The 56,391-nt window shown below is 70.5% G+C and carries 54 protein-coding genes, 3 tRNA genes and 1 pseudogene (1 of these 58 only partly in view); 29 read left to right on the top strand and 29 right to left on the bottom strand.

Going from position 1 to position 56,391, the window contains the following annotated elements:
* Positions 1–207 carry the 5' portion of a thioredoxin gene (gene trxA / locus ACZ4NB_RS25335; protein WP_467664994.1) on the bottom strand. 186 nt of this gene lie to the left of the window's left edge, so the window shows 207 of its 393 coding nt (coding positions 1–207); it begins with the start codon at positions 205–207; the stop codon falls past the left edge of the window.
* Positions 208–544: 337 nt separating this feature from the next.
* Positions 545–907: a cupin domain-containing protein gene (locus ACZ4NB_RS25330; protein ID WP_467664992.1), complete on the bottom strand. Its 363-nt coding sequence runs from the start codon at positions 905–907 to the stop codon at positions 545–547.
* Between the two features lie 280 nt (positions 908–1,187).
* Between ACZ4NB_RS25330 and ACZ4NB_RS25325 the strand changes: the two genes are divergently transcribed.
* From ACZ4NB_RS25325 to ACZ4NB_RS25310, 4 genes are all read left to right on the top strand, one after another.
* On the top strand, positions 1,188–2,063 hold the full coding sequence (locus tag ACZ4NB_RS25325) for a glycosyltransferase family 2 protein (RefSeq protein WP_467664990.1): 876 nt from the start codon (positions 1,188–1,190) through the stop codon (positions 2,061–2,063).
* A 22-nt stretch (positions 2,064–2,085) separates the two neighbouring features.
* Entirely contained in the window at positions 2,086–2,745 is a 660-nt protein-coding gene (locus tag ACZ4NB_RS25320) for a GNAT family N-acetyltransferase (RefSeq protein ID WP_467664988.1), read from the top strand.
* Positions 2,742–3,323: a hypothetical protein gene (locus tag ACZ4NB_RS25315; RefSeq protein WP_467664987.1), complete on the top strand. Its 582-nt coding sequence runs from the start codon at positions 2,742–2,744 to the stop codon at positions 3,321–3,323. The genes ACZ4NB_RS25320 and ACZ4NB_RS25315 overlap by 4 nt, the downstream gene beginning before the upstream one ends.
* Before the next feature lie 317 nt (positions 3,324–3,640).
* A complete protein-coding gene (locus ACZ4NB_RS25310) occupies positions 3,641–4,327 on the top strand; it encodes a hypothetical protein (RefSeq protein WP_467664986.1) in 687 nt (228 codons plus the stop codon).
* 114 nt (positions 4,328–4,441) lie between these two features.
* On the opposite strand, the gene ACZ4NB_RS25305 is transcribed toward ACZ4NB_RS25310, so the two are convergent.
* Entirely contained in the window at positions 4,442–4,747 is a 306-nt protein-coding gene (locus tag ACZ4NB_RS25305) for a hypothetical protein (RefSeq protein WP_467664984.1), read from the bottom strand.
* Between the two features lie 644 nt (positions 4,748–5,391).
* On the opposite strand from ACZ4NB_RS25305, the gene ACZ4NB_RS25300 reads away from it, so the two are divergent.
* Positions 5,392–6,468, top strand: coding sequence for a hypothetical protein (locus ACZ4NB_RS25300; RefSeq protein WP_467664983.1), 1,077 nt, complete (start codon positions 5,392–5,394; stop codon positions 6,466–6,468).
* A gap of 287 nt (positions 6,469–6,755) precedes the next feature.
* The gene (locus ACZ4NB_RS25295) at positions 6,756–7,736 is read left to right on the top strand and encodes a glycosyltransferase family 4 protein (protein WP_467664981.1); all 981 of its coding nucleotides are present in this window, start codon (positions 6,756–6,758) and stop codon (positions 7,734–7,736) included.
* A 181-nt stretch (positions 7,737–7,917) separates the two neighbouring features.
* Here the strand turns inward: ACZ4NB_RS25295 and ACZ4NB_RS25290 are convergent, their stop codons facing one another.
* Both ACZ4NB_RS25290 and ACZ4NB_RS25285 read right to left on the bottom strand, forming a co-directional pair.
* The gene (locus ACZ4NB_RS25290; protein ID WP_467664979.1) at positions 7,918–8,571 is read right to left on the bottom strand and encodes a hypothetical protein; all 654 of its coding nucleotides are present in this window, start codon (positions 8,569–8,571) and stop codon (positions 7,918–7,920) included.
* A 325-nt stretch (positions 8,572–8,896) separates the two neighbouring features.
* Positions 8,897–9,289 (bottom strand): hypothetical protein, encoded by a 393-nt coding sequence (locus ACZ4NB_RS25285; protein WP_467664977.1) that lies wholly within the window; start codon positions 9,287–9,289, stop codon positions 8,897–8,899.
* A gap of 469 nt (positions 9,290–9,758) precedes the next feature.
* On the opposite strand from ACZ4NB_RS25285, the pseudogene ACZ4NB_RS25280 reads away from it, so the two are divergent.
* Positions 9,759–9,866 (top strand): annotated as a pseudogene (locus ACZ4NB_RS25280) (transposase); the annotation flags it as partial.
* Between the two features lie 1,154 nt (positions 9,867–11,020).
* Here the strand turns inward: ACZ4NB_RS25280 and ACZ4NB_RS25275 are convergent.
* The 6 genes from ACZ4NB_RS25275 to ACZ4NB_RS25250 all read right to left on the bottom strand — a co-directional run bounded on the left by ACZ4NB_RS25275 (position 11,021) and on the right by ACZ4NB_RS25250 (position 17,965).
* Positions 11,021–12,463, bottom strand: a complete 1,443-nt coding sequence (locus ACZ4NB_RS25275; protein ID WP_467664975.1) for a glycosyltransferase family 39 protein — start codon at positions 12,461–12,463, stop codon at positions 11,021–11,023.
* Positions 12,464–12,767: 304 nt separating this feature from the next.
* Positions 12,768–13,313 carry a hypothetical protein gene (locus ACZ4NB_RS25270; RefSeq protein ID WP_467664973.1) on the bottom strand — a complete coding sequence of 182 codons (546 nt, stop codon included), beginning with the start codon at positions 13,311–13,313 and terminating at the stop codon, positions 12,768–12,770.
* A gap of 97 nt (positions 13,314–13,410) precedes the next feature.
* Entirely contained in the window at positions 13,411–15,552 is a 2,142-nt protein-coding gene (locus ACZ4NB_RS25265; RefSeq protein ID WP_467664971.1) for a hypothetical protein, read from the bottom strand.
* Between the two features lie 89 nt (positions 15,553–15,641).
* Positions 15,642–16,352 carry an ABC transporter ATP-binding protein gene (locus ACZ4NB_RS25260; RefSeq protein WP_467664969.1) on the bottom strand — a complete coding sequence of 237 codons (711 nt, stop codon included), beginning with the start codon at positions 16,350–16,352 and terminating at the stop codon, positions 15,642–15,644.
* A gap of 96 nt (positions 16,353–16,448) precedes the next feature.
* On the bottom strand, positions 16,449–16,829 hold the full coding sequence (locus ACZ4NB_RS25255) for a hypothetical protein (protein ID WP_467664967.1): 381 nt from the start codon (positions 16,827–16,829) through the stop codon (positions 16,449–16,451).
* A 704-nt stretch (positions 16,830–17,533) separates the two neighbouring features.
* Positions 17,534–17,965: a hypothetical protein gene (locus ACZ4NB_RS25250; RefSeq protein WP_467664965.1), complete on the bottom strand. Its 432-nt coding sequence runs from the start codon at positions 17,963–17,965 to the stop codon at positions 17,534–17,536.
* A gap of 365 nt (positions 17,966–18,330) precedes the next feature.
* Between ACZ4NB_RS25250 and ACZ4NB_RS25245 the strand changes: the two genes are divergently transcribed.
* Positions 18,331–19,455: a tyrosine-type recombinase/integrase gene (locus tag ACZ4NB_RS25245; RefSeq protein ID WP_467664963.1), complete on the top strand. Its 1,125-nt coding sequence runs from the start codon at positions 18,331–18,333 to the stop codon at positions 19,453–19,455.
* 122 nt (positions 19,456–19,577) lie between these two features.
* Here ACZ4NB_RS25245 and ACZ4NB_RS25240 read toward each other — a convergent pair.
* From ACZ4NB_RS25240 to ACZ4NB_RS25230, 3 genes are all read right to left on the bottom strand, one after another.
* Positions 19,578–19,654, bottom strand: a tRNA-Ile gene (locus ACZ4NB_RS25240).
* Positions 19,655–19,835: 181 nt separating this feature from the next.
* Positions 19,836–19,908, bottom strand: a tRNA-Asn gene (locus ACZ4NB_RS25235).
* Between the two features lie 5 nt (positions 19,909–19,913).
* Positions 19,914–19,986 (bottom strand) — tRNA-Asn (locus ACZ4NB_RS25230).
* Positions 19,987–20,205: 219 nt separating this feature from the next.
* Between ACZ4NB_RS25230 and ACZ4NB_RS25225 the strand changes: the two genes are divergently transcribed.
* Positions 20,206–20,505, top strand: coding sequence for a YtxH domain-containing protein (locus ACZ4NB_RS25225; protein WP_467664961.1), 300 nt, complete (start codon positions 20,206–20,208; stop codon positions 20,503–20,505).
* A gap of 158 nt (positions 20,506–20,663) precedes the next feature.
* A complete protein-coding gene (locus ACZ4NB_RS25220) occupies positions 20,664–22,145 on the top strand; it encodes an FGGY family carbohydrate kinase (protein WP_467664959.1) in 1,482 nt (493 codons plus the stop codon).
* 132 nt (positions 22,146–22,277) lie between these two features.
* On the opposite strand, the gene ACZ4NB_RS25215 is transcribed toward ACZ4NB_RS25220, so the two are convergent.
* The 8 genes from ACZ4NB_RS25215 to ACZ4NB_RS25180 all read right to left on the bottom strand — a co-directional run bounded on the left by ACZ4NB_RS25215 (position 22,278) and on the right by ACZ4NB_RS25180 (position 32,801).
* Complete coding sequence (locus ACZ4NB_RS25215; RefSeq protein WP_467664957.1) at positions 22,278–23,624, bottom strand: RNA polymerase sigma factor; 1,347 nt, start codon at positions 23,622–23,624, stop codon at positions 22,278–22,280.
* A 392-nt stretch (positions 23,625–24,016) separates the two neighbouring features.
* On the bottom strand, positions 24,017–25,936 hold the full coding sequence (gene dnaG / locus ACZ4NB_RS25210; protein WP_467664955.1) for a DNA primase: 1,920 nt from the start codon (positions 25,934–25,936) through the stop codon (positions 24,017–24,019).
* Positions 25,937–26,053: 117 nt separating this feature from the next.
* Positions 26,054–27,076 (bottom strand): threo-3-hydroxy-L-aspartate ammonia-lyase, encoded by a 1,023-nt coding sequence (locus ACZ4NB_RS25205; protein WP_467664953.1) that lies wholly within the window; start codon positions 27,074–27,076, stop codon positions 26,054–26,056.
* Positions 27,077–27,085: 9 nt separating this feature from the next.
* On the bottom strand, positions 27,086–28,351 hold the full coding sequence (locus ACZ4NB_RS25200; RefSeq protein ID WP_467664951.1) for an NAD(P)/FAD-dependent oxidoreductase: 1,266 nt from the start codon (positions 28,349–28,351) through the stop codon (positions 27,086–27,088).
* A gap of 247 nt (positions 28,352–28,598) precedes the next feature.
* Positions 28,599–29,936 (bottom strand): deoxyguanosinetriphosphate triphosphohydrolase, encoded by a 1,338-nt coding sequence (locus tag ACZ4NB_RS25195; RefSeq protein ID WP_467664949.1) that lies wholly within the window; start codon positions 29,934–29,936, stop codon positions 28,599–28,601.
* Positions 29,933–30,877, bottom strand: coding sequence for a sirohydrochlorin chelatase (locus ACZ4NB_RS25190; RefSeq protein WP_467664947.1), 945 nt, complete (start codon positions 30,875–30,877; stop codon positions 29,933–29,935). Before ACZ4NB_RS25190 ends, ACZ4NB_RS25195 begins: the two co-directional genes overlap by 4 nt.
* Positions 30,878–31,021: 144 nt before the next feature.
* Complete coding sequence (locus tag ACZ4NB_RS25185) at positions 31,022–32,065, bottom strand: adenosine deaminase (protein WP_467664945.1); 1,044 nt, start codon at positions 32,063–32,065, stop codon at positions 31,022–31,024.
* Between the two features lie 289 nt (positions 32,066–32,354).
* On the bottom strand, positions 32,355–32,801 hold the full coding sequence (locus ACZ4NB_RS25180) for a gamma-glutamylcyclotransferase family protein (RefSeq protein ID WP_467664943.1): 447 nt from the start codon (positions 32,799–32,801) through the stop codon (positions 32,355–32,357).
* Between the two features lie 233 nt (positions 32,802–33,034).
* Between ACZ4NB_RS25180 and ACZ4NB_RS25175 the strand changes: the two genes are divergently transcribed.
* Positions 33,035–33,742 (top strand): SanA/YdcF family protein, encoded by a 708-nt coding sequence (locus tag ACZ4NB_RS25175; protein WP_467665196.1) that lies wholly within the window; start codon positions 33,035–33,037, stop codon positions 33,740–33,742.
* A gap of 102 nt (positions 33,743–33,844) precedes the next feature.
* Here the strand turns inward: ACZ4NB_RS25175 and cpt are convergent, their stop codons facing one another.
* The 3 genes from cpt to cutA all read right to left on the bottom strand — a co-directional run bounded on the left by cpt (position 33,845) and on the right by cutA (position 36,176).
* Positions 33,845–34,378: a chloramphenicol phosphotransferase CPT gene (gene cpt / locus ACZ4NB_RS25170; protein WP_467664942.1), complete on the bottom strand. Its 534-nt coding sequence runs from the start codon at positions 34,376–34,378 to the stop codon at positions 33,845–33,847.
* A gap of 114 nt (positions 34,379–34,492) precedes the next feature.
* Positions 34,493–35,800 carry a trypsin-like serine peptidase gene (locus tag ACZ4NB_RS25165; RefSeq protein WP_467664940.1) on the bottom strand — a complete coding sequence of 436 codons (1,308 nt, stop codon included), beginning with the start codon at positions 35,798–35,800 and terminating at the stop codon, positions 34,493–34,495.
* A gap of 1 nt (position 35,801) precedes the next feature.
* Positions 35,802–36,176: a divalent-cation tolerance protein CutA gene (gene cutA / locus ACZ4NB_RS25160; protein WP_467664938.1), complete on the bottom strand. Its 375-nt coding sequence runs from the start codon at positions 36,174–36,176 to the stop codon at positions 35,802–35,804.
* Positions 36,177–36,736: 560 nt separating this feature from the next.
* Between cutA and ACZ4NB_RS25155 the strand changes: the two genes are divergently transcribed.
* The 3 genes from ACZ4NB_RS25155 (at position 36,737) to ACZ4NB_RS25145 (ending at position 37,954) form a co-directional block, all read left to right on the top strand.
* On the top strand, positions 36,737–37,156 hold the full coding sequence (locus tag ACZ4NB_RS25155) for a cupin domain-containing protein (protein WP_467664936.1): 420 nt from the start codon (positions 36,737–36,739) through the stop codon (positions 37,154–37,156).
* Between the two features lie 256 nt (positions 37,157–37,412).
* Entirely contained in the window at positions 37,413–37,667 is a 255-nt protein-coding gene (locus ACZ4NB_RS25150; RefSeq protein WP_467664934.1) for a hypothetical protein, read from the top strand.
* Positions 37,668–37,693: 26 nt separating this feature from the next.
* Positions 37,694–37,954, top strand: coding sequence for a hypothetical protein (locus ACZ4NB_RS25145; RefSeq protein ID WP_467664932.1), 261 nt, complete (start codon positions 37,694–37,696; stop codon positions 37,952–37,954).
* A gap of 52 nt (positions 37,955–38,006) precedes the next feature.
* On the opposite strand, the gene ACZ4NB_RS25140 is transcribed toward ACZ4NB_RS25145, so the two are convergent.
* Positions 38,007–38,795, bottom strand: a complete 789-nt coding sequence (locus ACZ4NB_RS25140; RefSeq protein ID WP_467664930.1) for a sulfite exporter TauE/SafE family protein — start codon at positions 38,793–38,795, stop codon at positions 38,007–38,009.
* A gap of 42 nt (positions 38,796–38,837) precedes the next feature.
* On the opposite strand from ACZ4NB_RS25140, the gene ACZ4NB_RS25135 reads away from it, so the two are divergent.
* Positions 38,838–39,833, top strand: coding sequence for an aldo/keto reductase (locus ACZ4NB_RS25135; RefSeq protein ID WP_467664928.1), 996 nt, complete (start codon positions 38,838–38,840; stop codon positions 39,831–39,833).
* Positions 39,834–39,856: 23 nt separating this feature from the next.
* Here ACZ4NB_RS25135 and ACZ4NB_RS25130 read toward each other — a convergent pair whose 3' ends face one another.
* Entirely contained in the window at positions 39,857–40,138 is a 282-nt protein-coding gene (locus ACZ4NB_RS25130) for a hypothetical protein (protein WP_467664926.1), read from the bottom strand.
* A 160-nt stretch (positions 40,139–40,298) separates the two neighbouring features.
* On the opposite strand from ACZ4NB_RS25130, the gene ACZ4NB_RS25125 reads away from it, so the two are divergent.
* The 9 genes from ACZ4NB_RS25125 to ACZ4NB_RS25085 all read left to right on the top strand — a co-directional run bounded on the left by ACZ4NB_RS25125 (position 40,299) and on the right by ACZ4NB_RS25085 (position 50,145).
* Positions 40,299–41,129 carry a helix-turn-helix domain-containing protein gene (locus ACZ4NB_RS25125; RefSeq protein WP_467664924.1) on the top strand — a complete coding sequence of 277 codons (831 nt, stop codon included), beginning with the start codon at positions 40,299–40,301 and terminating at the stop codon, positions 41,127–41,129.
* Positions 41,126–41,413 (top strand): DUF397 domain-containing protein, encoded by a 288-nt coding sequence (locus tag ACZ4NB_RS25120; RefSeq protein ID WP_467664922.1) that lies wholly within the window; start codon positions 41,126–41,128, stop codon positions 41,411–41,413. Before ACZ4NB_RS25125 ends, ACZ4NB_RS25120 begins: the two co-directional genes overlap by 4 nt.
* An 11-nt stretch (positions 41,414–41,424) precedes the next feature.
* Positions 41,425–42,615 (top strand): M20 metallopeptidase family protein, encoded by a 1,191-nt coding sequence (locus ACZ4NB_RS25115; protein ID WP_467664920.1) that lies wholly within the window; start codon positions 41,425–41,427, stop codon positions 42,613–42,615.
* Between the two features lie 114 nt (positions 42,616–42,729).
* On the top strand, positions 42,730–43,686 hold the full coding sequence (locus ACZ4NB_RS25110) for an NAD-dependent epimerase/dehydratase family protein (protein ID WP_467664918.1): 957 nt from the start codon (positions 42,730–42,732) through the stop codon (positions 43,684–43,686).
* Positions 43,687–43,968: 282 nt separating this feature from the next.
* On the top strand, positions 43,969–45,996 hold the full coding sequence (locus ACZ4NB_RS25105; protein ID WP_467664916.1) for a glycoside hydrolase: 2,028 nt from the start codon (positions 43,969–43,971) through the stop codon (positions 45,994–45,996).
* 130 nt (positions 45,997–46,126) lie between these two features.
* Positions 46,127–48,727 carry a nitrite reductase large subunit NirB gene (gene nirB, locus ACZ4NB_RS25100; RefSeq protein WP_467664914.1) on the top strand — a complete coding sequence of 867 codons (2,601 nt, stop codon included), beginning with the start codon at positions 46,127–46,129 and terminating at the stop codon, positions 48,725–48,727.
* A complete protein-coding gene (gene nirD / locus ACZ4NB_RS25095) occupies positions 48,727–49,128 on the top strand; it encodes a nitrite reductase small subunit NirD (protein WP_467664912.1) in 402 nt (133 codons plus the stop codon). Before nirB ends, nirD begins: the two co-directional genes overlap by 1 nt.
* 148 nt (positions 49,129–49,276) lie before the next feature.
* Positions 49,277–49,762, top strand: a complete 486-nt coding sequence (locus ACZ4NB_RS25090) for an SRPBCC family protein (RefSeq protein ID WP_467664911.1) — start codon at positions 49,277–49,279, stop codon at positions 49,760–49,762.
* 77 nt (positions 49,763–49,839) lie between these two features.
* Complete coding sequence (locus ACZ4NB_RS25085; RefSeq protein WP_467665194.1) at positions 49,840–50,145, top strand: ArsR/SmtB family transcription factor; 306 nt, start codon at positions 49,840–49,842, stop codon at positions 50,143–50,145.
* Here ACZ4NB_RS25085 and ACZ4NB_RS25080 read toward each other — a convergent pair.
* Entirely contained in the window at positions 50,120–50,512 is a 393-nt protein-coding gene (locus tag ACZ4NB_RS25080; protein ID WP_467664909.1) for a hypothetical protein, read from the bottom strand. The genes ACZ4NB_RS25085 and ACZ4NB_RS25080 overlap by 26 nt on opposite strands.
* A 15-nt stretch (positions 50,513–50,527) precedes the next feature.
* Here ACZ4NB_RS25080 and ACZ4NB_RS25075 point away from each other — a divergent pair, with 15 nt between their 5' ends.
* Positions 50,528–50,983 carry an RDD family protein gene (locus tag ACZ4NB_RS25075; protein ID WP_467664907.1) on the top strand — a complete coding sequence of 152 codons (456 nt, stop codon included), beginning with the start codon at positions 50,528–50,530 and terminating at the stop codon, positions 50,981–50,983.
* 29 nt (positions 50,984–51,012) lie between these two features.
* Here the strand turns inward: ACZ4NB_RS25075 and ACZ4NB_RS25070 are convergent, their stop codons facing one another.
* A complete protein-coding gene (locus ACZ4NB_RS25070; RefSeq protein WP_467664906.1) occupies positions 51,013–51,789 on the bottom strand; it encodes a hypothetical protein in 777 nt (258 codons plus the stop codon).
* 353 nt (positions 51,790–52,142) lie between these two features.
* Here ACZ4NB_RS25070 and ACZ4NB_RS25065 point away from each other — a divergent pair, with 353 nt between their 5' ends.
* From ACZ4NB_RS25065 to ACZ4NB_RS25050, 4 genes are all read left to right on the top strand, one after another.
* Positions 52,143–54,071 (top strand): APC family permease, encoded by a 1,929-nt coding sequence (locus ACZ4NB_RS25065; RefSeq protein WP_467664904.1) that lies wholly within the window; start codon positions 52,143–52,145, stop codon positions 54,069–54,071.
* Between the two features lie 82 nt (positions 54,072–54,153).
* On the top strand, positions 54,154–54,960 hold the full coding sequence (locus tag ACZ4NB_RS25060) for a maleylpyruvate isomerase family mycothiol-dependent enzyme (protein WP_467664902.1): 807 nt from the start codon (positions 54,154–54,156) through the stop codon (positions 54,958–54,960).
* A gap of 124 nt (positions 54,961–55,084) precedes the next feature.
* Positions 55,085–55,465, top strand: coding sequence for a hypothetical protein (locus ACZ4NB_RS25055; protein WP_467664900.1), 381 nt, complete (start codon positions 55,085–55,087; stop codon positions 55,463–55,465).
* 107 nt (positions 55,466–55,572) lie between these two features.
* Entirely contained in the window at positions 55,573–56,076 is a 504-nt protein-coding gene (locus ACZ4NB_RS25050) for a hypothetical protein (protein WP_467664898.1), read from the top strand.
* Positions 56,077–56,391: the final 315 nt, after the last annotated feature.

The following is a 56,391-nucleotide window of genomic DNA, read 5'->3' as shown; positions in this document are numbered from 1 at the left end:
GATCTGGAATGCCTGCGCCAGCTCCGGCTGGGCCTCCGTGTCGACCTTGGCGAACACCAGGTCGTCGTGCTTCTCCGAGGACTGCTCGAAGATCGGGCCGAACTGCTTGCAGGGACCGCACCACTCGGCCCAGAAGTCGATCAGGACGAAATCGTTGCCGGAGACGATTTCGTCGAAGTTTTCCTTGGTGAGCTCAACGGTGCTCATGCGTACGTTCCTGCTTCCGGTCTGTCGACGATGTCCACTCGGTCCCCGGCAGCGGCAACAGGATCACCCCGTGCCGTATTCCGTATGCCGGACCGTCCGGCTCCCCTGCCCACCGAACGCGTTCCTAGACATCCCGATCGACGTGGGAAAACACACGACGCGCCGGTACGGGCAGCCGCACGCCGCAAGGCCCCGGAACCAGCTCCCGGGACCTTGTAGGGGCCATGCCCCCGCGGCCCTCCTCATCGCTCCGTCCCACCGCTCCGCCGCATCGCCCTACCGCAACACACCGCTCCCATCCGTCACTCTCGGCGACCCGCCCCCTCCCTCTCCTGCTCTACCCCTTGGCCTTGGCGTAGTCCGTCGCCATCCCGCCCGCGAAGTCGTACACGACGACCTGTTCGTCGCCGACGACCCAGGCGTCATGGCCCGGCGGGCAGACGAAGACATCGCCGGGCCCCACTTCGGACTCCGCGCCGTCGTCCATCCTGATGCGCATACGGCCCTGGACCATGAAGCCGTGGTGGTGGACCTCGCAGCTGTCGGTCCCGGCGATCGGGCCGACCGACTCCGTCCAGCGCCAGCCCGGTTCAAAGGTGGCCACGGCGAAGTCCAGCCCGGTCAGGTGCAGGGCTTCGAGGTGCCCCCTGGGAAAGTCACGCCGCTCGTCCGGCTTGTCGATCGTCTTGATCTCCATCATGAGGGCCGCCTCCCGCCCCCCACCGGTCGTTGTGACACACCCCCCTCCCTTCCATGGTGCGCCCACCGCGGGACCGGCGGCCACCGGCGCCCCGGGCCGGGTCCGGGGCCGAAAGCGCGTGAGTGCGTGCGCGAGTACGTCCGTACGTACATGTGTGCGCGCGTACTCACCGGTACCGACGGGGATGTCGCCCGGCGGGTGCGGTGGCGCGCAGCCGCTTACCCCGACGACTAGCATCCGAAACAACCGGGCAAGCCCGCCAAGAACGGAGCATCCTTCTGTGCGTCATCTGCGCGTAGGCGTCGCCATCTTGACCATGGGAAACCGTCCCGCCGAGCTGACCGCGCTGCTGGATTCGGTCGCCAAGCAGGACCTCCAGCCCGCCCACATCGTCGTCGTCGGGAACGGCTCGCCGCTGCCGCCGCTGCCGCACGGCGCGATGGGTGTGGAGCTGAGCGAGAACCTGGGCGTCTCCGGAGGCAGAAACGTCGCCCTGGACGAGCTGCGCAAGCTCGGCGACCTGGACGTGGTGGTCGATCTGGACGACGACGGCCTCCTGATCAGCCCGGACGTCTTCCGGCGGCTCGCCGAACTCCACGCGCAGGACCCGGAGTTGGGCATCGTGAGCTTCCGCATCGCCGACGAGCTCGGCCGCACCCAGCGCCGCCACGTCCCGCGCCTGCGGGCCGGCGACCCGCAGCGCGGCGGACTGGTGACGACGTTCCTCGGCGGCGGGCACTCGCTGTCCGTACCGATGCTGGACCGTATCGGCGGCTGGCCCGACGACTTCTTCTACGCGCACGAGGAGACCGACCTGGCCTGGCGGGCCCTGGACGACGGCTGGCATATCCGCTACGCCCCGGAGATCGTGCTCCAGCACCCCTACACCTCCCCCACCCGGCACGCGGTCTACCACCGCATGGTCGCCAGGAACCGCGTATGGCTGGCGAAGCGCCATCTGCCCGCGGTCCTGGTGCCGCTCTACCTGGGCGTATGGGCGGCGCTGACGGCCGTACGCAGCCGCTCGGTCGGGGGCCTGCGCGCCTGGGCCGCCGGCTTCGCCGAAGGGGTGCGGACGCCCTGCGGACGGCGCCGGCCGATCCGCTGGCGCACGGTGTGGCGGATGACGCGGCTCGGCCGCCCACCGGTCATCTAGGGACAGGGACCTGGACCACCCGATGCAGCTCCTCACCTTCCCCGAAGCCGCGACCCCGCCCGAACTCCGCCGCCAGGTACGCGCGCTCCATGACGAGGCATGGCCCCCCGCCGACGATCCGGCCGGGCCCCGGACCGGCGCTTCGCCCGCCGCAGCGGCCGACGACGGCGACCGGCCCCACCACGACCCCGCGCTCCGTCCGATCTCGATGCTGCTGGTCGACAACGGCACGGTGCTGGCGGCCCTGGACATCCTCTCCAAGCCGATCGTGCACGCCGGCCACCGCTACCGGGCCGGCGGACTGAGCACCGTGGTGACCCGCCGAGCCGCCCGCGGCCAGGGACACGGCCGCCACCTGGTGACCGCCGCCCACAAAGCCATGACCGGCTCGCCCCTGCCCGTACCCCTGCCCCCGGACTCGGACCTGGACCTGGACCTGGACCTGGGCATCTTCACCTGCGACCGCCCCCTGCAGCACTTCTACGAGAGCGCGGGCTGGCACCCGCTGCCCGGAACGGTCCTCATCGGAGGCACACCGCAGTCCCCCTTCCCCAGCGACCAACCGGGCTTCGACAAGGTCACCATGGCGGACTTCTTCTCCCCCGAGGCCCGCCGGGACCGCACGGCGTTCCATTGCGCCCGCATCGCGCTGCACCCCGGCGAAATCGACAAACTCTGGTGACCCGCCTCCGCACCCTGGCCCTTGCTCTCGCCCTTCCGCTCATAGGCTGCTGGGGCGCCTACCAGTGGCTCGCGGCAGAACTGGACGAGGCGAAGGACCGCCGGGACCTTCATGACCTGACGCGCTCCCTGCCCTGGGACTCCGGCGCCCTCCTGGTCCCCGACGCCGCCCGGCGCGAGGACGATGCGATGGGCTGGGCGAACGCAGCCGCTTTCGCCGTCACCTTCCGCCTGGGGCCGGACACCGGTCACGGACCGATGATCGAGTACGCGATGCACCTCATGGAGAAGGACGGTAGGGAGCCGCCCGACGTCGTCAGCTGCGCCGCCACCAAAATCGTGACGTGCACCGATCTCGGGCACGGACTGCGCAAAGTCGTCACCCACGACACCGACAACAGCGACCCCGGTCTCGCCCTGTACCAACGCGTCGGCGACCGACTGATCACCGTCCGCGGCTACGACGGCCCCGTCAGCGTGTCCCAGCTCAAGGACATCCTCACCCGCACCCACCACCCCACCGACACCGAACTCCTGGCCCTCCTGCGACCTACCGGCTACCAAACCGACTGGCTTTAGACAGGACCGGCGCCGGCGCACTCGTTTCGGCGGCCCTGCTGGTGACAGCACTCCGTCAGCGCGGCAGCACCGGGAATCCGGCCTGAGGTCCGACCCCCACGATCCGCCATCGAGGTCCGGGGCGGCGGATTCGCCCGTCAGTCAGGTGAACGTCGGCGCGGCGGCGCGGCATCCCGGTCACGGGTGGTACAGGAGCCACTGTGAGCTCCCAACCACCGACCGGCCCGCCCAGTGGCCCCCTGCGCGGGGAGCCGGCGCCCACGCCGCCACCTCCCCCTCGACAGCCCCGGCGGCGCACCGTACCCCTCCTCATCGGCGTGGCCGTCGCCGTCGTGGTGATCGTGTCGGCGCTCGTCGTCTTCGCGTTCCTCAACGTCGACGACGGGGGTGAGCCCTCGGACAGCTCCTCCAAGGTGCCGAGCGTCGGCTCGTCCGCGGCGGCCCGCGATCTGGCGAAACGCGTGGCGCTGACGCCGAAGGACTGGGGCGACTCATTTGTTCGGGATTCTCCGTACGAGGAGAGCGATCTGGGTTGGCCGGTTGTCGACCAGGACTGCAAAGTCACGTTGGAATCACGGACCGATGCGCTCGACAGCCTGAAGCGCAACGCCAAGGAATCAGATGGCACGGTGCTTTCCGGCTCCGCGCTCATCACCTACAAGAGGGCGGATTCCGCCAAAAGTATCATTGCCCAGCAGCGCGAGCCTTTGCAGCGATGCCCGAAACAGGGCGTCGCCGGAAGTAGCGAACAGTATGAGAATGTCCACGAGGGAGAAGTTCCCGACCTGAAGGGCTTTGATGACCTGGTGGCCGGAGAAGGCCACATCGTCGTCGGTTCAGACGGCCAGAAGACAGACGATTACTACACGGTGCTCACGGCCAGTAAAGGGCAGTTCGTGCTGCAGGTCTCCGTGACCCGCGGTGGGTCCGACACACAGGAGCAGGCCCGCGACGAGGCGGTCAACGCGCTCTCGCTCATGCTGAGCCGCCTTGAGAACGGATGACGTGAGGCGGTACGAAGCGGACCGTGCGGCGGAAGCCGCCCCGCCGAGCCGCAGCTGCGGGCGGCGGGGCGGCCTCGTCTCCTCACCCGCGAACTGCGGCGCCGTCGCCCGGGACTACTTGTGGCCGTCTTCCAGGTCGGCGATGACCAGGGCCCTGACCTTCGCCTTGAACTGCCATGCCGGGTCCTGAATGATCTGCTCCCTGGGCCGCATGTTGATGTTCAGGACCACCTCGCCGGACTGATGACCGGTCGGCTGGACCTGCAGGTCGATTTCCTGGCCGCCGAGTTCATAGTCCTCGACATTCCCGTTGATGTATGCCTCGAACTTGAAGGACTTGAGCGCCACGTCGATGACCCGGTTGCCGTTGTCATCCGTACGGAGCTTGCCGGGGAGCGTGATGTCCCTCCGCTGCTCCACTCGGCTCCTCGACGGGCTGACGTCCACATCGAACCTGATCTCTCGAAACACAAGGGCCACGCAGTCCACCTCCGCATGAGCCGGCACAATCGCCGCCTCCGTCGCGCATTTCCCCGCAGGGCGGTTCCCGGCGGGACCGAACGGGAGACTTGGTAACACGGCGTCCGAGCCGTACGCCATGGGCCCGTCGCCCGGCCGGAACCGAAACGATGCCAATTCAGCCTGACCTACTGCCCCTTCTGCGCCATCGGCCGGCCCTTCAGATGGCACCCGATGGCCATAACCCCGGCCGGGCGGTCTTAAAGCACATCTGCAGAAACGATCCTGAAAGCCATTCACGCCTTGGCCGATAACGGCCAGGAGAGGCCGTCACTCCATTCGAGCCATGTCGGCTCATACGATCACCCCAGTTCAGAGCCCACTTGACAACGGATCATCAGCGAAAGTAATCGACGGCGACTCGCTCGAAGGCCAGTACGAGAAGACTCCGCTGCCGCCCTGGCCTGATGTGTACGGAACCTGCTCAGCGCCAATATTCCCTCGTGTTACGAGATTTCCCCTCGGGTAGGGTCTCGTCGCATTCGAGCCGGACGACAGAGGGGACAGCCATGGGGTTCATCATTGGCCAGGGACTACCGCTTCCGGTGAATATCACTCAGGGAAAGGGAGAGGTATTCACGATCAACCTGCTGCTGACACCGAACAGCAAACCCGTCGCGGGCGAGAAGAAGGAAATCACGGTCACCCTGCCCGAAGGAGTCTTCTTCCCCGATGATGCGAAGGTCATCTACATCGTTCCGGGCGTCGTCCACAGGGAACTGCATATCCTGAACAAGGAACGGCAGTCCCTGCGGTTCGAGAACACGGTTCACCTCAACGACGGTTCACCGGAAGCCGGCGGGTTCTATCTGCTCGGCGTCACAGCACTCGACAATGCCCCGCTGGAAATGCTCTGGGGCCAGATCCACCTCGACAACGCCCAGGCGGCCCCGCTGCGCTTCCAGATCACCACTCCCCGGCCGACCGGGAACCTGATCGGGAACTACGGCTTCGCCCAGTACGAATTCAAGCCCGGCGGGAAGTGGTACGACAACAAGGGCGCCGAATACGCGAAGGACCTCCGGCAGATCGACTCCTGGAAGGTGGGCAAGTACGAGGGCAAGGGGAGCTGGCACACCTCGGAGACCGGGGAGCCCGGCACCTTCGTCGATCTGCTCCGAGGGGACACCATCGGGACCTTCCCGGAGGACCCGGAGTACCCCTTCGTACCGGGCGAGAACATCGTCGACATCGACGGGGCCAAGACCTGCGGCTTCATCGAGCAGACCGTCGCGGTGAGCCCCGGTTCCTGGTACGAGCTGTCGTTCTACACCGGCTACCACGTCCTGCGGGACCCCCTCTCCGCCCCCACCTATCTGCGGGCCGAGGTCCTCGACGGCGAACCCGCCCGCGACGGCACCACCCTCGCCTGGGACGACTACGTCCAGTACTACACCGGCAAGGCCACCTCCCCCAGCGGCACCAGGACCGACCTCAACTCCCCCGGCTGGCGCAAGCGCACACTCCGCTTCCAAGCACCGGCCGACGTCGGCCGGGTGGCCGTGCGGTTCGCCAACCCCGGCCGCGCGGGCTTCGACCAGGAGCTGAGCGCCGACCCGGACGGCGACACCGGCATGCTCCTCGCACACATCCGGCTCGTCCCCGCACCACCCGCTCCCTGAGCGGGAGCCCCGAAGAGCCGGTGATCTCCGTCCACGGACACCTGCGCGACGAAGACCACCGGCCTTCCCCCGCCTCGACCCCGCCCCTCGCTCTCACACCTCTCCCCGTCCTCGTCCTCGTCCTTGTTGCCCTCCGGAGGGAGTACTCACAGGTGGAAACGGCGGCGCCCCGCCCGCACAGGCCCCCACTGACCGCGCTCACCAGGTCGCGGAGCATGTCCATCGTGGCGCGGGTATACGGCTATCCCCCGGCCCACAACGCGGGATCCGAGTGGATGCTGCACTCGATGCTTCGCCCCCTGAGCGAACGCGGCCACCGCGTGACGGTCTGGCTGTCGCACCCGGGAAGCATCGAGGAGAGCTACGACATCGACGGAGTGCGGGTCGTCCCGTATCAGGAGGGTTCCGACTTCGCGGCCCAGGCCCAGAACGCGGACGTACTCCTGTCCCACTTCGAGAACGTGCCCCTCGTCTCGGGTCTCGCCAGAGCCCGCCGCATACCCGTCGTCGTCATCTGCCACGACAACTTCGCGCCGACCTTCCACAACGCGGCCGGAGCCGATCTCCTGGTCTACAACAGCGAGTGGATCCGCCGGGACGGCGAGATCTTCTACGCGCACTACCCCCCGGAGTTCCTGCCCCGGCACACGATCGTCGTACGCCCCCCTGTGATCACGTCGGAGTACCGCACCGAACCGGGCGACTGCGCGACCCTGGTGAACCTCAACCCCGACAAGGGCGGCGACCTCTTCTGGCAGATCGCCGCCTGGACGCCCGAGTGGCGGTTCCTGGGCGTCCGCGGCGCGTACGGGCAGCAGATCATGCCGCCGCCACGGCTGCCCAACTGCGAGGTCGTCGACGGTGTGGCCGGCAAGGAGATGCGCACGCACGTCTACGGCCGCTCCCGGGTGATGCTCATGCCGAGCCTGTACGAGTCCTGGGGGCGGGTGGCGATCGAGGCGTTCGCCTCCGGCATCCCGGTCATCGCCCACCCCACCCCCGGGCTGATCGAGTCCCTCGGCGAGGCCGGGATCTTCGCCTACCGCGACGACCTGAACGCCTGGACCCACGCCCTGATGTCGCTGCAGGACCCGCAGAACTGGGCGCGGGCCTCCCGCCGCGCGAAGGCGCGCTCCGACGAGCTGAGCGCCGGCTCCGACCTGGACGTCTGGTGCGACGCCGTCGAATCGCTGTACGACGCGAAGCGGCGGAGCCCGTTCCGCGCCGCGGGGACGACCCGCTCGTCGACACCCCTCCCGGCCCGGTAGCGCGCTTTCCCTTCTGGCTCTGCGCCGACCTTCCGGACCCTTGTGGCCATGAATGCGCAGTGCTCTACGGCACCGACGGGCGCACCGAATCAGGGATGATGCGGGGCTCCGCATCGGGTATAGACATTCGTTGCGCGTGGAGCGGGCCGGCAAAAATGCGGACCACCGGAGGTGAATGAAGTCAACTGCTCTCAAGGCGACTCAGCATGAGGGAGAGAGCTTTGACCGCTTGTTTGCGGTTCTGCTCCCGCGTCCCGTAGCCGCTGCGGCTCACGTACGACTGCAGTACAAACTGCCCTTTGCTGGCCGTGAGAGACGTATAGTAATCGTCCAGCCCACCACCGATGTCATGGCCTTCCTCGGCCACCAGGTCATCAAAACCCTTCAGGCCAGGAACGTCGACCTCATGGATATTCTCGGTCTCGCTTCCGGCCATCCACTGCTTCGGACATCGCCGCACGGAGTCGCGCTGCTCGGCAACGGCGCCTCCGGCGGATTCTGCTCCCTTGAAGGTGATGAGTGTAGAGCTGGCGTACGCCGTGGTTTCCGATTCTGTGACGCTGCGACTCAGGTAATCGATGGCATTGACCGACGATGTCGCCTTGCTCTGGCAGTCTTGGTCGGCAACCATCCAAGCCTGAGTGGAGTCCTCATATGGAGATGCCTGAACAAACGAACTACCCCAATCCTTGGGGGTCAACGTCACGCGTTTCGCGATACCTCGGGCCACTGCGGATGCGCTGACGCTCGGGACCTTGGAAGGGGTATTCGAAGGCTCGCCGCCTTCGTCGCTGCGGAGGAATACGAAGAAGACGAGCCCGGTCACGATCACCACGACGGCAACGGCCGCGCCGATGATGATGGGTGCAGCCCGCCGCCGGGGCGACGGAGGGGGCGGCGGGGGTGGCGGGGTCGGTGCCGGCTCCCCGTACAGGGGGCCTCTGGGCGGGCCGGTCGGCGGTTGGGAGCTCACCATGCCTCCTGTACCACCTGTGACCTGGATGCCACGCGGCCACGCCGAGGTTCACCTGAGTGACGGGTGAAGCGGCGGCAGGTGAAGGCGCCGCCGGCTCAGCCCGTCGACCGGCCCCCCGCCGCAACGGGGCACTCGCCCGCCCACCGAGGTGACGGGCAGGAGCGGCCAGTCACCCCCGGCGCCACTAGAAGGGGACATTGCTCCGAACGCGGCGCCAGATCTCACCTTGGCTTGCCATAGGTGCTTCAAGCGCAAACATCTCCCACTGCCCCCAAAGCGAGTGGGAGAACTCCAGGCCGTGCACGACAGCGCCAGTTGGGCGTGCGTGGGATCCCGTCTCCCCATTTCCCCGCCCATAAGCATCGGGGCCCACCATGTCCCAGAACGACCACAGTTGAGAAATGTCGAACAGCGCCTCAACATCGCGCACAGCGTTCGAGATCGTGTGCTCGCGCGATGGGTCAGGGACAGCGAGGTACGCCAGGAAGCGGAGCCATGGAGGTTTTTGACTGAACTCGTAGTCCACAGCGTCCAGGAACGCCCCTGCGGTAAGCCTCGGCTGCTCTTCCGTTGCCATGAATGCGACGGTGGTCCCGATGCTTCCATCACGCCGGTACGCAGGGTCGAGATATCCGACGTCCTCCAGCGCCCTATCGATGCATCCGCGCAGGAGTCTGTCCAATACTGTCCGACGCTGCCATCGGCCGTCCAACCCCGTCTGAGTGGCCGTGTGTCAGTTCACGGTGGTCTGACAGTCGTTGTCGAGCGGTAGGAGAGACTCGGTGTCGGTCTTGGCATTGTCCTGGCAGGCCATGGGCGAGCATGTCCTGGTGGAAGCGATCGGGTCGGTTGCCGCGGCAGCCCTTAGCACTTGGTTGTTCCGTCGATGGCGCCGTCTGTGGCGTCGGGCGCCAGTAGCCGGCGTACCCCACGCCAACGAGGCTGGAGCGGCTGCTGCAGAACCCCCGCATCAGGACGCTCTCCGCTAGGACTTGTCCGGCCGATCATGTGACTACTCCGTGCCGAGGTCGTTGATGTGGACATGGGACGGGGTGATCGGACGGTTGCTGACCGGTGTGCAGTGGCGTGACCCGCCCGAACGGTTCGGCCCGTGGAAGACCGTCTACGAACGCCATCGCCTATGGTCCGCCGACGTCGGCACCGACGTGCTGTCCGACGAGAAGAGCCGCGCCCTCTACCTCCGGTGGATCAAGGCGAAGAGGTCCCTCACGCGCTTCCCGATCGGCCGCTGTGATTCCCCGGGCCTGAGTAGCTGGTCGCTGCCGACGGGGCTGCCGCCCGCGGCGGCCCGTACCGTCCGCCAGGGACTGAAAGGGACACCGGAAGGCGGCCTGAAGACCCCGCTGGCCCCTGAACCGGACCCTTGTCCCCCGCGTGTCCCCTGGATCTTGGTCTGAACGGCTGAACGGGGGCCACCGCACCGTGGCGGTGACCCCCGTTCTCACGTGATCCCAGGTAGAAAGGATCTTCGCCCTGGAAGCTGTGGTGGGGCGGGTGGGACTCGAACCCACGGCCGACGGATTATGAGTCCTTTGGGAATCTTGGCGGCCCTTGCCGATCAACGTCCATCCGTGACGTTTTAGCTGGCCAGGCAGGGTGCGCGGTGTGGCCGCTGTGCCGTCCTTGTCAGTCTGTTCCTCTCCTTGTGTCCCCACCGCGTCCTCAATGAGTCCCCGCAGGACGCAGTCGAAGGCCGGGGAAACCGTCAGGCCAGCTCGGGGGCGGGTCTCAAACCCGCCCGCAGCGGATTCCACTTCCAGCGTGCAGAGGCTCCGCCCCGGTACTCGGGGCGGAGCCTCTGTGGCCGTTGTCGCAGGCCGCGCAGTCACACGGGCATGTTACGGCAGAGGTGTCGGATCGAGATCTGTGGCCCAAGCGAGATGAGCACGTCCACGGGCGTAGAGGCAGGCCGCCGTATGGATCGATGGGGCCGACCGTACGCTCAGCCGGGTGCCGTCCGGGGTGACCGAATCGCTTACCAGTGGGCCGCCAATTCATCGCAGGACAGTGTGGCAGTGAGGACCGGTACCGAAGACCGGCACGTCTCCCCTGACCGTTGCCATGCAGAGCGATCCAGGGCCGTTTCCAGTTCGGGCCGTTTCTCCCAGGCGCATCTAGCTGAGCTGCAGAGGCGAGCCGACGATTCTGGCGCCTCGCTGAAGACCGCCCGCGTCCGGGCGCGTCGGGCTGTATAGCTCGACGGGGCCTGTGCAGTCCCGCTTCGCTCTGGCTTCCTCGCCTGTGACAGGGTGCGGTGGCAGCCTGAACTATGCAGGTCAGTGGCGGGTCAGCGTCGCTCGTACACCGTGACCCTGCGGCCTCGGACTTGCTTGTCTGCCACCGCCGTGAAGTTTTCTTTCAGTACGGACATCTTCGTGTTGTCGCGGTCGGCCGATACCGGTTGCGCCACATTTCCAGCGTCCGTGACGAGCAGAATCCGGTGCTGGGACAGCATCGAAGCTCGAATCCGGGCCGGGTCAGCCTCTACACCCTTAAGCGTTCCGGACTCTTCCGGGCTTGTCGCCAAGGCGATGTCGCGCAGTCCAGTGAAGGCGCGAGGGGAGACCAACTTGGTGTCGCGCCGCGCTGCCGGCACGAAGAGCACTGATGATCCGGGCTGTTTGAATTGCCGCACGTCTTGCGCTATCGCCAGGACGTCATCCACGCGGCTTGCCGGGGAGCGTTTGGCCAGTGACTGCGGCAGTAGCGCCACCACCGCCACAGTGACGGCTACGGGGACGAGCCATGTCGATGCTTTCGGAAACCGCGGTGCGGCTGCGCGAACGGCGGCTCCGAGGCCGGCGCCTATCAGCAGCGCCAAGCCGACCATGCTGAACAGTATGTACCGGTCAAGAAACAGCGGTTGAATCAGGGAAAGACCGATGAGGCCGAGCTGGGGCACCGCCAGTAGCGGTAGTCCGACGGCTGCCGCTGACAGGCGACCTGCTCGCGGCCGATCTGCCAGGGTTCCCAGGCCGCCGATCGCCAGCAGGATCGCTGGGCCGATCATCATGTGCCAGGTCATTGGGGGGATCCAGGACACCTGCCCGGACTGTCCACGGCTGAGCCATATCAGAGGCAGCGCGCCTACCACAGCGGCCGCGGAGACCGCCAGCCAGCGGGCCAAGAGTCTGCGCTGTGGGCGCGTCCAGATGAGCGTAGCCGCGTGCGCGGGCAGGATCAGCAGCGACAGCCAGTTCAGCAGCGCGCACACCAGAACGATGCCGCCATACGCTGCCCAGCGCATCGGCCGGTCGTACCCCTTGAGGATGGTGACCAGCAACAACGTTGAGATCGCGCCTCCGGCGGCGACCAACGCGTACGGGCGGCCTTCTTGGAGATAGAACTGCACCGCTGGGAGCAGGCCGAAAGCCAGGCCTGCTGCAAGGCCCGCCCAGGCCCCGACCAGCCGCTGGCCGAGTACCGCAATGCAAGCCGCCGCCACTGCCGTGGCCAGCACGGAAGGCAGCCGCAGAACCGTCGTACCGGGGCCGAAGGCTGCGAAGAGCTCGTGCATCAGGAAGTAGTAGAGCCCGTGCACAACGTCGACGTTCTCCAGCATGTGCCAGATATCGGCAGTGGAACGCTGGGCGACCTGCCACGTGGCTGCTTCGTCCCGCCACACACTGTGTTGCCGAGACAGACCCCACATGCCAAGGGCCAAGGTCCACAGGACGGAGATGAGCCATACGGGCAGGCGGCGCCGAAGGACGGCTATGTGGGAAGTCATAAAGGTACTCAGGGCTTCTGGGGGGGACGCGGAACGCCGACCGCGTCAGAGGCTTCTTGAAAGGAAGGCGGAGGCCTGGTGGAAGCTGCGTAACCCGGCATATACGGAGGCACGATGCGGCCTGAATCACGATGTCCGGCCCGCTACCCGGCTTGCTCGGGCAGAACGCCATCTGGAACTGCGCTTGCCTTCTACGGCCCACCACGGGAACGCGCCCCAGGGCCGCCCGTCGACATCCGAAAGTGTTGCGCAGTCGTCAGGCCAGCCGCGGCCTACCAGTGGCCGCGGCTCGCGTCGACGGTCTTCAGCAGCGGTGCTGGCCGACGATTTGACGGGTGCGCTCGTCAGCCGGTGCCATCTTCCCCTTCGAGGCGTGATCGAAAAGCAGCGGCGAATCTTCTCCACCGGCCCCGGGGGTGACCCGCAGCTGGTCGGACTTGGGGGTGTTTTCCTGGGAGAAGTGTGCGCGGTCGCTGGCATACGGGGTCTCGGCAAGGCACTGTCCTGCGCCGCCGAAATGCCGCGCGTATGTGCCGTGGGGGTCTGCGTACGCCCAGGCAGACAAAGTGGCCGATGCCACAGCCACGACGATGACAGTGGCCGCGAGGGCGCCCAGCGAGCGGCCCGCAGCGGTGCGGAGTCGACGCTTGACGGACCAGGCGGCAGCGGCAGCGCCGCCGGCAGCCATGCCGGTCATCACGATGCCCAAGGATATGAAACCGCCCAGTGCGCCGGATTCAAGTCGGGCAATTCGCCAGATGAAGACGGCAGCGACGATCATGGCTACTGCTGCGACGCAGCACGTCAATCGCGTCCTGGGAAACGCGCTGGGGCGGTCGGTCGTGTGCATAGCAACACCTTACAGTGATCAGTTTGTCCGAATATGTCGCTAGCAGTTCGATCTGTCGGGAATCTAGCGGTATCCCTGACTGCCGATCACTTGCGATTTATGCCTGCCAGTTGCGCGCCTGTTTTCCGGCAATTCCGGCTGCCCACAACCACATCACGATGGATATGGCGAACACCACGGCAACGGCGGCCGCCATGAGTTCTGTGGGGACGAAGTACGTGATTCCGGGGCGGGAAACTGGTCGCGCGGTCCAAGTGGCAATGATGCCTCCCGCAAGGCCGGCTGCAGTGAGCGGGGCAACGATCGCCCAAGCGGCGCTGCTGCGGAAGACGCGCTGCCCGCCGGTCAAGACCGTCAGAGGCGCCAGCGCCTTTCCCTGGCGCAGGAACTCTGCCTTGCTACTGAAGCCGATGGCGAGCACGAGGATTCCCACTCCTGCCACGCCGAAGAGGCGGACCCACCTGCCCTGGTCCCGGTCAGGAACGGTGTTCGTCAGCCACTCCTCCCCGGGGAAGCGGACCTGAGCACCGCGGGGGAACGCCTTATAGGAGGCTTCCTTGAGAGCGGGAACATCTGGCGCCCTGCCGTCGATTCCAACTACCGACAAGGTGCTGTTCTTGTTGAGCGCGGCTTGCTCGGTGAGTTCGGCATAATCGGCTCTGACCACCTTCAGGTAGGTACCGCCCTCCGTGTTCCAGCGGATCAGCTGCTGCATCCGGCGGTCGAGAACACGGTCGACGCGAGCCTGTGTGCTTGGGCATGGCAGGCTGAGGCTCTTCAGCGCGGGACAGGCCCCGCGCACTGCGATCGGACCGGCACTTCGATTCTCGGGCCAGGTGAGCACGACGGGCACATTGCCCTCAGGCAGGAGTTTGAGGAAGGAGGCGGTGTCGTGCTCAGCGACCGAGCCTTTGGGCCCGATCTCGGCGACGCTGCTGTTCGTGGTGCCCAGCAGCCGCTGCACCTGTGCGGTGTAAGTGCCGAAGATTCCCTGCCAGGCGATGGCCTGCGCGAAAACGATGAGCGCGACGATCACGCCCGTGACTAGCCGGGCCGTGGCGGCCGGGTAGTGGCTGATCCGGCGGCCCGCTACCAGGGTGCCCACCCACCCACGCTGTCGGCCCGTCTGCTCCAGAACCCGTCCGAGCTCGGCGGCGAGCGCCGCAACCGCCGCTGGCAGGGTGAGGACGACGGCGACAAGGCCAATCCAGCTGAGCCACACCCGGTACTGCGTATCTTCGCCGGCGAGTTCCGGGCCCCGGGTGGCGAACAGGATCGCCAGCGGGCACAGCATCGCGATGCGGTGCTGATGGCGTGACCCGTTGGCGCTGCGAGGCCTGGTCCCTTTGGCGCGGCCGGATGTCTGGTCGCTGATGGCGGCCAGGGCCAGCGCCATCGCGATCGCGGCGACAGGGGCCAGAAGGGCGGGCCAGCCGTACTGGTGCAGATCAGCTGATGAGATCAGGTAGCCAACATACGGGACCTTCACGTCGACGAGCATGACCGCGACGAACAGCGGAAGCGAGACGAGGGCTCCGAGCGTCACCGGCCGTACTGCCTCGCCGACGGCGACGAGGGCTCGGTCGCGCCGTCGGCCTCCCAGGGCATCGATCAACGCACCCCTGCGTTCACGGCTATGGGCTCCGGTACGGAGCGCGATGAACAGCAGCACCACACTCGGGGCGAGCAGCAAACCGCCGACGAGGGATTGGAACACCCACTCAGGCTTGTCGTCCTCGCTCGCCGACCCGGGCTGCAAGCCTTCGGCCACCTCGCCTGCCTTCGGGCCGAAACCGACCACCGGCTCGACAGGCGCCTGCGGCTTCAAGCCGCGGGCGGGACGGACGTAGGCGAGCCACTCGCCCGGATCTTCCAGCCCCTCCTGCCTGATGGAGCCCACGAGCTTTCCGTAGCGACTGGCGATCGCCTCATCAGCGCCAGCCTTCAACAAGCCTGGAGAAAGGACCGCTTCGCCCGGCCCCGGCCAACGGTCCACTCCCGGGGGGAGGGGGGAATTCGCTGTACTCGGCGCGATGTGCACAACGCTGAACCGTCGCTGGTCTTTCAGTGCGTCCGTGCCAACCAGCCACAGCGTGGCCTGCTTGGCGTTTGGCTGGTCGGCCTGCCACACCGGGGTCCTGGCCTCGCGCCGCGTCTCCTTGCCGGTGTATGCGGCGTGCACCATCACCATCGTGCCCAGGCACAGCGCAACGGCGAAAGCCGAAAGCATCAGGGCCACGAAACGGGTCCTGGCTGCCTCCGAGCGGCGCCCCGCGGTGCGCCCCATGTTCAGGAGACGACGCGACAGGCTCTCCCGTCTCACTCCACTCACGCTGCCACCGTCTCTTGCGTCCCGGCAGGAACCAGCATGCCGGACTGCAGATGCAAGATCCTGTCCGCTCGCTTTGCGACCCGCATGTCGTGCGTGACGAGCAGCAGCCCGCACCGGTGTCGTCGAGGCAGGTCGAATAGCAGCTCTGCGGTAAGAGCAGACGCATCGGGGTCAAGGGCGCCAGTGGGCTCGTCGGCCAGGATCAGCTCAGGCGAGTTGACCAGTGCACGTGCCACGGCGGCACGCTGATGCTCTCCGCCGGAGAGCTCCTCGGCCGTCGCAGCCCGAGGCACGCCCAGCTCATCGAGGAGTGTCTGGGCCCGTCGGTAGCTGCCCGCGCGGTCAGAGCCCGACAGCAGCGCAGCGAGTGCGACGTTGTCCAGCGGGCTGAGTTCCGGCAGAAGTTCTCCGAACTGGAAGACCGCACCAATGGTTTCGCTGCGCAGCCTTGCAAGATGCGCGCGCCGTAGCTTGGTCACTTCCGCATCGGCCACACGGATACTGCCGCTGTTCGGCTTGATCAGACCGAGGATCGACGACAGCAACGTGCTCTTGCCTGAGCCACTTGGGCCCGTGATCGCTACTGACTCGCCGGTGTCGACGTGGAGTTCCAGGCCTTTGAACAGTGTCCGGTCGCGGACTGTGTAGTGCAGGTCTTGGATCTTCAGTACGGGTGCGGGCGCGGGCCCGGTGTCTGACTTGCTCACGTGTTGTGCCCTTGGGTTGCTCTTGCCGAGTTCACCGCGATGCTGCGGTGGCCCTGCGGGGCAGAGGCAGTGGCCTCTGCCCCGCAGGGCTTGGCTTCAGCGGCCGTCGCCGGGACGGTCATCCGGTCCGCACGGGTCCGGGACGGCGTTCTGCTGGTAGCAGGCGGTGACCTTCACGACGTAGTTAGACGCGGAAGAGTCGCTGTACGTCGTCCTGCCGACCTTGTCGCCCGTGTTCCACAGACGCAGACCCTTGGTCTTCAGACGGTCGAACTCCGCATAAACATCAGCCTTGTCCTCCCTCTTGTCCGTCACGGAGACGTTCTTGTTGCCGTTGCTCTTCAGGCTGGCGGCGTATGCGATCATCGCGCCGTCATTCGCTTCGCCTTCCCTCAGCGCCGACGTCACGTCTTCGCCAGCGTCGGCAAAGGCAGGAGAGGAACCGGCGAGCGCCACGCCGACGGCGATGGCTGCCACGATCTTTCCAGCCCTTTTGGATACCTGCATGTTGTCTCCCGTTTCTGCTTTTGTGGTCGACGACTGCGCGAGGGCAGCCGTCAGGCATCGCAACGAACAACCCTCGGATTAGGCGCCCATGAGCGTGGGCAGCACAAAATAGACCCCCCGTTAGAAAAATTCCCATGCGCGCAAGGAGTGGTCGGTTCCTCGCGATTGATGCCTGAGCCTAGGTCAGATCCCTGAGTCGGTAAAACGGAACTGCGAGTAAGTCGGCGCGTTTACGCTCGCGTTCGGTAACACTGGCGAAGCAACTCACATCGGACAAAAGTTCCGAGCGCGACAGCGGGAAACCACAGTTCCGTGAACGCGTGAACACGGTAGGTATTGGCGCTTCGGCGGAAGTGACTTAGGCCACAGTCTTTGTTGCGATTACAACCATCCCCTCGCACCATGAGTCGCCGCGTCCCCCTACATGCCTCAACTCGCCTTATGCGCACGATACTTGTCAAGGTGGTCTGGACATTCGGCCTGCGCCGCTTTCGCGCACCTCACTCGTGAGCTCACACCTTCACGCTTCAACTTCTCATGCGAGATGGCGGGTGTATTCGCCACATGAAGGCCGAAAAACACGCCTCAGCCCCGCCGCAGCGAGATGGCCGCGCTGCTCATGGCGCTCCGGATGGGGCGCGGCGTGGCCGCGCCCCTAGGCCGAGTTGTACCGGCTAGGTGGCGCTGGCCTTCGAGCGGCGCTTGGGCGTGCGCTTGAGAGGTGCCGGTTCGTGGCGGGCTGCGGGCAGTTCGCTGGCTTGGTCGCTGACCTCCTCGGCGGTGGCCAGCTCCGGAGCTGGTGCAGGCGCGACATCTACGTCGCTGCGGACCACCTCAGATTCGGCCTCCTCGGTTGGGGCCGCGGCCCCATCTGCGCCGGCCTCGCCTGCGGCGCCTTCGGGCTGCACCCCTTCCTCAAGCCGCGGCTTGGCTTCGGGCTCCGGTTCCGGCTCGGCCTCGGCGGGGCCCAGGGGGGCGCCACTCTCGGCAGCGGCGACGACGGCCAGTGCGTTGTCGAAGAGGTCGATCCACGGCCGGTGGCCGACGTAGCGAGGCTTGTACTCGAAGGCCGGAAGGAGGTGGTCTTCGAGGGTGCGCAGGATCACGACGGCGGGGTCTTCCTCTTCGTCGGCGACGAGGGTGGTCGCCTTGTTGTAGCGGTGCCCTTCAGGGAGGCGCGCGGCGATGTGCGCCTCGTGAGCGGCAAGTTCGGCGGGGGTGGCGTCGTCCGGCAGCCTGGGCGCGGCGTTCCCGGTGATCCAGAGCTGCCGAGGTCTACCGCGACGTCATCGGCGGCACGGACGTACTCAGCAACGCCACTGTCGGCGAAGATCTGCGGCACTGGCTCAAGCGGAAGCGGAGCCTGGCCCGCACGACGCTCCACGGCTACGAGGAACACGTCGACCTCTACCTCGAACCCCGCCTCGGGCACATCAAGCGGCGCGATCTCAAGCTGCGCCATATCGAAGCCATGTACGACGCGATCGAGCGCGAGAACGCCGAGCGGCTGATCCACCACGCCAAGGTGGTGGAGTTGCAGGAAGCCCGCGACGCCGCTCACACGGCATGGGTGCGTGCCGCGGGGAAGAAGGAAGAACGCCGCGTTACACGTCGGGCCTACCTAGACGCCAACGCCGCACTGCGCGAGGGCCGCAAGGGCAAGCGGAAGATCACCAGCGCCGCGACGATGCATCGCATCAACGCCACCCTCAGCTCGTTTCTGGGGAGCGGCATCAAGCGGGGCGAGTACGCGACCAACTGGGCCGCGCTCGTCGAGCTGCCAGCGGCCAAGCGGCCCAAGGCGCTGGTATGGACACCAGAGCGAGTCGCAGAGTGGAAGCGCACGGGTAAGAAGCCCAGCCCGGTGATGGTCTGGACTCCCGAGCAGACCGGCGAGTTCCTGGACTACATCTGCGACGACCGGCTGTGCGGCATGTGGCACGGATTCATCTTTCGTGGACCTCGGCGCGGCGAGATGTGTGCTCTGCCTTGGACGGAGGTCAGCCTGTCCAACTCATGGTTCCGCATCTCTGCCCAGATCGTCGAGATCGCCTACCGGCAGTACGACGAAGCGCCGAAGCAGGACAGCGTGCGCACCGTCACGCTCGACTCCCAAACGTGCCGGCTGTGGGGTGCGTGGCGTGGAACTCAGGAAAGGGAGCGTCAGCAGTGGTCAGGCGAAAAGGCGTGGGTTGAGAGCAACCGCGTCTGGACTCACGAGAACGGCGAGCCCCTGCATCCCGACTGGATCAGTCGTCGGTTCAATCGGCTCGTCGAGCTGTCCGGCCTCCCTCCGATCCGCCTGCACGACACACGGCACCTGTCCGCAACACTGGCACTGCTAGGCAAAGCAGATATCAAGGTCGTCCAGGAGCGGCTGGGGCACAGCTCGCGCCAGATCACCTCGGATACGTATACGAGTGTGCTTCCTCAGCTCATGAGCGCCGAGGCGGAGTCCACAGTCTCGATAGTGCCTCGGTCGCGGAAGGAGGATCCCGCGCACTCACAGAGCGAGCACTCCCAGCCGGAGGGCGAGGAAGAGGCGCCGGGGACGGACGACGGTGAGCCGGACGAGGGATTGTGTCCCGCCGCGTGACCTGCGTCCTCAATTTGTCCTCACGATCATGAAACCATGATCGGGGCGGGCCGCCAGGAGCCTGCGCGGTCGGCCCTGACCAGCTGGAGAGCTGGTCAGAGCGTTCCGCTACTGCTGTGCAGTGGTGGGGCGGGTGGGACTCGAACCCACGGCCGACGGATTATGAGTCCGCTGCTCTAACCGGCTGAGCTACCGCCCCCTCCACGGCGCGTCGCGCACATTTGTGCGCGCCGTCTGCCGCAGCATAGCCGCTCATACGATCTGCTGCCCGTGAGGGCTGCCGTCGCGCGACATCGGACGCCCAAGAGGACTTCGATCACCCGGGGTTCGGTTCCACGGCACAAGAAAAAGGACCCCTCGCGGGGTCCTCGTTCTCTCTGCTCCCCCGACTGGACTCGAACCAGTAACCCTCCGGTTAACAGCCGAATGCTCTGCCAATTGAGCTACAGGGGACCGAGCTCCCCCGACTGGACTCGAACCAGTAACCTGCCGGTTAACAGCCGGCTGCTCTGCCAATTGAGCTACAGGGGATTGCTCTGTGTGCCTCGAATGCACCGCTGTCCGGGCCTCCGGACGGCGCGCGCTCGCTGCGACACATACATTAGCGCAAGCAGGGGGGTGCTCCGCCAATCGGTATCGCCTCAGGTCACCTCGGGTGATCTCCGGCCCCGGAGGGTAGGGGCGCGGCACAGCCCGGCGTGCCGGTGCGTGGTGGCACCGGACGGGTCCGACACAGGGAAAGGTGGAGCGATGCGCTACCGGCTCACGTTCATCGCGGGACTGGCCACGGGGTACGTGCTCGGCGCACGAGCCGGCCGCGAGCGGTACGAGCAGCTCCGCAAGGCCGCCCAGCGGGTCGCGCAGAACCCGGCGGTCCGCAACAGTGCCGAGTCCGTGGCCCTGACCGGGCGCGATGCGGCGACGAAGGCGTTCGGGACGGTCTCCGCCAAGGTCGGGGACCGGCTGCCCGGGGCCGTCACCGACCGGGTCCGCTCGCTGCGGGAGCAGCGCGCCGCCGACGAGGACGACTGGGGAACCAGCAACACCTGAGCCGAACGGCCCAGGGCGTGAGGGGGACGACGGGGGACGGCCTGAGGGAATCCCCGGGCGGCGGAGCAGGGGGGATGCCGGAAAGGAGCCCGAGGCCGGTCCTCCCGGGCAAACCCTGACTCTCTCCTTATGCGTCCCATGAGGCATCATCTGGGGCCATGGGGATAGTCGCCGGATTGGACAGTTCGTCCGAGAGCACACGCATCGTCGTCTGCGATGCGGACACGGGTGCCGTCATCAGACGGGGGTATGCCCCGCACCCCGTCGAAAAGGGGCCCGAGGTCGATCCGCAGGCGTGGCTGATGTCACTCGGCGAGGCGGCCGGCAACGGGCTGCTCGAAGGCGTGCAGGCCATCGGCGTCTCGGCGCAGCAGCACGCCCTGCTGGCGCTGGACGCCGACGGCAACCTCGTACGGCCGGCGCTGCTGGGCAATGACAAGCGGGCGCAGAGCGCGGCCGCGGATCTGGTCGACTCGCTGGGCGGTCGTGCCGCCTGGGCGCACGCCGTCGGGGCGGTGCCGCAGGCCGCGCACCTGGTGACCAAGCTGCGCTGGCTGGCGCGTACGGAGCCGCAGAATGCGGCCCGGATCACGGAGGTCATGCAGCCGCACGACTGGCTGGCCTGGCAGCTGCTGGGGCGGCCCGCGCGGCGTACGACGGACCGGGGCGGGGCCTCGGCGACCGGCTTCTGGTCGGCGGCGAGCGCGTCGTACCGGCCGGATCTGGTGGAGCTGGCGCTCGGACACCAGGTGCGGCTGCCGGAGGTGCTGGGCCCGTCCGGGACCGCCGGCTTCACCCCGGAAGGGCTGCTGATCTCCGCCGGTACGGGCGAGACGATGGCGGCGGCTTTCGGGCTCGGCGTCGGGGAGGGCGACGCCGTGGTGTCGCTGGGCGCCTCGGGGTCGGTGTTCGCGATCCACCATGAGGCGCTGGCCGACCCCAGCGGCACGATCACCTCGTTCGCCGACGCCACCGGGCGGCATCTGCCGGTGGTGCACACCAGCAACGCGGTACGGGTGCTGCGCGGCGCCGCGGAGATGCTGGGCACGGACCTGGAAGGGCTGTCCGATCTGGCGCTGAAGTCGTCGCCCGGCGCGTACGGCATGGTGCTGCTGCCCTATCTGGAGGGCGAGCGGACGCCTCATCTGCCGCATACCGCCGGGTCGTTGCACGGGATGCGGCGCGAGAGCATGAAGCCGGAGCATCTGGCGCGGGCGGCCGTGGAGGGCATGCTCTGCGGCCTCGCCGACGCGCTGGATGTGCTGCGCGGGCGGGGCGTGGCGGTGCGCCGGGTGTTCCTGCTGGGCGCGGCGGCGGAGCTGGGCGCGGTGCAGGCGATCGCGCCAGGGCTGTTCGGGGTGCAGGTCGTGGTGCCGCAGCCGGCGGAGTACGCGGCGCTGGGCGCGGCGCGGCAGGCGGCCTGGGCATGGGGCGTGGCGCACGGCACGCTCGCGCCGGCCGCCGGAGCGCAGGCCCATCCGGGCGGCGGGGCCGCCTGGGTCGATCCGCCGCAGTGGCCGGCCGCCGCGAGCCAGATCTTCGATCCGGGCGAGGAGCTTCCGGTCGGGCAGGCCGTACGCCAGCAGTACGCGGCGGTGCGCGACGAGGCCCACCCGGGGGCGTTCCAGCGGGAGGCGTGACGTAGCGGGGCGGGGCGCAGTGGTGCGACGCGTCGTGGGGTCGTCCGGGGTCCGGCGGGGCGTGCGGTGCGTGCCGGGGGCGTGGAGGTGCGTACCGGGGCGGCGCTCTGGCGGCCGTGCCTAGGGGTGCGCTCAGTCGAGATAGCCGCGGAGCTGGTCGGCGAAGGCGTGGTCGCGGAGCTTGTTGAGGGTCTTGGACTCGATCTGCCGTATCCGTTCGCGGGTGACCCCGAAGATCCGGCCGATCTCCTCCAGCGTGCGGGGGCGGCCGTCGGCCAGACCGTAGCGGAGCTGGACGACCTTGCGTTCGCGTTCGCCGAGCGTGGACAGGACCGCGTCGAGGTGCTCGCGCAGCAGCAGGAACGCGGCGGATTCGACGGGTGAGGCGGCGTCGCCGTCCTCGATGAGGTCGCCGAGGGCGACGTCCTCCTCCTCGCCGACCGGAGCGTGCAGCGAGACCGGTTCCTGCGCCAGGCGCAGCACCTCGCTGACGCGCTCCTCGGTCAGGTCGAGGTGGGTGGCGACCTCCTCGGGCGTCGGTTCGTAGCCGCGCTCCTGGAGCATCCGGCGCTGGACACGCACCACCCGGTTGATCAACTCGACGACATGGACCGGGACGCGGATGGTCCTGGCCTGGTCGGCGAGGGCGCGGGACATCGCCTGGCGGATCCACCACGTGGCGTAGGTGGAGAACTTGTAGCCGCGGGCGTAGTCGAACTTCTCGACGGCGCGGATCAGTCCGAGGTTTCCCTCCTGGACGAGGTCGAGCATGGTCAGTCCGCGGCCGACGTAGCGCTTGGCGACGGAGACCACCAGGCGGAGGTTGGCCTCGATCAGGCGGCGTTTGGCCATCCGGCCCAGGACCACCAACTTGTCGAGGTCGTAGGCGAGTTGGGACGACAGGTCCGGGGTGTTGGTGAGCTTCTCCTCGGCGAAGAGACCGGCCTCCACCCGGCGGGCGAGCTCGACCTCCTCGGCGGCGGTGAGCAGCGGGATCCGGCCGATCTCGCGGAGGTACTGGCGGAAGAGGTCGGAGGACGGGCCGGCGGTGGTGTCGGGGCGGGGCGAGGGTGCCGGCTCCCGTTCGAGTGCCGGTTCCGCTTCCGATTCCGGTTCCCGTTCCGCTTCCGGCTCCGGTGCGGGTCCCGGTCCCGGTTCCGGGGCGATCTCCCCGAGGTACATCTCGGCGGCGGGGGGCTCGGCCTGCTGCGGCACGGCGACCGGTTCCGGGGCCGGCTCCCGCTGCGGCTCGGCGGCCGGGGCCGCGGCCGGCTCCGTGGCCGGGGCCGCGGCGGTCGGCGCATCGGCGAGGGTCTGGGTCTGCACGGGGGCGACCTCCAGGGTGATCGCTGCTGAGGCGGCAGAAAGATCGGGAACGGTAGCGGCCGAGCCGCCTCCCGTCCCGTACGTCGAGAGTGGTTCCGCGGGGGACTCCGGTGGCGTACGACCGGACCCGCCGCGCTCCGAGGACTCAAGCACCGCTTCTCAGTGTGGAGTACGACACACTCCCGCCACGAGGGGCGTGCGACCACTTTTTGAGTCCGATCCGTGACCGGACGGCTACTGCGGGGTGTTCCCGGAGGGGCCGGGGGTGGGGTCGGGGCGGAGTCAGGGTGGGACAGAGCCGGGCCCGGGGTGCGGCACGGGCGGGCCGGGGGTGCGGCAGGCTCTGCCCGGGGTGGGGCCGAGGGGCGCTCGGGGGTGGGCACTAGGGGGCGTGCGAACACATTCCGTAGGGGATGCGAGGGCCCCCTGTGGGGCCACAACGGGCGGGGGCCGGGGCGGTATTCCCGGGTGACGGGCGCTGTTGGCCGCCTGCGGAGCGCCGCCGCGCGCACCGCCCGCACCGTCGGCTAGAGCCGCACCGTCGGCTAGAGCGCCGCGTACCCCCGCTCGCGGAGGGACTGGCCGTACTGCTGGAGGACCCAGAGTTCGTTCTGGACGGCGGCCAGGTGCTCGGGGTCGGCGCGGGGGCCGAGGCGCTGGAGGGTGCCGCGGATCTCCGTGACGCGCTGGTTGACGGCGGCCAGGCGGACCGCGACCAACTGGACGCCGGCATACGCCTCGTCGGGATCGCGGCGGGTGTGCAGCGGCTCGACGGCGAGTTCGGTGATCATGGCGCGGACCGTGTCGTCGGGGGCGACCTCGCGCACCCGGGGGACGTACCCGCTGTCGGCGGCGCCGGCCGTCGCCCCGCCGGCGTCCTCGATGCACTGGCGGACCACGGCGTACGGCGGCGCGGTGAACTCGTCGGCCCCGTAGGCGTCGAAGGCCGGGGAGACCAGGTCGGGGCGCTGGAGGGCGAGCTTGAGCAGTTCGCGCTCGACGCGGTGGGCGGGGCTGCGGAGGTTGAGCGCCGGGCCGCGCGGGCCGGCCGCGGGGGCGGGCTGCTCGGGCCCGGGGCCGGGGCCGCGGCGCTGCTGACGGCCCTGGTCGGGGCCGGCGCCGTCGCGGCCGCGCTCGCGGGCCCAGCGGGCGAGCTGGCTGACCCGGCGGACGACGAACTGGGTGTCCAGGATGCCGAGCATGCCGGCGAGCTGGACGGCGGATTCGTGCTGGATGGAGCTGTTCTTGATGTGGGCGACGATCGGCGCGGCCTCGTCGAGGGCGGCGGCGCGGCCGACCGTGGTGTCGAGGTTGTGGCGCGAGACGACATGGCGCAGGGCGAACTCGAAGAGCGGGGTGCGGGACTCGACGAGGTCGGCGACGGCCGCATCGCCCTTGGCGAGCCGCAGGTCGCAGGGGTCCATACCGCCGGGGGTGATGGCGATGGAGGTCTCGGCGGCGAACTTCTGGTCGTCCTCGAAGGCGCGCAGGGCGGCCTTCTGACCTGCGGCGTCGCCGTCGAAGGTGAAGACGACCTCGGAGCCGGAGTTGTCCATCAGCAGCCGGCGGAGGATCTTGATGTGGCCCTCGCCGAAGGACGTGCCGCAGGTGGCGATGGCGGTGGTGATGCCGGCCAGGTGGCAGGCCATGACGTCGGTGTAGCCCTCGACCACGACCGCGCGGTTGGTCTTGGCGATCTCCTTCTTGGCGAGGTCGATGCCGTAGAGGACCTGGGACTTGCGGTAGAGGGGGGTCTCGGGGGTGTTGAGGTACTTGGGGCCGTTGTCGTCGTCGCGGAGCTTGCGGGCGCCGAAGCCGACGACCTCGCCGGAGATATCGCGGATCGGCCACATCAGACGGCCGCGGAAGCGGTCGATGGGGCCGCGGCGGCCCTCCTGGGAGAGGCCGGAGAGGACCAGTTCCTGGTCGCTGAAGCGGCGGCCGCGCAGGAAGCGGGTGAGGTGGTCCCAGCCGGCCGGGCTGTAGCCGACGCCGAAGTGCTGGGCGGCGGCCTGGTCGAAGCCGCGCTCGGCGAGGAACTTCCGGGCGATCTCCGCCTCGGGGCCGTCCAGCTGCTCGACGTAGAACTGCGCGGCGGCCTTGTGGGCCTCCACCAGGCGGGTGCGCTCGCCCTGCTGGCGGCCGGGGGTGTAGCCGCCCTCCTCGTAGCGCAGGGTGATGCCGGCCTGGGAGGCGAGGCGCTCGATGGTCTCGGCGAAGGAGAGATGGTCGATCTTCATGATGAAGTCGACGGTGTCGCCGCCCTCCTGGCAGCCGAAGCAGTGGTAGAGGCCCTTGGCGGGGCTGACGTGGAAGGACGGGGACTTCTCGTCGTGGAAGGGGCACAGGCCCTTGAGATTGCCGCCGCCGGCGTTGCGGAGCTGGAGGTACTCGGATACGACGGCGTCGATCGGGACCGCGTCCCGTACCGCCTTCACATCGTCATCGTTGATCCTGCCTGCCACGCGTGAATTCTACGGCCGGGGTCGGACAGTCCCGCCCGCAGGCCGCTGCCGGGCGCCCCGGGCGGCGCGGCGCCGGCACGTCCTCGGCGCCGCACGCCCCGGCAGCGCCACGCACCCTCACCCCAGTAGCTCCACGAAGCGGGAAAGGCCGATGTTGCCGCCGGAGACGATCACGCCGATCCGCGGGGGCAGGGGGTCGATGCGGCCGGCCAGCAGGGCGGCCAGGCCGCTGGCGCCGCTGGGCTCGGTGACGATCTTGAGCCGTTCGAAGGCGAACGCCATGGCGCCGCGGATCTCGTCGTCGTCGACCAGCACGACCGAGTCGACGAGCCGCCGGTTGACGGCGAAGGTCAGGGCGCCGGGGCTCTCCACGGCCTGGCCGTCGGCGATGGTGCGGGGCACGGGGATGGTGACCAGGTGGCCGGCGGCCAGGGAGCGGCGGGTGTCGTCACCGGTCTCCGGCTCGACGCCGATCAGGCGGATGCCGGGGGCCAGGGCGGTGGCGGCCAGGGCCGAGCCGGCCATCAGCCCGCCGCCGCCCACGGGAGCCAGCAGCGCGTCCAGCGGGCCGGTCTCCTCGATCAGCTCCAGGGCGGCGGTGCCCTGGCCGGCGATGACGTGCGGATGGTCGTACGGCGGGATGAGGGCCAGGCCGCGCTCCTCGGCGAGCCGGCGGCTGAGGGCGGCGCGGTCGCCCGTGTAGCGGTCGTAGCGGACGATCTCGGCGCCGTATCCGGCGGTCGCCTCGGCCTTGGACCGCGGGGTGTCCTCGGGCATCACGATGACGGCGCGGCTGCCGAGTTCCCGGGCGGCGAGGGCGACGGCCTGGGCGTGGTTGCCGGAGGAGTGGGCGACGACTCCACGGGCCAGCTGCTCGGGTGTCAGCCGGGAGACGGCGTTGTAGGCGCCGCGGAACTTGAAGGCGCCGACGCGCTGGAAGTTCTCGCACTTGAGGTGGATCTCGGCGCCGACCAGCGCGTCGAGGGTGCGTGAGCGGAGTACGGGCGTGCGGTGTGCCACGCCCGCCAGCCGCCGGGCGGCGTCCTTGACGTCGTCGAAGGTGACGACGTCCGGGGCGGCGCCTCCGAGGCGGCCGGCGTGGTCGGCGGGACCCGCGGGACCGGTGGGGCTCTGCGTCATGAACGCACGCTACGGGAGCAGCGACTCCAGCGGAACCTCCGGATCGGCCAGCGCGCCGGGCTCCAACGGGGCACCGGAGCGGATCAGTTGCTGGACGGTCTCGGCGACGTCCCAGACGTTGACGTTCATCCCGGCGAGCAGCCGGCCGTCCGCGCCGAGCCAGAAGGCGATGAACTCCCGTTTGCCGACGTCGCCGCGGCAGACCACCTGGGTGTACGAGCCGGGCGGGGCGTAGCCGGAGTACTCCATGCCGAGGTCGTACTGGTCGGAGAAGAAGTACGGGATGCGGTCGTAGGCGGTGTCCTGGCCGAGCATGGCGCGGGCGGCGGCCGGGCCGCCGTTGAGGGCGTTGGCCCAGTGCTCGACGCGCAGACGGGTGTCCAGGAGGGGGTGGTCGGCGGCGGCCACGTCGCCGGCCGCGTAGATGTACGGGTCGGAGGTGCGCAGCGAGGAGTCCACCGCGATGCCGCCGCCGGCGCCGCGGTCGACCAGGTCCAGACCGGCCTGTTCGGCGAGGGCGGTGCGCGGGGCGGCCCCGATCGCGGCGAGCACGTCGTGGGCGGGGTGCTCCTCGCCGTCGTCGGTGCGCACCGCGAGCACCATGCCGTCCTGGCCGACGATCTCGGTGAGGCGGGCGCCGAAGTGGAAGCGGACGCCGTGTTCGCGGTGCAGGTCGGCGAAGAGGCCGCCGAGTTCGGGGCCGAGGACGCCGTGCAGCGGGGTGGGGGCGGGTTCGATGACGGTGACCTCGGCGCCGTAGGTGCGCGCGGCGGCGGCGACCTCAAGGCCGATCCAGCCCGCGCCGGCGATGACGAGCTGCCCGTTGTCGCGGCCGAGGGAGGCCAGCACGCCGCGCAGCCGTTCGGCGTGCGCGAGGCGGCGCAGATGGTGCACGCCGGCCAGGCCGGTCCCGGGGATGTCCAGGCGGCGCGGCTCGGCGCCGGTGGCCAGCAGCAGCTTGTCGTAGGCGATCAGGGTGCCGTCCCCGAGGCGCACGGTCTTGGCCGCGGGGTCCAGGTGGACGGCGGGCTGGCCCAGATGGAGCTCGATGTGCGCCTTGGCGTACCAGGCGGGCTCATGGACGAAGACGCTGTCGCGTTCCTCCTTGCCGAGCAGGTACCCCTTGGACAGCGGGGGCCGCTCGTAGGGGTGGTCGCGCTCGTCGCAGATGAGGATCACCCGGCCGGTGAAGCCTTCCGAGCGGAGCGTCTCCGCGGCCTTCGCTCCGGCCAGGCCACCCCCGACGATGACGAACGTCTGGTGTGCGTCGACCACTTGCTTCCTCCTCGTTGCGGTGCCGTACGTCCGCGTCCGCGTCCGTAAACGCCCCCGATGTACCCCGGTCTGCTTCCCCCCGTAGATGCCGGTCTGCTTCCCCCGTAGATGTGTGTGTGGTTGTCGGGGTTCCCGTTCGTTCGGTCCTGTCGGGGTTCCCCGTTCGAAAGCGATCGACTTCGAGAACGGTCGGCTTCGAGCGTCCCGCACGGAGCGTGAGGGGGGAAGAGGGGCTTCCCCCCTAGGGTCACCCCCGGTTGTCCCCTACGTAACCAGGGCGTCGGGTGAGACGGCCGTGCAGCGAACGGGCCGAAGTGTCCGTCAAGGAGGCGATCTGGTCGATGACGGCGCGCATCCGGGCGGTGTCGTCCGGGGCCGTGTCGAAGAGCGAACGGAACTGCGGATCAAGGCCGTCCGGGGCACGGGCGAGCAATGCCTCGGCCAGTTCGGCGATCACCACGCGCTGGTCGGCCCGCAGCGCCTCCTGGTCGGGGCGCTGCATGACGTACCGGTCGGCGACGGCTTTCAAAACGGCGCATTCCAGCCGCGTTTCGGCCGGAACCACCAGCTCGGCCCCGTAGCGGGTGAGCCGCCCGCTCCCCCACTGCGCCCGGGTCGCGCCCTCGGCCGCCAGGCAGAAGCGGCCGATGAGCTGGCTGGTGGCGTCCTTGAGGCGGGCCTGGGCGAGCGCCGAGCCGTCGTAGCCGTGCGGCCACCACTCCTGCTCCAGGAGGCGGTCCAGCGCCGCGGCCAGCTCCTCGGGGCCGGCGCCGGGCGCATAGCGCTCACCGGCGACCACGAAGATCTCGGCGCGCTCGGCGTCGGCGAGCAGCACGTTGGGGTCGAGATGCCCGGCGTGCAGCCCGTCCTCGACGTCGTGCACCGAGTACGCCACATCGTCGGACCAGTCCATGACCTGCGCCTCGAAGCTCTGCGCCCCGTCGGGCGCGCCCTGCCGGAACCACGCGAACACCGGCAGGTCGTCCGCGTAGACCCCGAACTTCGCCGAGGCGGGGTCGGCGGGGTGCCCGCCGCGCGGCCAGGGGTACTTGGTGGCGGCGTCGAGGGCGGCGCGGGAGAGGTTCAGTCCGACGCTGAGCGCCCGGCCGTCCGGGTCGGGCACGAACCGCTTGGGCTCCAGACGGGCCAGCAGCCGCAGCGACTGGGCGTTGCCCTCGAAACCGCCGCAGGGCACGGCGACTTCGTTGAGGATCTGCTCACCGTTGTGCCCGAAGGGCGGGTGGCCGAGATCGTGCGCCAGACAGGCGGTCTCGACCAGATCGGGGTCGCAGCCGAGGGCGGCGCCGAGTTCCCGGCCGACCTGGGCGCACTCCAGGGAGTGGGTCAGCCGGGTGCGCGGGGTGGCGTCCCAGGCGTGGGTGTGCGCGCCCGGGGTGACGACCTGGGTCTTGCCGGCGAGCCTGCGCAGCGCGGCGGAGTGCAGCACCCGGGCGCGGTCGCGCTGGAAGGCGGTGCGCCCCGGCCGCTTGTCGGGTTCGGGGACCCAGCGCTCGGTGTCGGCCGGGGTGTAGCCGGGGATGGTCGGTCGTGCGCCCGGTGGTGTCCCGGGTGGAGTGCCCGTCATACAGCGACGGTAGCCACCCTGGGGCTCTCGGGGCCGGATCCGGTACGCGCCAGGAGCGCCTGGTCGTAGCGGTGCAGCACCAGACGGGCCAATGCGGGGTGATCGGCCAGGGGCGCGGCGGCGATCCCCGGGGCGGCCGCCGCGCACTGGGTGGCGAAGCGGCCGGGCGCGGTGAAGCAGCCGGCGACGGCGATCCGGTCGTGGCCGCGGGCGGTCAGCTCCCGGACGGCCTCGGCGACGGTGGGAGCGGCGGCAATCTGAGAGGGGCGGCGCGAAGCGTCTCGTGCCGGGGTGGTGGCGGGCGACGGGTGGGCGTAGGCGGGGAGGACGGGGAGGCCGCCGAGCCGGTCGGAGAGCAGCCGCGCGATGTGCTCGGTGTCCTGGGTGGAGCGCGCCGCCCGGGAGCCGGCGGCGGCCAGGACCACGGCCGTGCTCCCCCGTCCGGCGGCGAATCCGGCCTCCAGCAGGCGTCCGTGCAGCGCCTCGGCGAGGAGCGGGTGCGGGCCGAGCGGCTCGGCGATCCGGCCCGTCAGATGGGGCGCGGCCGCCAGCGCGGCGGGCAGATCATGGGTGACGTGATAGCCGCGGCCGAAGAGCAGCGGTACGAGGACGGCCTCGCCGGGCAGCTCGGCGAGGGTGTCGGCGAGCAGCGGCCGGTCGAGCTCGATGTTGCCGAGCCGTACAGGCAGGCCGGGGCGGAGCGCGCGGACCCGGTCGAGCAGCGCCCGGACGGCGGGCAGCGCGCGGGGGTCGCGGCTGCCGTGGGCCACCGCGACGAGGGTCGGCGCGGCCGCCCCCGGGTGGCGGCGGCCGCGCAGCCGGACACCGCACAGCCGGGCGCTGAGCTGGGCGGTGATCTCGGCGGCCAGCTCACCCGCGCCGAGCGGCGGGGCCGCCATGAGAGGCCGTTGAAAGGGCGAATGCGGTATCGGCGCCGTCATGGCCCGAGCGTGGCAGCCGGTCGTTGCGGTGCTGTTTCCCCGCGGGTAACTCCGTGTTCCGTACGGCTGCCGCCGGGGCCGCCCCGGGTGTGCGTGCGGAGCGCGCGCCACCTGTGCCTGCGGCGTTGTGGTGCGCGCCGCCCGTTACGCACCCGTCGCGTGCGCGTCGACCTCCGCCAGATACCTCTCGCGCGTCGCCTCGTCGAGGAAGGACGCCCGGAAGGAGTTGCGGGCGAGGGTGCGCAGGGTCTCCGCGTCGAACCCGAGGGCGTCGCGTACGGCGGTGAAGTTGTCGTCCGCGTAGCCGCCGAAGTAGGCCGGGTCGTCGGAGTTGACGGTCACCAGCAGCCCGGCGTCCAGCATCGCGGGCAGCGGGTGGTCGGCGAGGTCGTCGATGACCCGCAGCCGCACGTTCGACAGCGGGCAGACGGTCAGCGGCACCTGCTCCGCCACCAGACGGGCCACCAGCCGCTCGTCCTCCATGCAGCGCACGCCGTGGTCGATCCGGTCCACCCCGAGGACGTCCAGGGCCTCCCACACATACGCGGCGGGCCCCTCCTCCCCCGCGTGCGCCACACACTTGAGCCCGGCCTCGCGGGCCAGCGCGAAGACCTCCTTGAACTTGGCCGGCGGGTGCCCGACCTCGGCCGAGTCCAGGCCGACGGCGGTGATCCGGTGCAGGTGCGGGCGGGCCGCCTCGAACGTCGCCAGGGCCGACTCGGCGCTCTCGTCGCGCAGGAAGCACATGATCAGGCGGGTGCTGATGCCGTAGGTCTCCTGGGCGCGGTCCAGCGCGCGGGCCAGTCCGTCGACGACCGTACCGACCGGGACGCCGCGGGAAGTGTGCGCCTGGGGGTCGAAGAAGATCTCGGCGTGGCGTACGCCCTGCTCCTTGGCGCGGGCGAGGTAGGCGTCCGCGAGGTCGGCGAAGTCGTCCTCGGTGCGCAGTACGGCCATCAGCGCGTAGTAGAGGTTCAGGAAGGACTGCAGATCGGCGAAGGAGTAGGCGCGGCGCAGCTCGTCCTCGGTGGCGTACGGCAGCGTGACGCCGTTGCGCTCGGCGAGCGCGAAGGCCAGCTCGGGTTCCAGCGTGCCCTCGATGTGCAGATGCAGCTCCGCCTTGGGCCACGGACCGGGAGCGGACGCGGCGGAGGGAGCGGACGGGGGGAGGGACGGGGAGGAAGCCACGCGGTCTACACCTGTTCTGCGGTTCGGAAGGGGTACGGGAGACGGGATACGGGAGGGGTACGGAAGGGGCCCGCCACGAGGGGAGCCGTCGGTCCGGGAGGTGCCGCCGGCCCCGGAGCGATTGCCGGTCCTGGAGGGGTCGGAGGATTTGTCTGTCCAGGCTATCCGGGGTGCGGGCGGGGCCCGCGGCGGTACCGGCCGCCGGCTTGGGATGCCTCGCGGCTACGGGGCATGCGCCACCGTGGCCAGGGGGAGTGCACCGTCGTGGCCAGGGGGACGGCCGCCGTGGCTACGGGGAGTGCGCCGCCGCCGTGCCGCGCAGCCAGTCACCGCCGTCGATGGGGGTGCCGGTGGCGCGCAACCGGGCGGCGAGCGGCGCGGCGGCCAGGTAGACCCAGGCCCGTACGGTCCGGCCGTCCGGGCACTCGGCTTCGGTGACCACCCGCTCGTAGAGGTTCCGCGGGTCGCCGGGGGCGTAGTCCTCCAGCCGGTCCAGCGTCGCGCACACCTCGTCGTAGTCGGCGTCGCGGGGCAGGACGAGGGCGCCGTGCACCGCCGCGTCCGGGGGCCCGGTGACGGCGTAGGGGTATCCGGGGCCGTCGTAGAGCAGTGCGCCGGCGATCCGGGCCGGCTCCTCGCGCGCGGTGCGGCCGCGCAGGATGCGGGCGTGATGGGCCTGGCCGGGGCGCAGCGTTCCGTAGACGAAGAACGGCAGCCGCTCGGGCTCGGTGGTCATGGTGGCGCGTTCCTCTCCGGGCTCGGTGCTTCTCCTGCCACGATGCCAGGCCACCGTGCCACCTCACTGGTCGGGCACCCCGTCCCGCCACCACCGGGCAGACCCCGCGCCACCTCACTGGTCGGGCGCCCCCTGCAACCATCACCGGCCCGTGGGCGTCGCAGCCTGCAGGATCGATCACGACCGGACGTGATCGGATGCGATCGGGACAGGGGCGGCGGATGCGAGGGCTGATGCGGCGGATACGGGGCGGGGTGCGCCGCGTGCGGCTGCCACGGACCCGGCGCGAGTGGCGCCGCGCATACCAGGTGACGGTGATCGCGACGGTGCTCGCCCTGGCGCCCGCGACCTGGATGAACGCCACCGGGGGTCCCCGGGTGCGCACCGTCGCCGACGCGCCCGCCGCGCCGGTCGCCATCGTCTTCGGCGCGGGCCTGTGGAACGGCGAGCCGTCCCCGTACCTAGCCCACCGGCTGGACGCCGCCGCCGAGCTCTACGACCGCGGCAGGGTCCGCGCGGTCCTGGTCACCGGCGACAACAGCCGGCGCGACTACGACGAACCGGACGCGATGCGCGCCTATCTGCTGCGCCACGGCGTCCCGGCCCGGAAGATCGTCAGCGACTACGCGGGCTTCGACACCTGGGACTCCTGCAGCCGCGCCCACCGGATCTTCGGCGTCGACCGGGCGGTGCTGGTCAGCCAGGGCTTCCACATCCGGCGGGCACTGTCCCTGTGCACGGCGGCCGGCATCGACTCGTACGGGGTCGGAGTGGCCGCCAAGCGCGATGTGACCTGGGCGTACGGCGGTGTCCGGGAGCTCTTCGCGGCCGGGAAGGCGGCGGCGGACGCACTGCTGCGGCCCGATCCGCACTTCCTGGGGCCGCGCGAGACGGGCGTGGCGGAGGCACTGCGCGCCGGGGCCGGGACGGAGGGGCCGTAGCTCTTCACCCGTTGGGACAGCCGAAGTCGGCCGCGCAGGTCTGCGGCGGCGACGGTGGACAGGGAGCCGGCGGACTCGACCGCCTTGGGTAGCAGCCCCGGATCACCCGACAAGTGCGGCGATGGCCCGTGCGCACTCCATCGACTCGGCCTGCGCGGTGTCCACCTCCAGGTCGTAGACCACGCCCTGGTGGACCACATCCGCCTGGGACGCGGCCATCCCGATGGTCCGATCACCGCGCGCGACCTCACGGCCTGCGGCAATCGCGCCGTCACACCTGACGCCGACCCACAGCACCCGCAGTCCGTCCAGGGCCTTGACCCAGCGCCGCTGTGAGCCCGCTCCGCCGAGGAAGACCTCGTCGACGATGACCCGGGCGCCCGCACGGGCCATCGCGGCGACGCCCTCGATCCATGCCGCTTCCAGCGTGCGGAACTCCGGGCCGACGGTCACCTCGCCGTCCGGGGCGAACTCGATGCCGGCGTCCGACGCCTGCATGGCCGCCGGCATCGCCTCGACCAGCGTGTCCGTCCCGAGGGCCAGCCACGGATCGGGCAGGACCGCCTGCAGGCACCGGACGATCCCGGACTTCCCCGAGCTGGAACCACCATTGAGCACGATCACCTGAGTCGTCACCGCGCCACATTAGAGGCACCGGGGCGATACCCGATTCGGATTTCCGCGAACCGTGCACCGCCCCTGACGGCCCCTCCCGTCCCTTGCCCCCTCCGTGGACTACGAGCCCCTCGACTACGCCTGTGACGCGCGCGTGTAGAGGGCGAGGATCTTGCCCCCGAAGTACGGGCTGTAGGAGATCCGGTCGTGGTCGGGGCCCTTGGGGCCGCCGCCGTTGACTCCGCCGATCAGGCCGATGATCCGGCCGGTCCCGGTCTCCTCGTCGAGGTCGGTCAGCCAGGGGCCGCCCGAGGTTCCCCCGGAGAAGCCGCCGCACTCCATGCGGAGTTGACGGGTGCCGGCGAGCCGGGAGCTGCGGGTGTCGCAGCGTACGGCGCGGTCCTCCGGGTCGTTGTTGACCTTGGGATAGCCGATGACGGTGACGTCGTTGGTGTAACCGGGCGTCGCCGTGAGGATGTTGCCGCCGGTGACCTCCTCCAGGGAGCGGCCGTCCTCGGCCGGGGCGACGGTGGCGAAGGCGAAGTCGAGGTCGGCCTTGTCGCCGGTGGTACCGCGTTCGGGGTAGGCGAAGGACTTGGTGATCGCCCAGACGCCGTACGGCTGGGTCTGCGCGCCGGAACGGTACTGCGGGACGAAGGCGGCGCGGGCGCCCGGGTTGCAGTGCCCGGCGGTGAGGATCAGGTTGCGGTGCCGGCTGTGCACCACGCTGGCGGTGCAGTGGTGCGCGCGGGCGTCCTTGTCGACGGAGAACAGCACGCCGACGGACGGGATTCCGTCGAAGTGCCGGGCGGTGGCCGGGACTTGGGCCGCCGTGGAGTCGCTGGGCCGGTCCGGGCTGCCGGACGCGGGCGGGGTGGTGGGGGCCTGATCCGGGGTGTCCTTGCCGGGCGGGGCGGCGGACGGCTGGCCGGGCGTATCCGTTCCGGCCGGGGTGGTGGGCGACTGGCTCGGCGTCTCGGCTGCGGGCGGGGCGGCGGGCGGCTGGCTCGGCGCGTCCCCTCCGTCCGGGGTGGTCGGCGACTGACTCGGCGTGCCGTCTTCCGGCGGGGCGGCGGGCGTCGACTGGTCCGGGGTGTCGCCGTCGGCCGCGGGAGCCTCGTCGGCCGGGGCCGCGGCGGCCATGCGCTCGGGGGTCCAGTAGGCGGCGGCGTCCCGGCTGCCCAAGACGGGGGCGGGGCTCGGACTGCTGCTGTCCGAGGGGCCCGGGCCGCCGTCGGAGGCATGGCCGATGGGGGCGACGACCAGGCACATCGCCATGCCGATCACGGCGGTCGCCGCCCTGGTCCAGCGCCGTCGGGCACGCCCCACGGACCCACCCCGCTCCGCACCGGCCGACGTCGTATCGCCGCCGCCCGGAGCCATGTGGCCGCTACCCGCCGCCGTGTGGTTGTTGCCCGGAGTCATGCCGTTGTCCCGTGCCACGTCAGCTCGTCTCCTTCGCGACCCACGACAGGTAGTCGGCGCCGCCGCGGATGATCGGGGTGGCGATGATCTCGGGGGTGTCATAGTCGTGCGCCTGGAGGAGATAGCCCTCCAGCTCCGCGTAGCGCGCTTGCGTCGTCTTGAAAAGGACCTGCCACTCCCGGCTGGTCTCGACCGCACCGTCCCAGCGGTACACGGAGGTCACCGGCGCGCTGATCTGCGCACAGGCGGCGAGCCTGGCCGCGATCGCCTCGCGCGCCAACCGCTCGGCCTTCTCCTCGCTGTCGGTGGTCGTCATGACGGTCAGGAATCCTGTGCCCTGCCCGGCCGGTTCAGGCGGTCCGGACGGTTCGCTCAGGGCTGTGGGGTCGGCCACGGTGGCGCATCCTTCGCAGTGGGGGGACATTCGCAGTGGGGGGCGCGGGACGCCGGGACGTGCCACGAGGAACGTCCCGGGCCGCATCGTACGGACCGCGATGATCATCGCGTAAGTGACGGGCCGCCCTGCCCCGGTATGCACCCGGACGCCCGGGGCCGATTCCCCGGTTCGCTCGGGGCTGGCCCCCCAGTTCGCTCGGGGTTGGCTCCCCGGGTTCGATCGGGGTTGGTGCCCCGGTTCGCCCGGGGCCGGTGCATCGGTTCGCCCGGGCCGACTCCCCGGTTCTCCCGGGCCGACTCCCCGGTTCGCCCGGGCCTGGCCCCCAGTTCACTCGGGGCTGGCCCCCCGTCCCCCCCCCCGGGCCGGTCCCCCAGTTCACCCCCGGCTGGTCCCTCGGTTCACCCCGGGCGGTGCCTCGGTTCGCTCGGGGTCGGCCCCCCAGTTCGCCCCGGGCTGGCCCCCCAGTTCGCCCGGGGCCGATTCCCCGGTTGCGTCCACCCGCGCAACGGCAACGATGGAGGGGAAGCCCGCCGCCACGGATGCGAAAGGGCAGCATCATGGATGACCTCTCCACACTCACCCGCCACCAACTCGACGACGCCCGGGCCTCCGCCCACGGGCGCAGCGCCCACCTCTTCCTGCACGACGGACCCTTGCGGCAAACCGTGATCGCCCTGATCGCCGGTGCCGCGCTGGACGAGCACAACGCGCCACCGGCAGCGAGCCTGCAGGTGCTGCACGGTCGCGTCCGGCTGACCGGGCCCGGCGGCGGCCTGGAGCTGAAGGCGGGTCAAGTCGCCGCGATCCCGCACGAGCGACACGGCTTGCAGGCCATCGAGGACTCGGCGGTGCTGCTGACGGCCGTGACGGAAGTGCCGGCGCGGGCCCACCGGGCGGTCCCGGCGGGGGCGGGCGCAGGAGCGGGGACAGGGGCGGGTACGACGGCGAGGGCGGGGGCGAGGGCGGCGCGGAAGTAGTCGTAGCCACCACCTCCCTCTCTTCGCTACTGCCTTGCGCGGTGCGCCACTTGGGCCTTGGATCTGTGCCGCCTTGCCCGGCGCCTCCTCACTTCCATATACGGCAACGATTACGGAGAGTAATCAGTTCCCTCGGAGTGTAGTCGTCGAGCGCGCCACGCGACAGCGCCCAGGGATGCACTCGACGGCGCGTCGCCCGAGCCCCGCCGCCGGGCGAGCTTTCGAGCTTTCGAGTATTCAGATTTTTCTGAATGTTATGCAGTCCCTGCTCCCTGCCCTGGTCACCGACGTCCACGGCGGCATCTGGACGGCGCACGGCGACGAAGGCGTCTACGGCGGTCACGCCGAGTCGGGGGCGGGCCTGGCGGGTGGGAACACCCGGGGTCGGGCAGTCTGGGCTCCCGAGGGGCGGCTGCCCGATCACCCGCTGCAGGGCTGCACCGCCGCGACCGAGGACGAACAGGTCTGGCTCGTCTGGTACTCCGGCAGCAGCAAGGCGGCACGTTCCTGACCCGGATCACCCCGTCCACCGGCGACGTGGTCAGCTACCCCAGCCCCGTCCCCGGACCGGACGGATTCGCGGTCCGCGGCAACCGGGCGGTACTGACCCGCCGGGACCGCAACAAGCGGTCCGTCGAACTCATCCGCGCCGAGCTCCACGGCGCCACCTGGGCAGTGACCGGCCGCCACCGGCTTCGCGTACCCGGTCGAGTCGTCATGCACTGCGGCCAGGGCCGTGACGGCACCCTCTGGCTCCGCGCCGCCAACACCTGGCTGCGCATAGAAGCATGCCCATGACCACGACCATGCCCACGACCATGGGCATGGGCATGCGCGCGCCAGAGCTTCCTCAGACCGCGAGCCACTGGTCGTACGCCAGCTTGCACAGCAGGGCGACGACCACGACCACCAGCACCCCGCGGACGAACCCGGCGCCGCGCTTGAGCGCCATCCTCGCGCCGACCATCCCCCCGACGAGGTTGAACAGCGCCAGCAGCGCACCGAGTTGCCACAGCACGGTGCCCTGGATCGCGAACATGGTCAGCGCGCCGACGTTGGTGCAGACGTTGACGACCTTGGCGGTGGCGGACGAGGTGACCAGGTCCATGTGCAGTACGGCGGCGAGCGCGATGACGAGGAACGCGCCCGTCCCCGGCCCGATCAGGCCGTCGTAGAAGCCGATGCCCAGGCCCGCGATGAGGACGGCCGCCAGCACCCGCCGCCGGGTGACCGGCCCCGACGGCGCGGGCGCGGTCCCGAAGGCCGGGCGGAAGAGGATGAACGCGAGCACCGCCAGCAGCACCGCCATGATCAGCGGACGCAGCACCTCGCTGTTGATCCCGGCCGCGAAGAACGCCCCGGCCAGCGAGCCGGCGACCGCGGCGAGGCCGATGCGCAGCGCCGTGCGGAGGTCGATGGGCGCCTTGCGGACGTAGGTGACCGCGGCGGCGGTGGTGCCCACGATGGCGGTGGACTTGTTGGTGCCCAGGACGTAGGCGGCGGGCGTGTGCGGGAGGCCGACCAGTAGAGCGGGGAGCAGCAGCAGTCCGCCACCGCCCACCACGGCGTCGATCCAGCCCGCCGCGAGGGCGGCCAGGCAGAGCAGAGTCAGGGCGAAGAGCGATATGTCAGGGGGCACCGGGCGATCTTACGAACCGCGCACCGCTCTAGGCTCAGGAATATGGATGCTGAGACTGCTGACACCTCGCCCCGGAGGGGCACCGGTTCGCGGGCGGGCGAGGGCGGTGCCCGGGAGGGCGGTGCCGGACCCCGGGAGGGCGGTGCCGGACCCCGGGAGGGCGGTGCCGGACCCCGGGAGGGCGGTGCCGACTTCCGCGTCGGCGGGGAACTGCCGGTCCGGCGGCTGGGGTTCGGGACGGGCGGCCTCGTCGGGCCCGGTTACTGGGGGCCGCGGCACGACGATCCGCAGCGCGCCGTCGCCCTGCTGCGGCAGGCCGTGGAGCGCGGGGTGACGCTGATCGACACCGCCGACAACTACGGCCCGGACGTGGCCGAGGAGCTGGTGGCGCGGGCCCTGCATCCGTACCCGGAGGGGCTGGTGATCGCGACGAAGGGCGGGGTGGTGCGGACCGGTCCCGACGTCTGGCACATCGAGGGACGACCGGAGCGGCTGCGCGCCATGTGCGAGGCGAGCCTGCGCCGGCTGCGCACCGAGACCATCGACCTCTACCAGTTGCACCGGCTGGACCCGGAGGTGCCGATGGCCGACCAGCTGGGCGCGCTGCAGGAACTCCAGCGGGAGGGCAAGGTCCGGCACATCGGGCTGGACTCCGTCAGCGCGGCGGAGCTGCGGCAGGCGCAGGAGCTGGCACCCATCGCGTCCGTCCAGAACCGCTACAACCTGATGGACCGCGCCTCGGAGGACGTACTGGAGCTGTGCGAGGAGCGCGGCACGGCCTTCCTGCCGTGGTTCCCGTTGGGCAATGGCGCGTTGACGGGCGGCGCGGGCGAGGCGCTGGGTGAGGCGCTCGACGCGGTCGCCGCCCGGCACGGGGTGAGTACCGGGCAGATCGCACTGGCCTGGCTGCTGCACCGCTCCCCCGTGCTGCTGCCCACCCCCGGTACGGGGTCGCCCGTGCACCTCGACGAGAACCTGGCGGCGGCGGGAATCGCCCTGACGGACGCGGACATGGCGCAGCTGGACCGGCCGCGTTGACCGGCCGCGCGTGATCGGGCGGTTCAGGTACGGCGTGGGTCCCGGCTCTTCGCGACGCGGTGCACCTGGGCGAGCGCGTCGGTCAACTCGACGGCCAGCAGGTGGATTTCACCGGGCGTCCACCTGCGTCCGTCGAGGATGCGCCGCGACTCGCCGATGAGCTCCAGGGCGAGTTCGAGCTGGGCTTCATCGAGGTCGTCGGCCATCCGGGACACGTACCCGGTGCCGTCACCCACGAGCAGGCAGCGCTTGCCTTCGGGGCTCGACCACGGCAGGAGTCGGGCGGTGTCCTTTGGGTCTGTCATGGGGCCATCTCCTGAGGGGAGTTGCGCGTAACCAGATGTAGTCATTCGGTCACATGGACAACGCGACGGGCAATAGAGTGGGGGTGCTTGAACGGGCAGCGCTCAAGGATGCGGCCTGCCGCGATTCCGACGTGCGCTCACATGGCGAGAGGTCATAGCGTTGGACGAGACGACCCCACCCGAGCACTTGAATCCCCTGCAGCGCTTCGGTCGCGACATCAGACAGGTCCGCCTGGCCCGCAAGATCACGCAGAAGCATCTGGGCAAGGCGACGGGCTACTCCGAGGGGTACGTCAGCAAGGTCGAGTCCGGGACCCTGCTTCCCAGGCCCAGCGCGAAGTTCGCCAAGGGCTGCGACACCGTGTTCGGGACAGGTGAGTTATTCGCGGGGTTGCTGAAGAGGATCGATGAGGGGGAGCACCCGAGTTGGTTCGTCCCGTACCTGAACTTGGAGAAGAAGGCATCGCGGATACTCGCCTATTCGACGAACCTCGTCACGGGCATCGTCCAGACAGAGGACTACTCACGGACCGTCTTCCGCGTATCCAACCCCCGTGCAAGCGTGGAGGCGATCGAGGACAAGGTGGCCGCTCGGCTACGGCGGCGCGAGGTGTTCGAGCGAGAGATCCCACCGTTCCTGTGGGTCATCCTGCATGAGGCGTGTCTGCGAAACGTGGTCGGTGGAGCCGAAGTCATGGCTGGACAGCTCGACTATCTGACGAAGGTGGCCGCATCACCGCAAGTCGAGCTCCAGGTCATGAGGTTCTCAGTGGGAATCCCTGCCACGTCCACAATGCCGTTCACCGTGCTGCGCTTCCCAGGCTCCCCCGCTGTGTTGTACACGGAGACCCGGGTAGGAGGCAGGATGCATGACTCCGCACAAACGGTCGATGCGGCCTTGGATGACTACGATCTTCTCAGGGCGCATGCGTTGGCCCCGGATCAATCACTGGCCCTGATCAAGAATCTGCTGAAGGAGTACCGAGCATGATCCCCGACTTGGATCTCGCCACCGCCAAGTGGATCAAGTCGTCCTACAGCGAGGGCAACGGCGGAGAATGCCTCGAATTCTCCCGCGACTTCGCCTGGGTCAAGTCCTCCTACAGCGAAGGCAACGGCGGAGCCTGCCTCGAATTCTCCCGCTCCCTCACCGCCCCCCACGGCCTCGTCCCCGTCCGTGACAGCAAGAACCCCGACCGTCCCGCGCTCATATTCCCCGCCGGCGAGTGGAATGCATTCGTCACGGCCATCAAGCGCGGGGAGTTCCCCGCCTGAAGGGAGCTCCAGTGAACCTCCGCGACGACGCCCGCGGCCTCGCCGACGACCTCGTACGGCTGCGCCGCTCGCTGCACCGGATTCCCGAGACCGGGCTCATCCTCCCCCGTACGCAGGAGGCGGTGCTGGCCGAGTTGGACGGCCTGCCGTTGGAGGTCAGCACCGGCGAGCGGCTCAGTTCCGTCACCGCGGTGCTGCGCGGCGGGCGGCCCGGCCCGGTCGTGCTGCTGCGGGGGGACATGGACGCGCTGCCCGTCGCCGAACGTACCGGCCTGAACTTCGCCGCCGACAACGACCGGATGCACGCCTGCGGTCACGACCTGCACACCGCGATGCTCGCCGGCGCGGCCAAGCTGCTCAGCGCGCACCGCGACCGGCTGGCGGGCGATGTGCTGTTCATGTTCCAGCCCGGCGAGGAGAGCCACGACGGCGCGCGGCACATGCTGGACGAGGGGCTGCTGGACGCGGCGGGACAGCGGCCGGCCGCGGCGTATGCGCTCCATGTGCTGTCCGCGGGGCTGCCCGGCGGCGTCTTCCGCACCCGTGGCGGGCCGGCGCTGGCGGCGTCCAATGTGCTGCGGGTGACGGTGCGCGGCGCGGGCGGGCACGGCTCGATGCCGTTCCGTGCCAAGGACCCGGTGCAGGCGGCGTGTGCGATGGTGACGGCGCTGCAGGCGTGGATCACCCGTACCTTCGACGTCTTCGATCCGGTGGTGCTGACGGTGGGCACGTTCCACGCCGGTACGCAGCAGAACGTCATCCCGGACACCGCGGTCTTCGAGGCGACCGTCCGCAGCTTCTCGGACGCCGCCCAGGCGCGGGTCAAGGACGGCACGGTGGAGGTGTGCCGGGGTATCGCGGCGGCGTACGAGGTGGGGGTGGACGCGGACTTCGCGGAGGTGTACCCGGTGACCGTCAACGACCACGCGGAGGCGGACTTCGCGGCGCACGCGGTCCGCGAGGTGCTGGGCGAGGAGCGGTTCGCGCCGATGACGCAGCCGCTGGCGGGTGCGGAGGACTTCTCCCGCGTGCTGGCCGAGGTGCCGGGCGCGATGATCCTGCTCGGTGCCCCGCCGGCCGGTGCCGACCACGAGCGCAGTCCCAACAACCATTCGCCGCTCGCCGAGTTCGACGATGCGGTGCTGGCGGACGGCGCGACGATGTACGCGGAGCTGGCGACGAGGCGGCTGAGCGCGGTGTGACGACGGCGGTGTGACGGTGGCGGTATGACGGTGGCGGTATGACGACGACGCGGCCTCCGAAGGGCTGAAAATGTGCGCGCCCGTGGATGTGCGTGATCGGTAGTGTCGTCGTCCATGCGCCTTCTGATTCTCGGCGGTACGTCGTTCGTGGGCCGCGCCATCGTGGAGGAGGCCCTGCGCGGCGGGGCCGAGGTGACGCTGTTCGGACGGGGGAAGACCGGCCCGGAGTTGTTCCCCGGGGTGCCCCGGCTGATCGGCGACCGGGACACCGGTGACTACGGCGCGCTGGGCGACGGCGCCTGGGACGCGGTCGTGGATGTCAGCGGATACGTCCCCCGGCACGTCGGGCAGGCGATGGAGGCGCTGGGCGACCGGGTCGGGCGGTATCTGTTCGTCTCCAGCCATGCGGTGTACCAGCGGGCGGGGGTGGGTCCGGGCTCCGACGAGGACACCCCGCGCCGGGCGCCGGTACGCGACACCGAGGAGCTGACCGAGGCCACCTACGGCCCCTGCAAGGTGGCCTGCGAGGACGATGTGCTGGCCCGGTACGGCGAGCGGGCGACGATCGTGCGTCCCGGCAAGGTGGCGGGGCCGTTCGACACGGCGGACTCCTTCGTCTACTGGGTGCGCCGGGCCGCCCGCGGCGGGCGGGTGGCGCTGCCCGCCGATCCCGCACAGCCGGTGCAGATCATCGACTCGCGCGATCTGGCCCGCCTGGTGGTGCGACTGCTCGTCGACGATCGGCCGGGGGCGTTCCATGCGGTGGGGCCCGCCGAGCCGACCACGCTCGGTGGGCTCATCGCGACCTGTGCGCGGGTGGCGGGTACGGAGGTCGAGATCGTCCGGGTACCGGATGACGATCTGCCGATGTTCTTCCCGCTGGTCCGTCCCGACTGGTCGACCCAGCAGCGCAGTTCGGCCCGCGCGCGGGCGGCGGGCATGCCGTCGACTCCGCTGGAGGTGACCGCGGCCGACGTGCTGGCCTGGGACGTCGAGCGCGGTGAACCGCCGTTGCAGGGCGGGTTCACGGACGAGGAGGAGCGGGCGCGGCTGTCACGGGCGGCCGGCTGAAGGCCGAACGACCCGCCAACGGGGAAGGCATCGGCCTCCTTGGTCCTCAGCCCGCGGTCAGGTTGGTGGGGCATGCCCTGCCGGACCCGCAGGCCGCGGCCGGTGCGGCCGGTCGGTGACACAGGTCAGCAGGGTTCTCAGTCAGGTTCTCGGCCAAGTTCTCAGCCGGGATCTCAGCCGGGATCTCAGCCGGGATCTCGGTCGGGATCTCGGTCGGGATCTCGATCCGGTTCTCGGTCGGGTTCTTAGAAGCCTCTTATGCCGGGGGACTATCCAGTCCCCATGACACCCGATCTCCCCAACTCCCCGCGGAGGAACGGCCGTAGCCGCCGCGCCGGCACCCGCGCGCTGGCCGCCTCCCTCGCGCTCACCGCGACCGCGCTCGGCGTCTCCGGATGCGACAGTGCCGCCGCGGGCACCTTGAAGGGCAGCCGCCTCGAACTGCCCGTCGGCGGCGGTACCGCCGTCATCGACACCGACTCCCTCGCGGTGACCGCGCGCACCGGCGACGGGCGGCGGATGGTGCTGTCCGAGGCGGCCGGCGGCGGGCTCGGCAAGCCGGGGCCGGTGACGCGTACGGCCGGCGGCGCGCGCTGGAGCTACCCCGCCAAGGGGCTGAGCGTGACGGCCGGTGCGGAGCGCGGGCGGCTGCGGATCAGGCTGCGTGCGGACCGTGACGGTTCGGTCGGCTGGCCGGTGACCGGCACCGACCGGGCCGCCTCCGCGGTGCAGCTGCCGCGCGGCGAGGGGCTGGACATCCCCGTACGGGACGCGTGGTGGAACTCCGCCGCCGAGAAGGGCGGGCTGGCCGGCAGCACGGTCGACGTCGGCGGCGAACTGTCGCTTCCCCTGTGGGGCTTCTCCATGGGCGGTGGCGCGGACGGCTCCGGCGGCCGGTACGGCGTCAGCTACCTCACGCCCACCGATATCGGTACCTCGCTGCGCTTCGCCTCCACCGAGGGCCGGCTGCGGGCCACCGCCACGCACGCCTTCGACGCGGGTGAGGGCACCCGTGACTACGAGGTGACCTTCGCCCTCACCGACGGCGACCCGGTGGCGCCCGCGGCCGACTACCGCTCCTACCTCTCCCAGCACGGGCGGCTCGGCAGCCTGCGTCGGAAGATCCGGCAGAATCCGGCCACCGCGAAGCTGCTCGGGGCGTTCCACGCCTATGTGTGGGGCGAGGCCCGTACCGCGGCCGGGGTCGACAGGCTCAGGCGGCTCGGCGTGGACCGGATGTGGCTCGGGTACGACTCCGGGCCGGGCCCGATGAACGCCGCGGCGGTGCGGGCCGCCAAGAACGCCGGCTATCTCGTCGGTCCGTACGACACCTTCGCCAACGGGCAGGACCCCAAGGCCGCGGACAGCCCCACCTCGGTCTGGCCCGGCCGGGTCTACCCCGACTTCTGTGTGCGCAAGGCGGACGGCAGCCCGCAGACCGGGTTCGGCGGCCGCGGCTGCTACCTCAGCTCGCGGGCCTTCGAGCAGGCCGAGCCGGACCGGCACTACCTCGCCGACCGCACCCGCTCGATGGTCGCCAACGGCGCGGACAGCTACTTCCTCGACGTCGACGCGACGGGCGAGCTGTTCCGCGATCACGGGGCGGGGCACGAGATGACCAAGGCGGACGACCGCGCGATGCGCCTGGCTCGCATGCGTCGGCTGTCGAAGGGCCTCGTCCTGGGCTCGGAGTCCGCCCAGTCCTGGGCGAACGAGGTGCTGGCCTACGACCACGGGTCGGGCACCCCGGTCGCCGACGGGCTGTGGAAGCTGGAGCGCGACAAGGAGAACTGGGGCGGCTACTACCCCCAGAAGGCCCCGACGGCCTTCTTCAAGCCGGTCCGGCTGCCCGCGGAGCTGGCCAAGGCCATGTACGACCCGCGGTACCGCGTGCCCCTGTACGAGACCGCGCTGCACGGCTCCCTGGTCAACGTCGAGCGCTGGGAGCTGTCGTACGAGAAGCTGCCGGACCAGCAGACCACCCGGGCGCTGCTCGCGATGCTCTACAACACCCCGCTCAACCATGTCCTGGACGGGCCGACGCTGATCCGCAACGGGCCGCGGCTGGCCGCGCTGCAGAAGTACTTCTCGCCGCTGCACCGCGCCGCCGGCACCGAGCGCATGACGTCCTTCCGGTGGCTGACCGGCGACCGCACGGTGCAGCGCACGGTCTTCGGCGACGGCACGCTGACCGTCACCGCGAACTTCGGCACCCGGGCGCATGCGGGCCTGCCGGGCGGCTGTGTCGATGCCCGGCTGCGTACGGACCACGAGCCGCGCCGGCTGTGCCCGGCGACCCTGGGCGGCTGATCCGGGCCGGGGTGACGGGGCGGGGCGGTCGGAGCCTCACACGGCGGCCGGGCGTGTTCTGAGGGCAGCGTTCCGCCCGGGAAACAGAGCAGATGCGGGCGGGTAACAGCCGGACCGCACGCTGACGAGCATGACCACCACTCACCCGCACCCCGACGCCGCACCCGGCACGATCCCCACCATCGCTCTCATAGGCCACGGCATGGTCGGCCAGCGCTTCCTGGAGGAGCTGGCCGACCGCGGTGTCACCGAGCGCGCACGGGTGGTCGTCCTGTGTGAGGAGCCCCGCCCGGCCTATGACCGGGTCCAGCTGACCTCGTACTTCGCCGGCCGCAGCCCGGAGGAGCTGAGCCTTGCCGATCCGGACTTCATGGCCCGGCACGGCATCGAGCTGCACCTCGGCGACCCGGCCACCGCCATCGACCGCACGACCCGCACGGTCACCGCCCGCTCCGGGCTGACCGTCCGCTACGACACGCTGGTGCTGGCCACCGGGTCGTATCCGTTCGTGCCTCCGGTGCCCGGCAAGGACAGCGCGGGCTGCTTCGTCTACCGCACCATCGAGGACCTGCTGGCCATCGAGGAGTACGCCAAGAACTCCCGCACGGGTGTGGTCGTCGGCGGCGGCCTGCTCGGCCTGGAGGCGGCCGGCGCGCTCAAGGGGCTGGGGCTGCGCACCCACGTCGTGGAGTTCGCGCCGCGGCTGATGGCGCTGCAGGTCGACGAGGGCGGCGGCCGTGCGCTGCGCCGCCGGATCGAGGAGATGGGCCTGCAGGTGCACACCGGCGTCGGCGGCAAGGAGATCGTCGCCGACGAGGCGGGTGCGGTGACCGCCATGGGGCTGTCCGACGACTCCCGTATCGAGACCGACCTGGTGGTCTTCTCCGCCGGGGTCCGCCCCCGCGACCAGCTCGCCCGGGACTGCGGGCTGCCGGTCGGCCGGCGCGGCGGCATCATCATCGACGAGCAGTGCCGGACCGACGACCCGGCGGTGTACGCGATCGGCGAGTGCGCGCTGGCCGTCGACGGCCGGGTGTACGGCCTGGTCGCACCGGGCTACGACATGGCGCGGGTGACGGCCGGCGCCCTCGCGGAGCGGCTCGGCGACGGCTCCGGGCAGCTCGCCGGGTTCACCGGCGCCGATCTGTCCACCAAGCTCAAGCTGCTCGGTGTGGACGTGGCCTCGTTCGGTGATGCGCACGGCGCCGCCGACGGCTGCCTGGACGTGGTGTACTCCGACGCGCGCAGCGGCGTCTACAAGAAGCTGGTGATCGGCGCCGAGGGCGAGCTGCTGGGCGGTGTGCTGGTCGGCGACGCCGACGCGTACGGCATGCTGCGCCCGCTGACCGGCACCGTTCCCCCGGTGGCGCCCGAGCAGCTGGTGCTGCCCGCCGGCGCGGGCGCGCCCGCCGCGCTCGGCCCGGACGCGCTGCCCGGCGACGCGGTGATCTGCAGCTGCCACAACGTCACCAAGGACGCCATCCAGGTCTGTGAGACCCTTCCCGAGGTCAAGCAGTGCACCAAGGCCGGTACCGGGTGCGGCAGTTGCGTGAAGATGATCGGCAAGCTGCTGCCGGACAGCGGCGACCAGAGCCTGTGCGCGTGCTTCCCGCACACCCGCGCCGAGCTGTACGAGATCGTCCGGGTCCGCCGGATCGCCTCCTACGCCCAGCTGCTCGACGAGCACGGCCGGGAAGAGGCGCGCGGCGGCGAGGGCTGTGAGATCTGCAAGCCGGCGATCGGTTCGGTCATCGCCTCCCTCGCACCGGCGGTCGGCGCCGACGGCTATGTCCTCCAGGGCGAGCAGGCGGCCCTTCAGGACACCAACGACCACTTCCTCGCCAACCTCCAGAAGAACGGGTCGTATTCGATCGTCCCGCGCATCCCGGGCGGCGAGATCACCCCGGAGAAGCTCATCGTCATCGGCGAGGTGGCCCGCGACTTCGGTCTCTACACCAAGATCACCGGAGGTCAGCGGATCGACCTGTTCGGTGCCCGGGTCGATCAGCTGCCGGTCATCTGGGCGCGGTTGGTGGACGCGGGCTTCGAGTCGGGGCATGCGTACGGCAAGGCGCTGCGCACCGTGAAGTCGTGCGTCGGCGAGACCTGGTGCCGCTACGGCGTACAGGACTCGGTCCGTATGGCGATCGATCTGGAGCTGCGCTACCGGGGGCTGCGCGCCCCGCACAAGCTGAAGTCCGCGGTCTCCGGGTGTGCGCGGGAGTGCGCGGAGGCCCAGTCCAAGGACTTCGGTGTGATCGCCACGGCGAACGGCTGGAACCTGTACGTCGGCGGCAACGGCGGGGCCACCCCGCGCCATGCGGACCTGCTCGCCCAGGACCTCGACGACGCCGAGCTGATCCGGCTGATCGACCGCTTCCTGATGTTCTACATCCGCACCGCCGACCGCCTGGAGCGCACCTCCACATGGCTGGAGCGGATCGAGGGCGGCCTGGACCACGTACGCGATGTCGTCGTCCACGACTCCCTGGGCCTGTGCGACGAACTGGAGGCCCTGATGGCCGCCCATGTCACCCACTACCGCGACGAATGGTCCGAGACCCTCGCCGACCCCGAGCGGCTGGCCCGCTTCGTGTCCTTCGTCAACGCGCCCGACGCCCCGGACCCGTCCGTCCGCTTCGTACCGGAGCGCGACCAGGTCAAGCCGGACCTGACGCTGCTGGCCGGGCCGACCTTGGCAGTACGCACTCTGGAAGGGACCTCTGTCTGATGACCACTGTGACGACCAGTCCGATGACCACCGCAACCGCTCCCGCTGCCGTCGCCGCGGCGGTCGGCACGGTCGAGGTCCACTGCCCGCAGGGCGACTGGCTCGCGGTCTGCACGCTGAACGCGCTCACCCCGGGGCGCGGCGTCGCCGCCCTCCTGCCCGACGGCACCCAGGCCGCGCTCTTCGTGGACCGCTCCGGCCAGATCTACGCGATCGGCAACCGCGATCCGTTCACCGGCGCCCAGGTCCTCTCCCGCGGACTGACGGGCTCCGCCGGGGGCCGCCCGTTCGTGGCGTCGCCGCTGCTCAAGCAGCGCTTCGACCTGGCGACGGGGGAATGCCTGGACGATCCGGAGGTCTCGGTACCGGCGTACCGGGTGCGGGTGCGGGCGGGGGGCTGAGCGGGCGGGGCCGAGCGGGCGCCGGGCGACCGGACCGGGGCGATCCGCAACCGTGCGGTTGCACCTCCTCTTCTTACGTGCAACCATTGGGTAGCACGTAAGAAGGATGCGCGAAGCAACAGGAAGAGCGCGACAGGAGGACCACCCCATGAGCACGCAGAGCGCCCACGCCACCGGTGAGGACCGCAACCGCATCGAGCGGGAGATCAGCATCGCCGCGCCCGTGGAACGGGTCTGGGCGGTGCTGACCGAGCCCGAGCACGTCGGCGCGTGGTTCGGCCAGGGCGAGCCCGCCCCGATCGATCTCCGGCCGGGCGGCATCATGCACCTCGACCACGGCGAGTACGGCCAGTTCCCGACCACCATCGTGAAGGTCGACCCGCCGCACTACTTCTCGTACCGCTGGGCCAGCGCCCACCCCGGGGAGGTGGCGGTCGAGGGCAACTCCACCCTCGTCGAGTTCACGCTCACGCCGGAGGGCGACGGCACCCGCCTGCGTGTCGTGGAGACCGGCTTCGAGGAGATCGCCATCCCCGAGGAGCGGATGCCGACCGCCGGATACGAGAGCCACTCCGCAGGCTGGACCGGCCAGGCCGAGAACATCAAGCAGTACGCGGAGCGGCTCGCGGCATGACGACGGACGAAGGAGCGGGCGCGGGCCGGGAGTCCGGGGCGCCCCAGGGCCGGGATTCCGGGGCGGGCGCGGACGCCGTGGCGGAGGTGTTCGCCGCGCTCGCGGACCCGACCCGCCGCCGGATACTCGACGCCCTCGCCGCGCACGGCGAGGCGACCGCCACGGTCCTGGCGGCCGAACTGCCCGTCAGCCGGCAGGCCATCGTCAAGCACCTGGGGATCCTGGACCGGGCCGGGCTGGTCGCCGGACACCGCGAGGGCCGGGAGGCGCGCTACCGGGTCCGGCCGGAGCAACTCGGCGTCACCGCCCGGTGGATGGACCGGGTGGCCGCCACCTGGGACACCCGGCTCGCGGCCATCAAGCGCCTGGCCGAAGGAGGGTGACGCACTGACGGACGGGACCGCGAACGCCGACCCGCACGGCATGAAAAAATCCGGATTCATGTACGAGCAGCAGTCCGCCCCGCAGCACCGGCCTGGGCAGCAGGCCCCGCCGCCCCCGCATCCGTATCAGCAGCCCGCTCAGCAACAGGCGCATCAGCCTTACCAGCAGCAGCCCTATCCGCACCAGCAGCCGTACCCACAGCAGGGGACGCATCCGCAGCAGGGGCCGTACCCACAGCCGGGTCCGTACCCACAGCAGGGGCAGTACCCACAGCCGGGTCCGTACCCACAGCAGGGTCCGCAGCACCCGTACCAGCAGCAGCCGTACCAGCAGCAGCCGGGCCCGTACCAGCAGCCCGCTCCGCACCAGGCGCACCCTCCGGTGGCCGCCACCCCGCACATCCCCCGTGAGGCCAGCGACATGCGGCGGCTCGGCGCCGTCCTCCTCGACGGGCTGCTCGCCCTGGGCGCCGCGCTCATCGCGCTGCGCGCCGCCGATCGCGCCGCTCTGCCGGACCTGCAGGGCTTCTACGCCGCTCTCGGCGCCGGCTTCGGACTCTCGTTCCTCAACCACGTCGTGCTGACGCGCATCGGCGGTGCGAGCATCGGCAAGTTCGCCGTCCGCACCCGTGTGATCCGCGAAACGGACGCCAGCCGTCCGCGGCTGCCGCGGCTGTTCCGCCGATGGCTGGGCGGCTATCTCTTCGTGCTGGTCTGGATCATCGCCGCCTTCTTCGACATGGCGGAGGGCCCCGAGGACTTCTGCGGGATCCGTCTGGTGCGCTTCCGCGATCTGCGGGAATCCGGAGGATCCGGATCCGGACCGGGGCTCAACTAACAGGCTGAGCCCGAGAGTTGCCCAGTTGTTCACTTCAGTCCGGACGCCTCGAACACCGCCCGCGCGCCGTCGTGATCGATCCGGTCCGCCAGCGTCTGCACCGGCACCGCACCGCACCGCAGCCACCCGTGCTCTCGGGAGCGGCGCACGCCCCGCTCAAGGCGGTGCCACAGCAGCGGGTTCGCGATGAGCACCTCGGGGTCCAGCTCCACCCGGCCGCCCAGGGCGTCGCGCAGCACCAGGCGCGGGGCCACCCCGTCGTCGCGGCGGACCAGGACGAGCAGATCGGTGCGGACCATGCGGGTGCGCACCGGTCCGCGGGTGGCCAGCCAGTGCGCGCCGGCGGTCACCCGTGGTGGGTAGAGAACCGTGAACAGCACCAGCGCGACGGCCGTCCAGCAGAGCGCGCGCCACGGATCGAGGGTCCCGTTGGCGAGGTCGACCAGCAGCATGACGGTGAACAGTCCGGCCGTGCACCAGATCGCCGCTCGCAGCTCGGGCAGCCAGGTCCGGTCCCGGACGGGTTCGCCGCGGCGCACCGGTGGTGGAGAGATGGCCGGCCGGACACCTCGTCGTCCGTCCGCCGCCGCCCGTCCCGCCGCGGCCCTGCCCAGCGCCGCCCGTCCCCTCCCGGCCCGTCCCAGCGCCGTCCGTTCCCTCGCGGCTCTTCCCAGCGCCGTCCGTCCCATCGCATCCGTCTCACCCGTCCCTCCGGCACCGGCCCGGCCGGCCCCGCCCGCTCCGTCGTCCCCGTCGTCCCCGTCGTCCTTCGTGAATTCGGGCCCCAGGCCACGTCGCCGTCCCATGCGTTGACGCTAGGGCGGTGCCGCGGGACGGCCGGGGGCGTTTGCACGGCGCTGACGCGGCCCCCTCGAACCTTGACGCGGCGATGACGAGACGTTGACGCGGACGCCGAAATGCGGCCACCGCGTACACGAGAACCGGCCGCGTTCCCCGGCGGCACTGCCCGAGAGCGCCCGCCGCCCCGTCAAGAACGCGTGAAGAACACCCTTTCGCCCGCCAAGGGGCCGCCAAGGGGCGCGGACGGCGGCCGTCGCGGCCCGCACGCTGGCCTGGTCCAGCACAGCGCACCACAGTGCCGTACCGCGATACGGCCACAGCGATACGGCCACGGTGCCGTACGGAGGTACGACGAAAGATGTCCACGGTGTCCCAGCCCGATGGGCGGCCCGAAGAACCGCCGGATACCGTCACCGGCGCGGTCACCACCCGGCCCGGCCGCCCCCGCGAGGCCGACACCGGCCCGGGAGGCGTCCAGGCCCCCGAGCCCGACGCCCGCCACCGCCTCACCTCCCTCCAGGGACTCGCCGCCCTCTCGCTCGACGCCATGGCGTCGGTGGCCTACGGCCCCGAGTCGATCGTGCTGGTCCTGGCCGCGGCGGGCGGCTACGGCCTGGGCTTCACGCTGCCGGTCACGCTCGCGATCGCCGCGCTGCTCGCCGTCCTGGTCGCGTCCTACCGCCAGGTGATCGCCGCGTACCCCAACGGCGGCGGCTCCTACGCGGTCGCCCAGGCCCACCTCGGCCGCCGTACGGCGCTGGTCGCCGCGGCCTCCCTCATCCTCGACTACGTGCTCAACGTGGCGGTCTCGGTGACCGCCGGCGTCGCGGCGCTGACCTCCGCCTTCCCCGCGCTCTACGAGGACCGCGTCTGGATCTGCCTGGCGGTCCTCGTCCTGATCACCGGCATCAACCTGCGCGGGATCGCCGACTCGGCGAAGGCGTTCATCGCGCCCACCGCGGTCTTCATCGGCGCCGTCCTCGCGATGGTCGTCGTCGGCCTCTTCCGCGACGCGCCCGCCTCCACCGTCACCGCCGACGGCCATGCTTCGGTCCTCGCGGACAACGCCACCACGGTCGGGGCCCTGCTGCTGCTCAAGGCGTTCGCGTCCGGCTGCTCGGCGCTGACCGGTGTCGAGGCGGTCGCGAACGCGGTGCCGTCCTTCCGCGCCCCGGCCGCCAAGCGCGCCCAGCGCACCGAGGTCGCGCTCGGCGCCCTGCTCGGCGTGATGCTGATCGGCCTGTCCGTCCTCATCGGCCGCTTCCACCTCCAGCCGGTCGAGGGCGTCACCGTCCTCGCCCAGCTCGCGGACGCCTCGCTCGGCCACAACTGGGGCTTCTACGTCGCCCAGTTCGCCACCATGGTGCTGCTCGCGCTGGCCGCGAACACCTCCTTCGGCGGTCTGCCGGTCCTGATGGGCCTGCTCGCCCGCGACAACTTCCTGCCGCACGTCTTCGGCCTGAAGGCGGACCGCCAGGTCCACCGCCACGGTGTGCTGGCCCTGGCCGCCGTCGCCGCGGCCCTGCTGGTCTTCTCCGGCGGCGACGTCAACACCCTCGTCCCGCTCTTCGCCATCGGCGTCTTCGTCGGCTTCACCATCTGCCAGGTCGGCATGGTCCGGCACTGGCGCCTCGCACGCTCGCCGGGCTGGCGGGGCAGGGCCCTGCTGAACGGTTTCGGTGCGCTGCTCACCGGCGTCTCGGCCGTCGTCGTGACCGCGACGAAGTTCACCGAGGGCGCCTGGCTCATCGTCGTCGCGCTGCCGCTGCTGGTCCTCGCCTTCGAAGCGGTGCACCGCGCCTACGGCCGGATCGGCGAGCGGCTGGGCCTGGGCCGGGTCCCCGAGCCGCCGCGCCGCGCCCACTCCCTGGTGATCGTCCCCGTCTCGCATCTGTCCCGGCTGACCTGTGAGGCGCTGAACGCGGCGGTGTCCCTGGGCGATGAGGTGGTCGCGGTCACCGTCACCTACGGCACCCCCGAGGACCGCCCGGCCGCCGAGGCGCTGCGCCGCGACTGGGAACTGTGGAACCCCGGCGTGGAGCTCCTCGAACTGCCCTCCGCCACCCGCTCCCTGGGCCGCCCGATAGCCGACTACGTCACCGACCTGACGGCCCAGCGGCCCGGCACCCGGATCACCGTCCTGATCCCGGAGGCCGAGCCCGCCCACCTGTGGCAGCGCCTGCTGCAGAACCAGCGCGGCGCGGTCGTCGCCCACGCGATCCGCCGGGACACCGACGCGGTCATCTGCCGGCTGCGGTTCCGGCTGGAGGCGGCCGGGCGGGGGTAGGGCGGGCGCCACTGGGGGCAGGGGCGGGGGCAGCCGCATGTGGGAGCGGCTGATTGTCGGTGGCGCGCCCTACCGTGAGGTCATGGAAGCCACCTATGCCGCCATGGACTACGACGGACACTGCGCCGAAATCGTCGCTGAGGCCGGACTGCTGAGCTCCTGCCTCGACGCGCGCACGGATCTGACCACGTCCGTGCCCTCCTGCCCCGACTGGAACCTCGCCCAGCTGCTCCGGCATCTGGGCGAGGCCCATCGCTGGGTCGAGGAGATCGTCCGCACCCGGGCCGCCCAGCCGCCGCCCGACACCGCGCTGCGCGTCCTTCCCCGTGAGCCCGACCGGACCCCGGAGGAGCTCGCCGGCTGGCTCACCGAGGGCGCCCGGCTGCTCGCGGACACGCTCCGGGACGCCGGCCCCGACGCCCGGATCTGGACCCCGCTCCCGTCCGGCAGCCCGGCCTTCTTCGCCCGCCGTATGGCCCACGAGACGGTCATCCACCGAGCCGACGCGGCCCTGGCCCTCGGCGCGGACTTCACCGTCGACCGGCGCATCGCCCTCGACGCCCTCGACGAGTGGATGGAACTGGGCTCGCTCCCGGAGATGTTCGACCACCACCCCGACCGGCGTGCCCTCCTCGGCCCCGGCCGCACACTGCACTTCCACGCCACGGACACCCCGCCGGAGGCGGCCGCCCACTGGCTCGTCGACCTCACCGGCGACACCCTGGCCTGGCGCCGCGCCCAGGAACCGGCCGCGGTCTCCGTCAGCGCACCCCTGACGGACCTGCTGCTGCTCGTCTACGGCCGCCGCTCCACCGACGAGGACGCCTTCGAGACGGTCGGCGATACGGACCTGCTGGAGTTCTGGCTGTCGCTGGTCAACTTCGGATAGCCGACCGGCTTCGGGTAGCTGACCGGCTTCGGATGTGCGGAGACCTCACACGAACCAATCCGGCCGCTCACGCGTGAGTTAAGTTGACGGTCGCCGACAGGAGCAGCACCAAAGGAGACACACCATGACCGATTCCGACCAGACGGGCAGCCAGCCTCCCGGCCTGCCGCCCACGCCTCCCCCGCTCCCCCCGGAGCCGGCGGACGCCGGACCGCGTCCGGTGCCGACGAACGAGGCCGAGGCGCTGGAAATCGGTCGGCAGCACTTCCCCGAGGTCGGCTCGCCCGGCGGCCCCGCCGGTCTGTTCGTCCACGAATTCGACCTCGGCTACCTGGTGTTCGCCAGCTGGCCGCCGCCCGAGGACCCCACCGCCCCGCCGGCCGATCCCGGGGGAAGCCAGGTCGCCATCAACAAGACCAACGGAGACGTGACGTTCCTGCCCAATTTCCCCCCGGAGGCGGCGGTGGAGCTCTACCACCGCTTCTACCGCCCGAGCGAGACCTGAGCGCGCCTCCTGGGGCAACGGCCGCTGCCTGGTGAGCTGTCGGTGCCGCCGGTTAAGCTTTGGCTTGAATATCTCATTGGGTAACCATTACGAGCACGGGGGACGTTGTGGCTGGCGCTGGTGGGTTCCAGACCAATGTGGAGGGCCTCAAGGCCGAGGGTACGAACTTCGTCAAGCTGGGCGAGGACTTCGACTCGTCGGTGGCGCGGCTCATGGACGGCCTGAGCGCGTTGGGCGCGGGTCCGCCGAGCAAGCCCCCGGAGGGGCCGCCGCCGGAGAAGAAGTCGTTCGGCGAGCAGTTCGTCAGCGGTCTGACGTCGTTCGCCAGCAAGGCCGACGCTCCTCCGTGGGGGGACGACGACATCGGCGAGAAGTTCGGCGTCGTCTATGAGGGCGTCCGCGACGGCATGTACGAGTCGATGGGTCACCTCGCCGCCAAGTTCCAGGAGATCGGCAAGGCGCTGAACTCGATGTCCAGGAACCATGCGGAGAACGAGGACTTCAACGACTCGCTGATGAAGCAGCACGTCGAGAACAAGCGGGCCTGGCAGGACCCGACGAAGGATGACCAAAGCTCGGTCCGCGTCTCCTGGAGACCGGCCAGCAGCTGAGGCCACAAGTCGGCCCCTGGGGCTTCGGCCTCCAGGGGCCGACCTCAGGATTTCGATCCCAAGGGTCCTGATCTTCAGGGGTCTGAGCCCAGGGTCCTGAACCCAGGGCTTCCGACCTCCAGGGTCCTGAACACCAGGGCTTCCGATCTCCAGGGTGTCGGCTCAGCAACGAGCCCTTCCGCACGCCTGCGTCCGTATCACGCCTGATTGCACCTTTTTCACGGGGGAGTTCCACCTTGTCTCTCATGTTGCCGGATCCTCTTGAGTGGGTCCTGGACATGCTCGGCTTCAACTGGCCGCATGCTGACGAGGACA

This window comes from Streptomyces sp. NPDC026575, assembly GCF_055567415.1.
This window is presented reverse-complemented; position numbering and strand designations above follow the sequence as displayed.

Coding starts and splice junctions, on each gene's coding strand:
- ACZ4NB_RS25135 (WP_467664928.1), top strand. CDS start 38,838: ATGGATGCTGAGACTGCTGACACCTCGCCCCGGAGGGGCACCGGTTCG.
- ACZ4NB_RS25065 (WP_467664904.1), top strand. CDS start 52,143: ATGTCCACGGTGTCCCAGCCCGATGGGCGGCCCGAAGAACCGCCGGAT.
- ACZ4NB_RS25090 (WP_467664911.1), top strand. CDS start 49,277: ATGAGCACGCAGAGCGCCCACGCCACCGGTGAGGACCGCAACCGCATC.
- ACZ4NB_RS25175 (WP_467665196.1), top strand. CDS start 33,035: ATGCGGCGGATACGGGGCGGGGTGCGCCGCGTGCGGCTGCCACGGACC.
- ACZ4NB_RS25110 (WP_467664918.1), top strand. CDS start 42,730: ATGCGCCTTCTGATTCTCGGCGGTACGTCGTTCGTGGGCCGCGCCATC.
- ACZ4NB_RS25060 (WP_467664902.1), top strand. CDS start 54,154: ATGGAAGCCACCTATGCCGCCATGGACTACGACGGACACTGCGCCGAA.
- ACZ4NB_RS25150 (WP_467664934.1), top strand. CDS start 37,413: ATGCAGTCCCTGCTCCCTGCCCTGGTCACCGACGTCCACGGCGGCATC.
- ACZ4NB_RS25295 (WP_467664981.1), top strand. CDS start 6,756: ATGCTTCGCCCCCTGAGCGAACGCGGCCACCGCGTGACGGTCTGGCTG.
- nirB (WP_467664914.1), top strand. CDS start 46,127: ATGACCACCACTCACCCGCACCCCGACGCCGCACCCGGCACGATCCCC.
- ACZ4NB_RS25270 (WP_467664973.1), bottom strand. CDS start 13,313: ATGCACACGACCGACCGCCCCAGCGCGTTTCCCAGGACGCGATTGACG.
- ACZ4NB_RS25130 (WP_467664926.1), bottom strand. CDS start 40,138: ATGACAGACCCAAAGGACACCGCCCGACTCCTGCCGTGGTCGAGCCCC.
- ACZ4NB_RS25180 (WP_467664943.1), bottom strand. CDS start 32,801: ATGACCACCGAGCCCGAGCGGCTGCCGTTCTTCGTCTACGGAACGCTG.
- ACZ4NB_RS25105 (WP_467664916.1), top strand. CDS start 43,969: ATGACACCCGATCTCCCCAACTCCCCGCGGAGGAACGGCCGTAGCCGC.
- ACZ4NB_RS25245 (WP_467664963.1), top strand. CDS start 18,331: ATGTACGACGCGATCGAGCGCGAGAACGCCGAGCGGCTGATCCACCAC.
- ACZ4NB_RS25070 (WP_467664906.1), bottom strand. CDS start 51,789: ATGGGACGGCGACGTGGCCTGGGGCCCGAATTCACGAAGGACGACGGG.
- ACZ4NB_RS25120 (WP_467664922.1), top strand. CDS start 41,126: ATGATCCCCGACTTGGATCTCGCCACCGCCAAGTGGATCAAGTCGTCC.
- ACZ4NB_RS25220 (WP_467664959.1), top strand. CDS start 20,664: ATGGGGATAGTCGCCGGATTGGACAGTTCGTCCGAGAGCACACGCATC.
- ACZ4NB_RS25285 (WP_467664977.1), bottom strand. CDS start 9,289: ATGGCAACGGAAGAGCAGCCGAGGCTTACCGCAGGGGCGTTCCTGGAC.
- ACZ4NB_RS25055 (WP_467664900.1), top strand. CDS start 55,085: ATGACCGATTCCGACCAGACGGGCAGCCAGCCTCCCGGCCTGCCGCCC.
- ACZ4NB_RS25225 (WP_467664961.1), top strand. CDS start 20,206: ATGCGCTACCGGCTCACGTTCATCGCGGGACTGGCCACGGGGTACGTG.
- ACZ4NB_RS25275 (WP_467664975.1), bottom strand. CDS start 12,463: ATGACTTCCCACATAGCCGTCCTTCGGCGCCGCCTGCCCGTATGGCTC.
- ACZ4NB_RS25155 (WP_467664936.1), top strand. CDS start 36,737: ATGGATGACCTCTCCACACTCACCCGCCACCAACTCGACGACGCCCGG.
- ACZ4NB_RS25320 (WP_467664988.1), top strand. CDS start 2,086: ATGCAGCTCCTCACCTTCCCCGAAGCCGCGACCCCGCCCGAACTCCGC.
- ACZ4NB_RS25195 (WP_467664949.1), bottom strand. CDS start 29,936: ATGACGGGCACTCCACCCGGGACACCACCGGGCGCACGACCGACCATC.
- ACZ4NB_RS25205 (WP_467664953.1), bottom strand. CDS start 27,076: ATGACGCAGAGCCCCACCGGTCCCGCGGGTCCCGCCGACCACGCCGGC.
- ACZ4NB_RS25330 (WP_467664992.1), bottom strand. CDS start 907: ATGATGGAGATCAAGACGATCGACAAGCCGGACGAGCGGCGTGACTTT.
- nirD (WP_467664912.1), top strand. CDS start 48,727: ATGACCACTGTGACGACCAGTCCGATGACCACCGCAACCGCTCCCGCT.
- ACZ4NB_RS25190 (WP_467664947.1), bottom strand. CDS start 30,877: ATGACGGCGCCGATACCGCATTCGCCCTTTCAACGGCCTCTCATGGCG.